Below are 57,671 nucleotides of genomic sequence, written 5' to 3'. Positions count from 1 at the left end.
GGGCAGAGCGGCGCGATCACCGTGCATCCGTACCGTGGGCAGGCCGCCCGGCAGCTCCCCATCGGTGACCACCGCGACCACCCGGGCGTCCGTCGCGATCCCGGACAGCCGCGGCGCCGGTTGCGCCGGGTCGAGCGGCACGTAGCCGGCACCCGTCCACAGCACCGCGAGCATGGCCACCACCGCGTCCTCGCCCCGCGGCAGATGCACCGCGACCAGCCGCCCGGGCCCCGCGCCCACGGCGACGAGCTCCGCGGCCAGCGCCCCGGCCCGCTCCCGCCAGGGTTCCGGGGCCGTCAACGGCTCGTCGGCCCCGGGTGCGGCCGGCCCACCGTCCTGCCACTGCGCGAGGCGGGCGGCGTCGGCCGGGGTCAGCCGGGACAGCGTGGTCAGCGCCGCACCGGGCCGGGCGAGCCCGTCGCGCAGCACGAGCCGGAACTGCTCCAGCACCCGGCGGGCGGTGGCCTCGTCGAACAGGTCGGTGGCGTAGTCGAGCCGGCAGTCGATGCCGTCGCCGTCGCCGGTGAGCACGAGCGTGAGGTCGAACGGCGCGCGCCGGGCGGTGACCGGGAGCGGCTCGGTCCGTACCCCCGGAAGGTCGAACGCGAAGACCGGCGCCCGGTCGTATTCGACGACCACGTCGAACAGCGGGCCCGCCCCGCCCACGGCCCGCACGATGCCCGGCAGGCCCAGCCCCCGATGGTCGTGCGCGGCCAGCACCACCGACCGGACGGTCCGCGCGAGGTCCGCGAAACCGTCCCGGTCGGTGACCGGGATCCGCAGCGGCAGGGTGCTCAGGTACGGCGCGACGACGTCCTCGGTGCCGGCCGGGCGGTCGGCGACGGGCGAACCGACGATGACGTCCGGTTCCCCGGTCAGCCGCCGCAGCGCGACCGCGAGCGCGGACACCAGCACGGTGTAGACGGTCACCCGGTGTTCGCGGCCGAACGCGGCGATCCGCTCGTTCTGGGCCGCGTCGATGCGGGCCCGGACGCTGTCGCCGGCACCGGTCCGACGCACCGGGCGCGGCCGGTCCAGCGGCAGCGGGGCCCGGGCCGGCCGGTCCGCGAGCGTCGCCGTCCAGTACGCGACGTCCGCCGGGTCCGCGACCGGCTCGTACGGCGCGGGCGCCGGCCGGACGGGCAGGTCCACGCCCCGGTAGGCGGCGGACACCTCGCGGGTGAGGGTCTCCGCCGACAGGGTGTCGATCACCAGGTGGTGCATCCGCAGCACCAGCAGGTGCTCCCGGTCCGCCGTGCGGATCAGCCGCGGCTCGAACAGCGGCCCCTCGGCGAGATCGAACCGGTGCGCGGTCTCCTCGTCGGCCACGCTCCGCTCGTCACCGCCGTCGACGACCGGCAGCACCCGCGGCCGATGCTCGTGGACCACCATCCGCGGCTCACCGTCGACCTCCGGGAACGTGGCCCGCAGCACCGGATGCCGCCGCACCACCTGATCGAGCGCGCCGCTCATCGCGGCCACGTCAAGATCCCCGGACAGCCGGACGACCACCGATTCCGTGTACGCGGGACCGGGCCCCGCCTGCTCCGCGTGCCAGATCTGGTGCTGCACCGGCGACAGCAGTTTGCCGTCAGCACTCGCCTCCTCATCTTTCCCGGACCCCAGGATCGCGCCCAGCTGCTCGATGCCCGGCAGCGCGGCCAGCATCCGCTCCGGCGGCACCCCGAAGTCCACGAAGCAGCCGATCTCGTCGACCCCGAGCGCGGTGAACGCGGCCACCCGCGCCGCCCCCTCGGCCGGGCTGCCGATCAGCGCCCGGTCCGTGGTGTACCGCTCGTAGGCCCGGCGGAACACGAAGTCCAGGTCCTCGGCGGGGGTGCCGGCCAGGTCGACCTGCATGCCCAGGCTGTTGCTCAGCTGCCCGAACAGCGCCAGCGACGAGCGCAGGTAGTCACAGAACGGCTCGAACGCCTCCTCCCGGGCCCGGTCCCCGTCCGCGCCGAGGTAGGTGTGCAGCAGCAGCACGACCCGCCCGGCGGCCGGATCGAGACCGGCCGCGGCCCGCGCGCCCCGGTAGATCGCGATGTTCGCCGCCAGCTGCTCGACGCTCTGTGCCATGAGGTTGGTGATGACCCCGAGCCCGGTGGCCCCGGCCCGGCGGTAGCTGTCCGGGTTGCCGACCACGGCCGTGTAGAAGTCCGGCATCGCCTGCACCGGCCGCGGGAACAGGTGCACCTGTGTCTCGGTGCCGTCCCCGGCCGTCCCGGTCACCGCGTCACCGCGCCACAGGGCCCGGATCCGCTCGATACCGTCGTACATCCGCTCCCGGTGGTCGCCGTAGGCCTCCGGCGCGAGCACGAAGTCCCGGGCGTGCCATCCGCTCGCACACCCGATGGCGACCCGCCCGCCGGACAGGTTGTCGACCATGGACCACTGCTCGGCGACCAGGATCGGATCGTGCAACGGCAGCACCACACAACCGGCCCGCAGCCCGATCCGGCTCGTCCGGGTCGCCAGCGCCGCCGCCAGCACCGCGGGATCGGGGAAAATTCCCCCGAACGAGTCGAAGTGCCGCTCCGGCAGCCACACGGCGTGCAGACCGTGCGTGTCACCGAACGTGGCCGCGTCGATGATCGCCGCGTATTTCGCCTGAGCGCTCTCCCGCGGATAGTCCCCGAAGAAGTACAGGCTGAGGTCGGCTCCCCGTCCCGATGTCTCCGGCCGCACCGTTTCCGGCCGCACCGTCTCCGGCGTGGGGAAGAAGCCCGCGTCCCGCAGCTCCCGCAGACTGCTTTTCACCGCGTCGGCGATGAAAGCGATATCGGCGTCGGTGTGCGCGGTCGACAGGAAGAAATTCCGCCATTCCCAGACGTGCACCCCGGCCAGCAGCAGGTGATGGAAGAACAGATCCAGGCTCACCGTGGAGGTGAACCGGAACAGCGACCCGAAATGCTGGACCCGCACCGGGAAATCCTCGGCCGCGAAAAAATCGTTCAGCGTGCCCGCGAGGCCCGCCGTGCGCGCGTTCAGCCGTTCCTGCAGCCCGGGACCCTCGTCCCGCAGATGCTCCAGCACCGCCTTCGCCGCGACCATCGACACCGGATGCTGCAGATAGGTGCCCCCGAAGAACGTCGTCTCCTGCGGCGGAGCACTGTCGTCGCCATAGCGCCAGAACCCGCCGTCGACCCAGTCCATGATGTCCGCCCGGCCCGCGATCGCCCCGATCGGATAACCCCCACCCAGCACTTTCCCGTACGTGGCCAGGTCCGCCCGTACCCCGAAAAGGCCCTGTGCCCCCTGCTGGTGCGGGCGGAACCCGGTCAGCATCTCGTCGAAGATCAGCACGATCCCGTGCCGGTCGCACAACGCGCGCAGCTCCCGGATGAAATCGGCCGGCTGCCGGTCCGGATGCCGGCTCGGCACCGGCTCGATGACCACGGCGGCGATATGGTCGGCCTGTCCCGCGATGATGTCCAGGCTGCCCGGATCCCCATAGGTCAGCACCCGGATCTCCGCCACCGCCGAATCCGGGATTCCGGCCGACACCGGCACCGTACGCATCCCGTCGCCGTCCGGCACCGACCGGCTCAGCACCGGATCGATGTGCCCGTGATAATTCCCCTCGAACGTCACCACCACCGACCGCCCGGTGTAGGCCCGGGCGATCCGCAGAGCAGCGGAATTGGCCTCGGTCCCGGTGGTGGCGAACGCGGCCCGGTCCATCCCGGTGAGCTCGCACAGCAGTTCGGCGACCTCGCCGGTCTCCGCACTGCGCGGCCCGAACCGCATCCCCGACGCCAGGAAACCCCGCACGGCATCGGCCACGAAGTCCGGCTCATGACCGAACAACAGGGTGCCGAACCCCATGGTGATGTCAACGTAGGAATTCCCGTCGACATCCTCCAGCCGCGCGCCCCGGGAAGACCGGGCGGCGATCGGATACAACATCTCCTTCGTGGCCTTCCGGAACCCGACAACCGCCCGGCTGTCCGCAAGCCGCCGCCGGTGCCGCTGAGTGATCTCCTTCGAGGTGGCGGTCTTGGCGGTGTACCGCCGGATCAGCTCCTCGACATGCCGCCGCTGCCCCGCGTCGAGCCGCCCACCGGCAGCACCACCCACCCGCCCGACCGGCCGGGGCCCGAACTGACCAGCCCCGCCCCCCGCCGCGGCCAAGGGTGCGGCCACCGGGACGGCCTTGGCTGCGGCTTCCCCGGTGACCGGTGCGGGCGCGACCGGCTGAGCCGCGGGTGCCGGCTGAGCCGCGGGTGCCGGCTGAGCCGCGGGTACCGGCTGGGGGCTGAGGTCACGCACCTGAAGTTGCTGGACCATCAGATCGGTGAACCGGCCCATCAGTTCGAGCTGGGACCGCACGACATCGTCTGCCCCCAGAGGCACCCCGGCCGCGCCCGGCGCGGGTGGGCCGGCAACCACGGCCGGGACGCCAGGCGCGGCCAGGACACCGGGGGCCGGCTGGGCGTTGCCGGCCGGCGACGTGACGGGAGCAAGCGGCGCGAACACGACCGGCTGGGCGACCTGCGCCGACGGGGCGATCGCCGTCGGGGCGACCGACGCGGGCTGGGCGAGCGACGCGGGCTGGGCGAGCGACGCAGGCTGGGCGAGCGACGCGGGCTCGGTGACGGGGGCGGGCTCGGTGGTCGTCACCGGCTGGGCAGCGGGAGCGGACCGGGGTGGGTGGGTTGCTCCGGTCAGGGCGGCGGCGCGGTCCGGGGGGATACGGCCGGTGAGGACCTCGGCCAGCAAAGCCGCGGTGTCGTACTCCTCGAAGAGTTCGCGCATCGCCACCCTGACGCCGAAAGCGGCCTCCACCTCGCGCAGCAAGTTGATCATGAGCAGGGAGTCGGCGCCCAGGTCGAAGAAGGGGCGGTCCACCGGTACGTCGGCCGGGGTGGCGCCGAGGTGCCGGGCCATCATCTCCTGGACGCGGCCGAGCACGACGTCGGCGACGTTCCCGGGCGCCGGTGACGGGACTGCGGGCGTGGTCGGCATGGTGGCGGATCCTCCAGCGGCGGGAGTCGCGGGTGCGGTCTCAGCGGGCAGCGATGACGGCGGAACGGCCACGGGCGGCGGCGATGGCGGAACCAGCGTGGGCAGCGGTGACGGCGGAACGGGCGCGGGCGGCGGCGATGGCCGAGCCAGCGTGGGCAGCGGTGACGGCGGAACGGGCGCGGGCAGGGCTGTGGTCGTCCAGTGCCGGGTCGCGCGCAGGGGCATGGTCGGCAGCGGCACCCGGCGGCCGGGTCCGGACAGGGCGGTCCAGTCGATCCGCAGGCCGTGCCGGAAGAGTTCGCCGGCCGCCTGCGCCGCTCCCCCACCGCGCCGGTGCACGGGGGTCCAGGTGCTGTCCGGCCACTGGGTGCCCAGGCCGGTGAGGGTGGCCCCGGGTCCGAGCTCGACGAACGTGTGGTGGCCGGTGGCCAGCAGCGCTTCGACACCGGCCCGGTAGTCGGCCGGCTCGCGGGTGTGCCGCCGGACGTGCTCACCGCCCAGTTCCGTACCGGCCGGCAGCAGTGTGCCGTTCGCGCCGGCGACCAGCGGGGTGTGCAGCGGCCGCCAGCCGAGGTGGGCCGCCTCGCCGGCGAGGTCGTCCAGGACCGGGTCCATCGCCGCGGAGTGGAACGCGTGCCGCAGCGGCAGGCGGCGATAGCGGATCCCGGCCTCGTCGAGCGCTTCACCGGCCCGACGGACCACCGCCGGGGTACCGGCCAGGACCTGGTTGTCCGGGCCGTTACGGACGGTACGGGTCAGGCCGGGCAGCACCTCGCACAGTTCCGCGGTGACGGTCTCGTCGGCGAACACCGCGATCGCCGCGCCCGGCGGCGTCCGGTGCCGCATCAGGTGCCCGCGCAGACCGGTGAGGTACAGGCCGTCCTCGACATCGAGGGCGCCCGCGAGGCAGAGGGCCGCGTATTCCCCGGCGCTGTGACCGATCAGGACGTCCGGGCGTACGCCGAGGGTGTCCAGCAGCCGGGCCTGAGCGACCTGCACCGCGAACAGTGCCGGTTGCTCGGTGGCGGTGCCGCCCGCGCCGGCGAAGAGGTCCTCGCCCCACCACCGTTCGTGGTGGGCGGCACACTCGCGCAGGATGTCGCGGGCGACCGGGTGCCGCATCAGCTCGCCCACCGCCCCGGTGACGTCCGAGCCCTGCCCGGACAGCGCGAACACCACCGGCCCGGGCGCGGCGGCCCGCCCGGACGTGCCGCTGACCGAGGTGCCGCCGGTGCGCAACGCGGTGGCGTGCGCGCGCAGCACATCCGCTGTCTCCGCTGCCGTGCCGGCCCAGACGACCAGGCGCTCGGGATAGGAACGACGGCCGGCGCCGAGCGTGGTCAGGACATCCGCCGGCAGCGGCGGCTCGTCACCGTCGAGCCGGTCGGCAAGGCGGTCGGCCAGGTCGGCCAGGGGCTCCCGGGCAATCGCGGACAGCGGCACAAGATAGCCACCCGGGTCGCCGGTGGGAACGGCCGGTGGGGGTGCTTGTTCCACGATGACGTGGGCGTTGGTGCCGCCTACCCCCAGGGCTGACACCCCGGCGCGGCGGGGCTGGTCGGCGGGCCAGGCCATGGTGGCGGTGGGCAGCGTGAACGGGCTGTCCTCCAGGCGCAGCAGCGGGCTCGGTTCGCTCAGGCCGGCCACCGGGGGGATCCGCCCGTGCCGGACCGCGAGGATCGCCTTGACCAGGCCGGCCATGCCCGCGCAGGTGTCCAGGTGACCGATGTTGGCCTTGACCGCGCCGAGGGCCAGGGAGCGGCGGCGGCCGGCGAACACCGAGCGCAGGGCCGCGATCTCGATCGGGTCACCGACCGGGGTGCCGGTGCCGTGGGTCTCGAGGTAGCCGACGTCGTCGGGGCCCAGGCCGGCCGCGCCGAGGGCACGCCTGATCACCGCCGCGTGGCCGGTGACGGACGGGGCCGCGTACCCGGATTTGTCGGCTCCGTCGTTGTTGATCGCTGTCCCGGCGATGACGGCGTGCACGGTGTCGCCGTCGGCAATTGCTTTGTGCAGGGGTTTGAGCAGGACCGCGGCGACGCCGTTGCCGCCGACCGTGCCGTCCGCCGCGGCGTCGAAGGCCCGGCAGACGCCGGTGGGTGACAGGATCGAGCCCTGCTCGTAACGGTAACCGGCCACCCCGGGTACGTGCAGGGCCGCGGCGCCGGCCAGGGCGAGCTCGGCGTCGCCGGCGAGCAGCGCGCGGACGGCCTGGTGGACGGCGACCAGCGCGGTCGAGCAGGCGGTCTGGACGCTGACCGCCGGGCCGGTCAGACCCAGTTTGTACGCGACCCGGCTGGCCAGGAAGTCGGTCTCGTTGCCGATCGTGGCCTGCAGCGCCGCGACCTGGTCGGCGGGGTCCAGCCCGGCCAGCTGTTCACGCAGGTAGGTCCGCAGCGAATAGAGGTGCATGCCCGCTCCGGCGTAGAGCGCGACCGGCCGGTCGGTGCCGGCGTACCCACCGTCCTCCAGGGCCTCGTGGCAGACCTCGAGGAACTTGCGGTGCTGCGGGTCCATCACCGCGGCCTCGCGGGGGCTGATCCCGAACAGCTCGGCGTCGAACCCGGCGATGTCGTCGAGCGCGCCGCTGACCGGCACGAACCGCGGATCGTCGACCAGGCTTTCGGGCAGACCGGCGGCAAGGAGTTCGGTACGCCCGAAGCGCCGGATGCTGACCCGCCCGTCGAGCAGGTTGTCCCAGTAGTGGCCGGTGTCGTTCGCTTCCGGGAACCGCAAGGCGATGCCGATGACGGCGATCCTGGTGTCGCCGGCGGGCACGCCCGGGGCCGATTCCGGGGCCGGGCCGCGCGTTTCGCCGGCGAGGTGGGCCCGCAGCGCGGCCGGGGTGCCGTGCTCGAACAGCAGGGTCTGCGGCAGGGTCCGGCCCAGGGCGCGTTCGAGCAGGGCATGCGCCCGCAGTACGGCCACGGAGTCCAGTCCGGCGTCGTGGAACGCAGTGGTGTCAGGCACCCCACCGGGAACGGCCTCGGCCAGCGCCGCCGCGACCAGCCGGTGGATCTCCCCACGATCAGCCACGGGAGCGGCCGCCGGGGACGACGCGGGCGAGGGGGCGGCGGACCCCGGCGAGGTGGCGGGCGGCGCGGGCATAACAGCGGGCGGCGCGGGCAGAACAGCGGGCGGCGCGGACAGAACAGCGGGCGGCGCGGACAGGACGGCGGGTGGCGTGGACAGGACGGCGGGGGCGGGCAGGGCGGCGCCGAACACGTCCTGGGCGGCGGCCGCGGTCTCCAGTGCCACGGGTGGCTGGACGAGGCCGCGGAAACGGGTGGTCGACGGGTCGACGCCGAGCAGGAGATGGCCGGCCGGCATCCGCAGAGCGGTGCGGGTGAGCGCCACCGCCTGGGCCGGTTCCAGGACCAGGGCGTAGCGGCGCAGGGTGTCCTCGATACCGGCCTGGCCGCCGGTGATGCCGGTGCCGCGCCACGCTCCCCAGGACAGGCACCACACGGGCGTCGCCGGGGCGAGGTGTTCGCACAGCGATTCCAGGAAGCGGTTGCCGGCCGCGTAGGCGCCGGCTCCGGCGACCGGGACGCGGGCCACCAGGGAGGAGAACGCGATCAGCCGGGCGCCGGGGCGGCGGGCGAGCAGGGCCGCCACCGCCAATGATCCGTCGACCTTGGCGGCCGTGCTCGCCCGCCACCGGGCCGGGCCGGTGTGCGCGATCGGTTCGAGGGAGTACTCACCGGCCAGGTGCAGCACGCCGTCGAGCGGCCCGCCCCACTGCGAGACCGCGTCCTCCAGCGCGGCCGCGTCGGTGATGTCCACGGTGGCGTACCGGATCCGGTGTCGTGGGGTGTCCGGTCCGTCGCCGGCCGGGCTGCGGCCGACGAGCAGCAGGTCGAGGCCGGGTGGGAGGCTGTCCAGCAGGGCGGTGGCCACTCCCCCGCGGCCGCCGGTGACCAGCCAGCGCGATCCCGGTGTCAGCATCGTCTCCGCGGTGGCGGCCTCGCTCAGGGGTGCGCGTTCCAGGCGCCAGACCAGGGGCCGGCCGCGCCAGGCGACGATCGGCTCGTGGTGGCGCCAGCCGCCGTGCAGGGCCTGGAGCAGGCCGTCCGCGTCGTCGTCGAGGTCGGTGCCGGCCAGGTCGAGGTGCCAGGCCCGGATGCCGGGGTGTTCGGTGGCGAGGTTCTCGCCGATCGCGGCGGTCAGCGCCGCCGGGTAGCAGCCGGGTTCGGTGCCGTCGACGCGGTGCAGGCCCCGGCTGACGGTGATCAGCTCGCCGGACCAGCCCGCGTCGATCAGGTTCCGGGCGAGGGTCAGCATCCAGTCACCGCAGGCGGTCAGCGCGGGGGCGGCGGATTCCGGCACCGCCGGGTCGGGGGCCGGCACGTAGCTCGCGGCGAAGACGATCCGGTCGGCGGCGAGCAGCCCCGTCCAGTCCTGCGGCACGAGCACGGCCGGGTCGAGCGCTTCCACGGCCTCGGCGAGGCCGAGTTCGTCGGCGATGAGCACGGTACGGGCCGGGGGCGGCCCCGGCGGCAGCGGCCGGGGCTGCCAGCGACCGCGGTAGGCGCTGTCCGGTCCGGTCGCGGACCCGCCGGGGGTGGCGGCGCCGGAGAGCCGGCGGGCCTCGTCGTAGCCGCCGGCGATCCAGCGAGCGCGCATCCCGGCGCGCTGGATCTTGCCGCTGGTGGTCTTGTCGAACTGGGCCGGCGGGACCGCCACGATGGTCGCCCCGGTGATCTGCAGCCGGGTCGCGAGGTGTCCGCGGATGCGGCTGAGCAGCTCGGGGCCGGGTTCGCCGGCGGGCACGACCAGCACGGCCATCCGTTCGATGCCCTCGGCGTCGGGCACGCCCAGCGCGGCCACGTTGCTGAGCGACACGCCGTCGACCTCGCCGACGGCGTCCTCGACCTCGTGGCAGAAGTAGTGCACGCCGTTGACGATGATGACTTCCTTGGCCCGGCCGGTGATCGTCATCCGCTCGTCGTGCAGGAACGCCAGGTCACCGGTGTCGAACCAGTCGCCGTCCGGGAACGCCTCGCGGTTGGCCTCCGGGTGGTTGAGGTAGGCGGGCAGCACCCGGTCCGAACGGACCTGCAGCCGGCCGATGTGCCGTTCCGGCAGCGCGGTGCGGCCGTCCGGCCCGGTGACCCGCATCCAGCTGCCGGGTGCGACCGGGCCCATGCTCAGCAACGTGCTGTCACCCTCTTCCACCCGTACGCCGTCAGCGCCGACCCGTACGTGCTGGGCGGCCGTGGCGTCGTACGGCTGGTAGGTGATGACCGTGCAGGTCTCGGCCATGCCCCAGGCGAGCAGCAGCGGGCGGGCGCCCAGCCCGAGACGAGCGGTCCGCTCGGCGAACGCGCGCATGACCGGGTCGGTGCACTGTTCCCCGGCATTGATCAGGCTGCGGACGTGGCTGAGGTCCCAGTGCCGGGTACGGTCGTGGCGCAGTGCCTCGGCCACGAGTTTGAAGCCGAAGTTCGGTGACCAGCTGTGCTCGGCCCGGTGTTCCCGCAGCAGGTCCAGCCAGCGCAGCGGGTCGGCGAGCACCAGCGGCGTGGCGACGTGCACGGTCGCCGAGCCGAGCAGCAGCGGGCCGAGGTGGGTCATGACCAGCGCGGCCACGTGGTCGAGCGGGAGCCAGTTGAGCGCGGTGTCCCCGGGCCGGAAGCGGCCGACGGCGCGCGAGCCCTGGGCGTACCGGACCAGGCCCTGATGGGTGAGCGGGATGACCTTGGACTGGCTCGTGCTGCCGGAGGAGAGTTGCAGGACGGCGACATCGGTGGGTGCGGGCCGGTGCGGGGAGCCGGCCGGGGGCGCGTCGCGCCAGTCGGCGACGTCGAGCACGCGCATGCCCTCGGCACCGGCGTAACCGCGCAGGGCGGCGACGGTGGCCCCGCCGGACAGCACGGGTGGCCCGCCGAGGGTGCGCCAGGCGTGCATCAGCTTGTCGAGGGTGGCGTTGCGCCGCTGGTATCCGGGCGCCTGGGCGACGGCGACCGGTGGCATGCCGCCGAGCACGCACGCCCACAGTGCGGTGAAGTGCTCGGTGAGGGTGGGGGCGTGCAGGATCACCGGGTCGCCCGGGCGCAGGCCCTGCTCGCGCAGGCCGGTGAGGATCCGGGCGGCGTCCTCGATCAGCCGCGCGTAGGTCAGGTGCCGGGTCCCGTCCGCCTCGACCAGGGTCAGTCCGCGGTCGGGGAACCGTTCCGCGGTACGCAGCATCGCGTGCACCAGGTCGGTGGGGTCGTCGGGATCGGCCGGCAGGACGCCGCCACCGATCACGGCACCCGGGCCGGTGACAGCCGGCGTCACGGCCGGCGTCACGGCCGGCGTCACGGCCGGCGTCACGGCCGGCGTCACGGCCGGCGTCACGGCCGGCGTCACGGCCGGCGTCACGGCCGGTCGTTCCGTCGGGAGAGGGGTCACGGCGGCCGGGACGAGGGGGGCGGCGGCCGAGGCCGCGACGGGCAGGGCGTGCATGACCGGCCAGTCCACCTCCCCGGACGCCGTCCGGGCGATCCCGGTCACGACCGCGACCAGTGGCAACTCCCCCGCGGCCACGGTCGCGGCGGTGACGGTGCGGCGCAGGTCCGCCGGGTCGGTGCCGGGCAGCGGGGCCACGTAGACGACGGTGCGACGGCGGCCGGCGGTGTCGGTGCGGTGGCCGGCGGCGGTGTCCGCGACGCCGGGGCAGCCGGACAGCAGGTCGGCCAGGTCGGTGGCGTTCATCGGGTGCGCCCGTCTCTCGTGGGGATGGCCGGTCACCGGGGCCGGTTCACCGGGGCCCGGCGGCGGCGCCGGGCGGGGATGGTCGCGGTCAGCAGGATGACCAGGCCGTGCATGAGCAGTGCCGTCCACAGTGGTCCCCAGAGCTCGATCAGGCCACCGGCGACGAGCATGCCGGCGCCGAGGCCACCGTTCTCCGCCATCGCGGTGAAGCCGAACGCGTACCCGCGGGCCGGTTCGGGTTCGGCCTGGATGCGGGTGGAGTAGGTGATCTCCGTGAAGCCGTCGGCGATGCCGGCCACCATGGCGACGAGCAGCATCCACGGCACCGGGAGCCCGGCGAACGCGGCCACGAACGCCGCGGACATGACGCAGGTGCCGATGATGAAACCGCGCTCGGTACGGCCGGGTTCGTCGTACGCGTCACCGATCCGGCGCCGCATGATCCGTACGGCCTGGTGCGCGACGATCAGGCCGACCGCCCACACCGCCCAGAACAGGCCGAGCAGCCCGGCCGGGTCACCGGGGTGCACCTCGGTGGCGTAGACGGGCAGCCCGACGTTGTGCGAGGCGGAACCGAACGCGTCGGAGGCCCGGACGGCGACGATCATCGCGATCGCCGGGGTGGCGGCCAGCGCGACCAGGGCGGACCGCTGCCACGCCAGGTAGCCCGGCCTCCGCCCACCCCCGGGGGCCGGGTCGGAGACCGGGGCGGGCCGGGTGAACGGCATCGGGACCAGGAGGATGACCAGCGCGGGGGCCAGGAACGTGGCGGCGTCGACGGCGAACGCGGCCCGGTAGCCGAGCCAGCCGACCAGCACGCCACCGGCCGCGAACCCGGCGGCGGTGGCCACCGCGCGGCCGGTGACCAGCAGCCCGTTGGCGGCGACCCGCCGCTCGGGGCCGACCAGGTCCGGGACGCTGCTGCGGAGCAGGACCCCGGAGACGGTGCCGAGCAGGCCGGCGGTCACCGCGACGACGGGCAGCAGGATGAGCTGGACCGGCTGGGGAACGACCGCGAGCACGGTGAACATGACCGCCTGGGCGAGGTGGCAGCCGGCGAGAACCGCGCGGCGGGGCAGGTGCTGGGCGATCCAGCCGGCGCCGAGGCCGGCCACGAAGCCGCTGCCCAGGCGCAGGGCGAGGAACGCGCCGACCCCGACGGCACTGCCGGTGGCCTGGTACGCGAACAGGTTCAGGGCCAGCATGTTGAGGTAGCTGCCGAACGTGGAGACCATGCTCCCGGCGGCCAGCAGCCGGAACCGTGACAACGATGGCACCGGCGGCCGCGAACGGATGGGACTGCTCAGGTCCGCCACGCGAGCCAGCATGCCAGGATCAAGGTCATCAATCAATGACATCGATCCCCGTCTGTCATCTGCACCGTCCGGTCCGGACGTCCGATGCGGACGGTGCCGAGCAGAGCGCCGCAGGTCAGCACGATCAGCAGCCCCCACGGTGCGGCGAAACCACCGGACCCGTCGCGCAGCAGGCCGAGCACCGGGGGCGCCAGGACGACGGCGATCTGACCGGCGGCCATCACCAGGCCCAGTGCGAAACCGGTGCGGCCGGCCGGGGCCGCCTCGGTCACCAGCGTGACCCAGGGGCCGTACCAGCCGATGCCGAAGAAACCGAGCCAGACGAACGCCGCCCCGGCCACCATCGGCACCGCGCCCCACGGGGTCACCAGCACGGCCAGGGCGGCGACGACCGCGAGCATGCTGGCGGTGACGACGCCCTGCCGGCCGGACCGGGCCCAGCCACCGCGAACCCGGCCGGCGCGAACCCGGCCGGCGCGAACCCGGCCGGCGCGAACCCGGTCGCTGTACGCGGCGAGCAGGATCCGGCCCGCCGCGCCGGCCAGCTGGGCCACCACCACGATCGTCGCGGCCCGTCCGGGGGTCAGCGCGGCGACCTCGTGCAGGTGCAGGACGGCGAGCAGGCCGAGTCCGCTGTGCACCGAGATCAGGCTCACCCCGCACAGCAGCGCGGTCCGTAGCACCGGGTCCTTCAGCAGCGCCCTCCGGCTGGCCCTGTCCGGGCCGGCCCTGTCCGGGCCGGCCCTGTGCGGGGTGGCGCCGTCCGGGGTGGCGCCGTCCGGGGTGGCGGGGGTCGCGGCCGGTTGCGGGGGCCGGCGGTAGAGGCCCATGAAGACGGCGGCGCCGAGCAGCGCGACCACCCCGCCGACGGTGAGGGTGGCCCGCCAGCCGAACGCCGCGGCGGTCGCGGGCAGCACCGCGGCGGCGAGGGCGGCGCCGAGCGGCAGGCCGGCCTGCCGGACGCCCATCGCGGTCCCGCGCTGGGCGGTGCCGAACCAGGAGGCCACCGACTTGCTGCCGCCGGGCTGCACGGTGCTGTACCCGGCGCCGACGACCAGGAGCACGGCGAGCAGGGCCGCGTACCCCGGCGCGAACGTGCCCGCGAGCAGGGCACCGCCGACCAGGCCGGCACCCGCGCCGACGACCCAGCGTTCGTCGAAGCGGTCGAGGAGTTCCCCGGCGACCAGGAGCCCGGCCAGCGGCACGAGCTGGGCGGCGGACACCAGCAGGCCCAGCTGGGCGGCGCTCAGGTGCAGCTCGCGTTGCAGGTGAACGCCGAGCGCGCCGAGGCCCTGGACGAAGAACGCGGCGGCGGCCTGGGTGAACGTGGCGGCGGCCAGGATCACCCAGCGGTAGGAGGTGGTCATGGGACCAGGCTGCTGTAATGGTCCTGTGCAGATCAACCCTTACGGTGCCGATGTCGTGAACCTGGCCGCGGACCTGGCGAACCGGCGGCCCACCGGCGTCGCCGAGCTCGCCGGCCGGTGCCGGGCGGCCGGGCTGGTGCTCGAGGCCCCGGTCACCGCCGCCGACCTCACGAGCGTGCTGGCCACACTGGACGCCTGGGAGGCGGTCGTCGACGCCGGGGACGAGCGGGAGCGCGCCGGGCTGCTCAACCGGATGCTCGAACAGGCCGCCGCCCATCCCCGGCTGACCGATCACGCGGGCGGCTGGCATCTGCACTACCGCGACGCGGACACCTCACCCGGCGCGGTGCTGTTCGCCCTGATCGCCGTGGGCAGGGCGGTCCACCTCGCCGGGCGCGGCATGCACCGGCTGGGACGCTGCGCGGCCGGCGGGTGCGGGCTGGTCTTCGCCGACACGTCGCGTACCGGACGGCAGCGGTACTGCTCACCGCGCTGCGCCAACCGGGACGCGGTCCGCCGCCACCGGAGCCGGTGACGGCGGAGCGGGCCGGCCGGCCTACCTGAGGTGGCGGGCGAAGAACCGGTTCGCCTCGTCCGCCTCGAACGCGGGGACGCCGGTGTGCCCGCCCATGTTGGCGTGCAGCGTCTTCTCCCCGGAGCCGAGCGCGTCGAAGAGGTCCAGGGCCATCTGCCGGTCGTTCCACTCGTCGTCCCACTGCAGCAGGACCTGCACCGGGATCGTGAACCGCCGGGCCTGGTCGACGATGGCGCGGGGCACAAAGCTCCCGGCGTACAGAAGAGCGGCCGTGATGCGCGGCTCGACCACGCCCAGCCGGACCCCGATGGAGATCACCCCGCCGGAGTAACCGACCGGGCCGCCGATCCCGGGCAGCGCCGGCAGCGCGTCCAGCAGGGCCTGCCATTCCGGGACGGCGGCGTCGACCAGCGGGAGGACCAGCCGGTCGACGATCCCGTCATCGACCGGTTCGCCGGCCGCCAGCACCCGGCGCAGGTCGGCGCGGGCCTGGTCGGCCGCGGGGGAACGGGGCCGGTCACCGGCGCCGGGGAGCTCGATGGTGGCCGCGGCGTAGCCCTGCGCCACGGCGGACCGGGCCCGGGCCAGCAGCCGGGGGTACATCCGGTCCAGCCCGCCGGGGTGGCCGAGCAGGATCAGCGGGACCGGCGCGGTCGCGGACCCGGGGGTCCACAGCGTGCCGGGGATGTCGCCGAGGGTGAAGCCACGCTCGGCGACGTCGTCGTCGAGGCGTTGCTCGGTGCGGAATCGCATGGTCGTGCCCTTCGGGAGTGCGGAGGAACGGCGCTCCCGGACGACCTATCGCCCGGCCGTGACCCTGGAGGGGAGCACCCATGTGCGAACTGCGTTCACGGGTACCACCTCCTCGATCTCCAGCACGGCTGACCGGAAGGTAACAGCGGCCGCCCGTACCCCGCCAACGAATTTCCCGGAACTTTTCCGCCGGCACCGGCGACCAACCGTGCGAGTCATCGCCGACCGCCGACCGCGAGGTGCCCATGTCCGTCTCCGCCCCGTCCACCGAAGCGCCGCCGTTACCCCGGCAGCGCACCGCTCCCGCCCGAGGTTTCGGGCCGCTGCTGCTGCGCCTGCATTTCTACGCCGGGATCATCGTCGCGCCGTTCCTGCTGGTCGCGGCGCTGACCGGGCTCGCGTACGCGTTCGCGCCGCAGTTCGAGCGGGCGATCTACGCCGACGAGCTCACCGTCGGCGACCCGGGCACCGCGCCCCGTCCGCTGGCCGAACAGGTCGCCGCCGCGCGCGCCACGCACCCGGCGGGCGACCTGATCCTGGTCCGGCCCGGTGCCGGCGACACCACCACCCAGGTCGACTTCACGTCCCCGGAGCTCGACGAGGAGCACTCACACACGGTCTACGTGAACCCGTACACCGGCGCGGTCACCGGGCAGCTCACCACCTGGTACGCCACCACGCCGTTCAAGACGTGGCTCGACGACCTGCACCGCAACCTGCATCTCGGGGACACCGGCCGCTACTACTCCGAGTTCGCGGCCAGCTGGCTGAGCATCATCGCGGTCGGCGGGCTGGTCCTGTGGTGGCGCCGGCAGCGCGGCAACCGCACCGCCCGCCGGTTGCTCACCCCGGAATTGAGTGCCAAGAAGGGGGTACGCCGTACGCGTAGCTGGCACGCCGCTACCGGTGTCTGGCTGACCGTGGGCCTGCTCGTGCTGTCCGCCACCGGGCTGACCTGGTCCCGCTACGCCGGCGGCAACTTCAGCACCGCGCTCGACTCCTTGCGATCGGGTACGCCGTCGGTGTCCACGGACCTGACCGGCAGCACGCCCGCGGCGGCCGGGGGCGGGCACCACAGCGAGGGCACCGCCACCGCGCCGGCCGACGCGGCCCCCGCCGACCCGGCCGCCATCGACGCGGTCGTGACCACCGCCGGGCTGGACGGCCCGGTCGAGGTCGCGGTGCCGGCGGACGCCACCACCGCGTGGACCGTCACCCAGACCCGCAACCTGTGGCCGGTCGGCCGGGACAGCGTCGCGGTCGACGCCGCCGGGGCCACCGTCGTGGACCGGGTCGACTTCGCCGACTGGCCGCTGCTGGCCAAGCTCACCCGGTGGGGCATCAACGCCCACATGGGCACCCTGTTCGGCGTCGTCAACCAGCTCCTGCTCGCGGCTCTCGCGATCGGGCTGATCACCGTCATCGTCTGGGGCTACCGGATGTGGTGGCAGCGCCGCCCCACCCGCACCGGCCGGCGTACCGTCGCCGGCGCCCCACCCGCCCGCGGCGCCTGGCAGCAACTGCCGACGTGGGGCATCGTCGTGGGCGTCCCGCTGGTGTTCGCCCTGGGCTGGGTGCTACCACTGTTCGGCGTACCCCTGCTGGCGTTCCTGATCGTGGATCTCGCCGTCGGCGCGGTGCGCGGGCGGACGGCTCAGTCCAGGGTGTAGACGACGTCGTCGCCGACCTGCGCGCGGGTGATGCCGAGGCCGTCGACCGTGCCCTCCAGGGCGTACTGGTACGGGGTTCCGGGGACCCGTTGCCGGACCACCACGACACTGCGGATCCCCAGTTCCCTCAGCCGGGCGACGGCGGGGGCACTGGGGAACGACTGGAGCAGGTCGCGCAGTTCCTGCCGGGCCGGGGTGATGACACTGCTGGCGCCGTTCGCGATCGTGGGGAAGCCGCCGGTCGACCACAGCATGATGTTGAGGTCGTTGCTGTCGTCGAACGGCAGGACCACCAGCGGGCCGGGGGCGGTGGCCAGTGCGGCGGGTGCGGGCGGCACGGTGACGTGGTCCATCTTGGGCAGCCCCTCGGCCAGGACGCCGAGCAGCAGCGGCACGGTGACCAGTTTGACGGCGGTCGAGCGGGCGCCCGGCAGCGTCACCGCGCGGATCCGCCGGGCGAGGTCGGTCACGAAACCGGCGGCGAGCAGGCCGAGCAGCAGGGTGGGCCACAGGATCAGCCGTCCGGGGGTTCGGCCGCCGTCGAAGCCCGGCAGGTGCTCGAACAGGTACGGGTACAGCGGGCCGTTGGTGCCCAGCAGCAGGAGCACGCTCAGCACCAGCCCGGCGCCGAGGTGGACGCGCTGCCGTACGGTCCAGATCGAGTTGAAGAGTCCGCAGGCGGCCAGCGCGTACAGCACGTACCCGCAGAGCAGGGCCTTCTCCGGGGGGACCTCGCCGAGTGCGGCGCGGGCGGTCTCGTGCCAGTCGCCCCAGGGCAGCGACGAGTGCGGTGCGATCACCAGGCCGCGCGGGGGCGGCGAGAACACGGCGAGGTAGTCCAGCGAACGCACCGTCTCCGGGTGATCGGCGCGGACCCGCAGGTAGGCGTAGGCCATCGCGCCGGAGACGGCCGCGAACGCCGCCCCGCCGGCCAGGTCCGCCAGCACGAGGCGCCGGGGCAGGCGGGGCCGGCCGGTGACCAGCCAGCCGCCGGCGGCGACCAGCACGGCGGCGGCGAGGACGTAGAAGAACGGGAGGCCGACCCCGAAGCCGAGGGAGATCTGCCAGGCCGCGACGAGCCAGCCGGCGACCGCCCAGCCGGGCCGGACCCGGTCCGGGCGGTAGCCGCGGCGCAGCGACCAGCCGTGGCCGCGGGCCAGCATCGCGAACGCGAGGACGATCCCGCCGGTGGAGAGGATGTTCAGGTGGCCCTCGTGGCCGTAGCGCCAGGGGGCGTACGCGAACGCGGCCCCGGCGACGGCGGCACCGGCCAGGTTCGCGCCGAGCTGCCGGGCCAGCGCGTAGGCGCCGAGCGAGGCGAGCGCGAACGCCAGGACGAAGACGATGTTGTACCGCAGGACCGCCGCTTCGGGGCCGGTGCCGATCAGCCCGGCCGGGGCGTACCCGAGGAGGCTGTCGTTGAACGCGAGCCCGCCGCGGTCCGGGTAGAACGCATTGGTGTCCCACAGGTGGGCCCAGTTGTGCAGCAACGCGTGCCCGTCCCAGGCCAGCAGCCAGGCCTGCCCGGTCGGGTCGGCGCTGTCACCGATGATGGTGTGCACCGGGTCGGCGAACCCGGCGTGGATCGTGCCGGCCGAGGTGACCCCCAGGACCATCGGGGGCAGGATCCAGATCATGAGTACGGCCAGAGCGAGCGCCCCGCCGCAGGCCAGCGTCCATTCGTGGCGGGCGATCCGGCGCAGGCGCCCCGGCCCGGCGGCACCGGTCTGCTGGGTGCCGGTCTCCTCGGCAGTCGTTACGGACACGTTTCCCCCTCGCGGCAGACATCAAAGTATCTGAATGTCACGAGGAGTTCCAGGGTTATCGCCCTCAGTCAGCGCTGCCCGGGTGGTGCGGGCCGAGGAACACGATGATGTCGTTGCGTGTCTCCGACAGCGGGACGGCCTCCCGCCACCCGGCCCGGCGGTAGAACGCCACGGTGTCGACGGCCGGGCGCCAGGTGAGCAGCCACGCCCGCCCCCGCGGCGCGTCCCCGGTCAGCGCGTCCAGCAGCCGGCGGCCGAGCTTGCGGCCCCGGGCGGCGGGCAGCACGGCCAGCTCGTCGACCTCGAACGCCCCGTCGAGCAGCGCGCGTACGCGTTCCGCGCCGAGCTGACCGGTCACCTGCGGGTAGGCGCGCGCCTCCGGCAGGGGCGCCCGGGTGATCCAGCCACTGGCGAAACCCTCGATCCGGCCATCGGTACGGGCCACCACGAGCCGGAACCCCTCACGCCCGGCCTCGGCCGCCATCCGGGACCGGAACCGCGCGACGGTGGCGGCGTCCACACTCCACGGCGGGGTGCCGAACGCCTCCCGGTAGGCGGCGGTGAGCTCGCCGGCGAGCCCGGGAACCGCGGCGCCGCCGAGAACCTCGATCATCGCCGGCTCCGTACCCGCCGCTGGGACCGGAACAGCAGATAGGTCAGCGCGGCGGCGGCGACCAGGAACACGGGCACGAGCCAGCGCCACAGGTTCGCGTCGTTCTCTGCCGGGGCCGGCTGGGCCTGCACCGGAGGTCCGCCGGTGGGCTCCTGCCAGCCGGGCGGGGGCGTCGTCGCGGCACCGGTGTACGTGAACCGGAAGTCGCCCTTGACCTCGTCCCCGTCGGACGCCACATGCCGGTAGGTCACGACGTACGTCCCGGGTGCCGGCCAGTGGGCGACCGCGACGCGTACGGGGAAACCGGTCCGGTAGAGCTGGGGCTGCCAGACCCCGTCGACGGACTGATACTCGGTGACCGGGGTGGCCAGCGGCACCGGCTCGGCGCCCGACCAGCCGGCGTCGACCCGGACCCCGGTGGGTGCGGTGATGGTGAAGAACGCCGACGGCCCCGGCTTCTCGGTGAACGTCAGCGACACCGCGTCCACCGGGTCGGCCACCGAGCCGTCCGGCGCGGGGGTCGTGACGACGAGACCGCCGTGGGCCAGCACCGGCGACGGGGCGACGACGACCCCGGCCAGCAGCCCGCCGAGAACGGCGGCGATCACGTGACGCACGGCTATCCGGGCCATCGCCGAAGGTTAACTTCTTTCCCCCGTTCGGTCGAGGACGGATGACTAAGGGTGACCTAACTTGAGCCCGTCGTCACCGTCGGCGACATTGCGATACATGTCACGCCGCCAGGGGCCCGGCCGCATTGAAGTGAACCTGGGTTGAGGTTCTAAAGTCGTACGACCTGCTGAAGATCTTGTCCTGGCACTGCGAGCACGAACAAGGGGAAAGCAACCATGGATCGCCCTCTGCGGATTGCCGTGATCGGCGCCGGCCCGGCCGGAATCTACGCCGCCGACCACCTCATCAAGGCCGCCGAGACGGCCACCGTCGACATCTTCGACCGGCTGCCCACCCCCTACGGCCTGATCCGCTACGGCGTGGCCCCCGACCACCCGCGGATCAAGGAGATCATCAACGCGCTGCACCGGGTGCTCGACCACCCGCGGATCCGGTTCATCGGCAACGTCGACTACGGCGTGGACGTCAAGCAGGAGGAGCTCAGCCGCTTCTACGACGCGACCGTGGTGGCCACCGGCGCCGACAAGGACCGCGTGCTCGACATCCCCGGCGTCGACCTGCCCGGCAGCTACGGCGCCGCGGACTTCGCGTCCTGGTACAACGGGCACCCCGACGTGCCGCGCGAGTGGCCGCTGACCGCTACCACGATCGCCGTCCTCGGTGCCGGCAACGTGGCCGTCGACGTCGCCCGGATCCTGGCGAAGACCGCCGACGAGCTGCTCGTGACCGAGATCCCGGACAACGTCTACCAGGAGCTCGCCAAGAGCCCGGCCACCGACGTGCACGTCTTCTCCCGGCGGGGCCCGGCCCAGGTCAAGTTCACCCCGCAGGAGCTGCGTGAGCTCGACGTGTCGCCGAACGTCGAGGTCATCGTGCACCCCGAGGGCATCGAGTTCGACGAGGGCAGCCTCGCCACCATGCGGGCCACCCGGCACGTCAAGATGTGCGTCGACATCCTGCAGAACTGGGCCGTCCGCGACCCCCGCGACCGCCCGCGCCGCCTGCACCTGCACTTCCTGCAGGCCCCGGTCTCGATCGCCGGTGACGGCAAGGTCGAGTCACTGCGCACCGAGACCCAGGAGCTCACCGGCGACGGCTCGGTCCGCGGCACCGGCGAGTTCACCGACTGGGACGTGCAGGCCGTCTACCGCGCCATCGGCTACCTCAGCCGCCCCCTCGCGGACCTGCCGTTCGACACCACGACCGGCACCATCCCGCACGCCGCCGGCCGGGTCCTCGACCTCGACGGCGAGCACATCCCCGGCATGTACGTGACCGGCTGGATCAAGCGCGGCCCGGTCGGCCTCATCGGCCACACCAAGGGCGACGCCAACGAGACCGTCACCAGCCTCATCGCGGACGCCGACACGCTGCCGGTCGCCCCGCAGCGCGACCCGGAAGCCGTCATCACCTACCTCGAGGAGCGCCTGGTGCGCTTCACCACCTGGGCCGGCTGGCAGCAGCTCGACGTCCACGAGGTCAGCCTCGGCGAACCGCACAGCCGCAAGCGCGTCAAGGTCGTCCCCCGCGACGAGATGATCGACATCTGCAACCGGATCGCGAGCTGACCCACCCCGGCCCCTCTCAGCCGGGCCACAGCTCGCACTGACTACACCGGACGGCATGAACTCTGCCGTCCCGTCCCGGACCCCGCTCGCCACTGCCGTGGTGGCGGCGGGGTCCGGCATCGGTGTCGCCGCTGGCGCTCTTGCCGGCGAACACCGTCTCGCCGGGCTTCCCGGTGCCGCCCTGCCCGGAGCGGTCGTGCTGCTGACCGGCGGGCTCATGACCCTCGCCACCGTCCGCCCGTGGGGCCGGCGACTGCCCCGGCGCCTGGTCTCCGCCACCCTGTGGACGGCGGCCGGGCTGTGCCTGGCCGGCAGTTGCTGGCTGCTGCTCGACCTCTGCCAGCTCGCCCTGCAGGGCACCGTCGGCGGCCGCGACGGCTGGCTCCGCCTCGGCGAACGGCTCGGCCTCACCCTCACCGGCGCCCTGTTCGCCGCGACCGCGCCCAGCCCGTGCGCCCGGCCCGCGCGCCCCGTCCGGGCGGACCCCCGGGCGCCCGGCCTCGCGGCGGATCCGGCGGATCGCCTACGCGGGCTGCCTGGCCTGGCTGCCCTACGGCGGCCTGCACACCCTGGGCGCCCTCGGCGTCGCGGGCATCGAGCCCAACGGCTACGAACCCCGTACGGACGCCGCGGTCGCGTTCTGGATCGCGATCGGCCTCGCCTGCTTCCTGCTGCTCGGCCTGGTCAGCCCGTGGGGCCTCACGTTCCCCCGCTGGGCGCCGCCGTTCGCCGGCCGGCGCGTGCCACGATGGCTGCCGCTCACGCCGGTGTGGCTGATCGCGCCGACGTTCGTGCTGTACGGCATCGGCAGTCTCGGCTACGTCCTGCTCCTGCTGACCGGCGTGGTGACCTGGCGCGGCGGCGACGGCGACGTGGGCCTGATCGGGTTCGCCCAGCCGATCTCCTTCACCGGGTACGGCCTGGCACTGACCATCGCCGCGGTCTCCTACCGGCTCCGCACCCGGCCGGCCGGCTCCGCGGCAGACCCTTGCTGATCATGCTCCCCGCGGCTCGGCCCTGACCCCCGCGATCCTGACCCCGCGACCCTGACCCCCGCGACCCTGGCCCCGCGACCCTGACCCCCGCGACCCTGGCCCCGCGACCCTGACCCTCGCGACCCTGGCCCCGCGACCCTGACCCTCGCGACCCTGGCCCCGCAACCCTGACGTCCGCGACCCTGACGTCCGCGACCCCGGCCTTCGCGACCCCGGCCCCCTCACCCTCGCCGCATTGATGTTTAAGGCGCTTTGGTGTTTCTGTTGCCATAGTGTGTGAGACACAGTATCGTTTCCGGCATGACAATGGATGCGACGCTCGCGGGGCACCTGCAGGAGTTGCGCCGCGGCACCGTCGTCGTCGCCAGCCTGACCGTGCTCCGGTCCCCGGGGTATGGATATTCGCTGCTGGAGACGCTGAGCGCGGCCGGTTTCGAGGTCGAGGCCAACACGCTCTACCCCTTGCTGCGGCGGCTCGAGTCACAGGGCCTGCTGACCAGCGAGTGGAACACCGACGAGGCCCGGCCGCGCAAGTTCTACCGGACCACCGAGCAGGGCACCGCGGTCGCCACCGCGATGCGCACCGAGTGGACCCGGCTCGACCGTGCCGTCGGTGATCTCGGCACCAGCACCACGTCCGCCACCACCACGACCGCCAGCACCGCGACCATCAGCGCCACGACCACTGGGGAGCAGAAATGACCAGCCTCGTCGACCGCTACGTCCGCACCGCGCTGCGCCGGGTCCCGGAGTCCCAGCGCAGCGACATCGACCGCGAGCTGCGCGGCTCCATCGCCGACGAGGTCGATGCCCGGGTCGAGGCCGGCGCGGCCCACGACGCCGCGGTGGAGCAGACCCTGCTGGAGCTCGGCGACCCGGACCGGCTGGCCGACCGCTACGCCGGCCGGCGGGCGTACCTGATCGGCCCGGAGCTGTTCGGGGTCTGGCGACGGCTGCTGACCATGCTGTACACGGTGGTGCTGCCGATCGTCGTCATCCTGGCCGTCATCGCCAAGGTGATCGACAGCGCCTCGATCGGCGAGATCATCGGCGGGGCGGTCACCGCCGCCATCACCGTCGGCGCCCACCTGGGATTCTGGACGACGCTGGTCTTCGCCATCATCGAACGCACCGGGCTCGGCCGCGAGGAACTGGGCCTGACCTGGCGCCCGGAGAACCTCCCGGAATACCGCGACGGCAAGGCCGCCAACAGCCAGCTGATCGTCGACCTGGTCTGGGTCGCGTTGCTGCTCGGCGCCCTGGTGCTGCAGCAGTTCACGTTCACCGCCGAGCCGGTGCTCGACCCCGCCAACTGGTCGTTCTGGTGGCCCTACCTCATCGTGGTCCTGGTGCTGGAGGCCGGTTACGTACTCTGGGTGCACCGGGCACCGGTCCGGACCCACGCGATGACCGTGGTCAACGCCGTGCTCGGCCTGCTCGCCGCCGTCCCGCTGGTCTGGCTGCTGGCCACGGACCGCTTCTTCAACCCGGACCTCTCCCTCGGTGACGCCGAGCGGTGGGCCGCCAACGCCCTGATCGTGGTGATCGTGGCGGTCACCCTCTGGGACATGGTCGACCAGGGTCTGCGCACGGCACGGTCCCGCAAGGGCCTCGGCACCCAGGTCCCGGGCACCGGCATCACCTGCTGATCGATCCGCGCGAGGGCCTCCACTGCGGTGGGGGCCCTTCCGCACGTCCCCCGCCGTCCCGTTCGCGCGGTGCCGCGATGTCCTGTAGCCGACAACGGGGATCGGGGCACGGACGGTGCTTTCCCGGTCCGCCCTACCTACAGTGAGCGGTTCACCGGCAGGAAGTAGTCGTTGGATGGATGACACGGATGTCCCGGCCCGGATCGTCGTCGCACGCGACGCGCTCGCCCGGGCGGTGGTGGCCCGGCTGGCTCCCGACGAGATCACCGCGTTCGACATGCTGGCCGCGGACTGGTCGCCGGCGCCGCGCCGGGCCCGGGACACGCCGCTGGGGTCCGGGCTGGAAGGCTTCGCCGAGACGCTGACGCCGTACGCGCTGGCGGCCGCGGGCTGGGCCGTGGCGGCGCTGGGTGACGGCGTGCGCGCCGAGCTGGAACGCCGGGGTGAGTCGACGACTCGGGGTCTGTTCGATCGCTGGCGCCGCCGTCGGAAGAGCCCCGAGCTCGTGGTCACCGAGCCGTTCACCCCGGCCCAGCTGAACGCCGTGCGCGCGGTGATCGCCGCCCGGACCGCCGCGCTGGCGGACGCCCCGGCCGCGGTGGAGCTGCTGGCCGACGCGGTCGTCGGTGAGCTGGCCCTGCTGAACACCCGGCCCGCCCCGGGGAGCGACGAGGGGGACGCGTGACCGAGGCCGACGCCGACGCCGATGTGGATGTCGGAGCGCCGGCCCTGCCGTCGGACCTGTGGTTGCTGCTCGCGCTGCTGGCCTGCACGGTCGTCGCCGGGGACCTGGCGTTCGCGCTGTGGATGACCGAGGTCCGCAACACCTGCCCGGCGTTCGCCGAATACTGCTCCCAGCCCGGTCTGTTCACCAAGGCGAACCAGTTCTACCAGCTGCTGATGCCGGGCATCCTCGCCTACGTCACCGTCGACTTCGCGCGCCGGCGCCGGTGCCGGCCGCTGACCGATCAGGTGTACCCGCAGGCCGTGGCAGTGATCGAGCGGCTGATGACCGAGCTGTCCGTGCGGCGCCGGCCGGCCCTGCTGGTGGGACGGCGGCTGGGGGTGGGCGCGTACGTGACCGGGGTGCCCCGCCGGCCGTACCTGGTCATGGGCGCCGATCTGCTGGTCCTGGCCGGCAAGGGCGACCGGCAGCGGCAGATCTTCGAGGTCGTCGTGCGGCACGAGATCGCCCACCTGCAGGGCCGGGACCTGGCCACGACGATGGCGGTGTCGCTGCTGCGCTGGTCCAACCTGTACGCCGGCGCGTTCATGATCTTCGCCGCGTACCTCGAGTCCCTGTCCGGCGACACCACGCCGGCCGGCCTGGGTGTGACGCTGCTGCGGGTGGTGCTGTTCACGCTGCTCGTCGAGATGATCGCGCGGGCGTGGCTGCGGGTCCGGGAACACCAGGCGGACCTGCGGGCGGGATCGGCCGACCGGGCCGGTCTGCTCGCCCTCGTCGAGGCCTCCGGTGGCCGCGGGGGCACGCCCCGCCTGATGTCCTGGTTGCGCCGGCATCCCCTGCGCGCCGACCGGATCGGCGTGGCCTTCAGCCCGCGCTTGCTGCTCGCGTCGTCCCCGGGGCGGCTGCTGCTCGGCGCGATCAGTGCCGGGGCGCTGCTGCCGACGCTGCAGGACCGGTTCCTGAGCGGGGAGGGTACGAACACCGACGGGCTCATCCTGCTCAACGGCGGCCTGGTCGGCGCGGCGCTCACCGGGTACGTCGGGTTGTCGCTCTGGCGCCACATCTGGTTCGCCGGCGGTGTCTCCTGGTGGGAGGTGCCGGTGACCGCGCTGATCCTGGCCGGTGGCATCGCCGCGGGCAGCGAGCTGGCGATCTACTCGACGATCGCCACCGACCGGACCGGGCTGTTCCGCTCGCCGCCGACGTTCGCGGCGCTGCTGCTGGCGACGCTGCTGATCTGCGGGTGGCTGTCGCTGACCGGCGGGCTCGGGTTGCGCGGTGGCACCGGCCGGATCCCGATGTTCCTGGCGGTGGCGCTGCCCGCCGGCTGCCTCGCCGGCGGCGGTGTCGTCGCCGGGCTGTGGATCTGGGCGGTCAAGCTGCGGGTCGTGCCGCTGGTCTGCGCCGAGGCGGATTTCGGGGATCCGGGCGGCCTCTGCCATGCCGGTGATGTCCAGCGGCGGGTCACCGAGGCCGTCCTCGCGACCACGTTCACCGGTCCGGGGCCGGTCCTGATCGCCCTCGTCGCGGTCGCCGCCCCCGCGATCCTGCTCATCGTGACGCGCGCGGGCGCGTCACGATGAGCAAAGGGGTCAGCGCTGGCCGGAGACCTCGGCGAACTCGCCGGCGAACGCCTCGGCGTTCTCCTCGGCCTCGTGCGGGTTGGGGCCGGGGGTCCGGTTGCCGGTGGTGATGCCGATGGCGCCGATCACGCCGATGGCCACGAACGCGGCGGCGCCCAGGACCATGATGGTGCCGTAGACGGCTTCCTTGGGGAATCCGGTGGTGGCGTTGATGTTGCTCTCGAGCAGGGCGACGATCAGCGCGCTGCTGACCGCGCTGCCGACCGAGCGGGCGATCGAGTTGACGCTGTTGGCCACGCCGGTGTCGGCCGGTTCGACAGCGGCGACCAGCAATGCGGGCAGGGTGGCGAACCCGAACGAGACCGCGAGCTGGGCCAGGGTGCCGAAGACGACGATCTGCCAGGGCTCGTCGTGCAGGAAGAACATGCCGAGGAAGCCGACGAGGCCGAGGCCGGCGCCGACGATCAGGGCCTGGTTGCCGCCGGTGCGGTGCACGAAGCGGCCGATGACCGGGGCCAGGACGACGCCGAGCACGCCGCCGGGCAGCATGTAGATGGCGCTGGCGGACAGCACCGAGGCGCCGAAACCGTAACCGGCGAGGGCCTCGGGGGTCTCGACGAAGCTGGTGATGACCAGGAACGAGCAGAACAGGCCGAAGCCGACGAACAGGCCGGCGAGGTTGGGCAGCATCACCGCGCGGCGGGCCAGCAGCGACGGCTTGGCCAGCGGCTGCTTGATCCGGCCCTCGGCGACCACCCAGGCGACCAGCACCACGGCGGAGGCGACGAAGCAGCCGATGGTCTGCGCGGAGCCCCAGCCCCAGTTGGCGCCCTGGGAGATCGGCAGCAGGAGCAGCACGAGGCCGACACCGAGGATGCCCGCGCCGAGCCAGTCGACCGACGAGGAGGCGGTGCGGTCACGGGCCTGGCGGGGCAGCGCGACGTAGCAGAGCACGAGCGCGACCACGGTGATCGCGAGGCCGAGCCAGAACGGGCGGTGGTAGTCGCCGCCGTCGCGGGTGAGCAGGCCGGTGCCGAGCAGGCCGATCACGCCGCCGCCGCCGAGCGTGGCGCTGACGACGGCCATCGACATGGTCAGCCGGGCCGGGGGCATCTGCTCGCGCAGCACGCTCATGGAGAGCGGGAACAGCCCGTACGAGGCGCCCTGCAGCACCCGGGCGACGATCAGCAGTGGCAGCGACGTGGTGACCAGCGCGATCACGGTGCCGATGAGCACCACGACCAGGATCGCCATCATCACCGGTCGTTTGCCGTAGACGTCGCCGAGGCGGCCGAGCAGCGGGGTGAGCACGGCGGCGGCGAGCAGGTTCGCGGTCAGCGCCCAGCCGACCGCGGAGAGGCTGGTGTCGAGCTGCCGGGCGATCGTGGAGAGGATCGGCACCACGAGGGTCTGCAGGATGGAGACGTTGGCGACCGCGACCGCCAGGGCGAGCGTGATCAGGCCGGTCCGCCGGTCCGCGGCGTGTTCCGGCCGGTGGGCGGCGGACGTGGATCTGGTCAAGGGGTACTCCTGAAGGGGGTCACGGTCGTAATCAACAGCGTGTTGATTATTACGATCACCACGTTGACCGCGCGGTGATCAAGGCGACTAACCTGGGGTGATGTCCGACACGAGCGCAGGTCGCCGCCGCGGTCCCCGCAAGGGCGACGCCCGCGAGGCCGACATCCTGCGCACCTTCGAGAAATTGATCACCGACCGCACGTACGCGTCGATCGGGATCGACGAGCTGGCCCACGGGGCCGGGTTGTCCCGCCCGACGTTCTACTTCTATTTCCGGAGCAAGGACGCCGTACTCTCCGCCCTGGTCCACGAGATCGAGACCGAGGTGATCGCGGCGCAGGCGGATTGGTACCAGGGCACCGGCATCGGCGACACCGAGGCGTCACTGCGGCGCAACATGGGGTACGTCGTCGCGCTCTGGCAGGCGCGCGGGCCGTTGCTGCGCCTGATCCACATCGCCACCGACGTCCCGGAGACGGTCCTGGAATTCCGCAAACGCCACCAGGAACGCCTGACCCGGCTCAACACCGAGCGCATCGACCGGGAACGCGCCGCCGGGCTGGCCCCGGCCGGCCCGCCGTCCGCCGCCGCGCTGGCCACCGCGATGATCCAGCTGCGCACGGTGCTGCTCTGCGACGCGTTCGCCTCCCAGGACGACCAGCAGCCGGCCACCGATCCGGAGCGGCTGATCGAGGACCTGGTCGCCGCGCAGCTGCGGCTGTTGTATGGACAACTCCCCGCCCGAACCGTGTGAGAATTCGCTGACCGTACGGGGACTGCGTATCCTACGAACCGCTGGCCGGCGGACACGGAGTGCGGGGAGCAATGAACAGCGCTGAGGGTGTATTCGCCGGCGACGGTGACGTCGGGTCGGACCTGGCCGCGGTGGGGTGGGACGAGACCCCGCTCGGGGCGCCGTCGGGCTGGCCGCAGAGCCTGCGGACCGCGGTCGACATCCTGCTGTCCTCCCGCTTCCCGATGTGGATGGCGTGGGGCCCGGAGCTGACGTTCTTCTGCAACGCGGCCTACCGCCGCGACACCCTGGGCGACAAGTACCCGTGGGCGCTGGGCCGGCCGGCGAGCGAGGTCTGGGCGGAGATCTGGGGCGACATCGGCCCCCGCATCGCGACCGTGCTGTCCACCGGCCGGGCCACGTGGGACGAGGGTCTGCTGCTCTTCCTGCAGCGCTCGGGATACACCGAGGAGAGCTACCACACGTTCTCCTACAGCCCGCTGCGGGCCGAGAGCGGCGCCCCGGTCGGCATGCTGTGCGTGGTCAGCGAGGACACCGAGCGCGTCATCGGCGCGCGCCGGATGGCCACGCTGCGCGACCTCGGCTCCGACCCCAGCGCGATCCGCTCCGAGCAGGAGGCGCTGGCGTTCGCCGCCGGGCAGCTCGAGGGCAACCTGTCGGACCTGCCGTTCACCCTGACGTATCTGTTCGACGGCGAGGACGCCCGGCTGGCGGCGACGACCGGGATGACCGCCGGGCACCCGGCCGCGCCCGCGCTGCTGTCCGCCACCGGTTCCACGCTGTGGCCGGCCGAGATCCCGGCGCGGGGTGAGTCCGTCCTGATCGAGCTCGATGGCACCCGCTTCCCGGCGCTGCCGGCCGGGGACTGGCAGGATCCGCCCGTACAAGCGCTGCTGGTGCCGTTGCTGCGGCAGGGCACCGCGCCGTACGGATTCATGGTGGTGGCGTTGAACCGTTTCCGCGCGCTGGACGACGGCTATCGCGGGTTCGTGGAGCTGGTCGCCGGTCACGTCGCGGCGGGTCTCGCCGGCGCCCGCAGTTTCGAGGCCCAGCAGCGGCGCGCCGAGGACCTGGCGGAGCTGGACCGGGCCAAGACCACGTTCTTCTCCAACATCAGTCATGAGTTCCGCACCCCGCTCACGCTGATCATGGGCCCGGTGGAGGACCTGCTCGCCCGCGCGGACGACCCACGGCAGCGTGCGGAGCTCGACGTCATCCGCCGCAACGGGATGCGGCTCGGCAAACTCGTCAACACCCTGCTCGACTTCTCCCGCATCGAGGCCGGCCGCATGCAGGCCCGGTACGAACCGGTGGACCTCGCGGCGGCCACCTCCGAGCTCGCGAGCGTGTTCCGCTCCGCCGTCGAACGGGCCGGGCTGGGCTTCGAGGTCGACTGCCCGCCGCTGCCCCAACCGGTGTACCTCGACCGCGGCATGTGGGAGAAGGTGATCCTCAACCTGCTCAGCAACGCGCTGAAGTTCACCTTCACCGGCCGCGTCCGGGTCGCCGCCCGGGTCGAGGGCGACCGGGCCGTCGTCACCGTCGCCGACACCGGTATCGGCGTGCCGCCGGGCGAGATACCGCAGCTGTTCGAGCGCTTCCACCGCATCGAGAACGCCCGGTCGCGGTCCAACGAGGGCAGCGGGATCGGCCTGGCCCTGGTCAAGGAGCTCGTCGAGATGCACGGCGGGGTCATCACCGCCGACAGCACCGTGGACGAGGGCACCACCTTCGTCATCCGCCTGCCGTTCGGCACCGGGCACCTGCCGGCCGACGCACTGGCCCCGGCCGGCGGCACCGCCACGGTCTCCCCCGGCGCCGATCCGTACGTCCAGGAGGCGATGCGCTGGCTGCCCGGCGAACCCGGGGACGGTCCCGGCGCGGAGGACCGGCGGACCGAGGGCGGCGCGCGGGCCGGGCATCCGTCGGCCGGGGTGCTGGTCGCCGACGACAACGCGGACATGCGCGACTACCTCGCCCGGTTGCTGCGCTCCGCCGGTTACCGTGTGGAGGCCGTCGCCGACGGGAAGGCGGCGCTGGACGCCGCCCGGGTCCTGGCCCCCGACCTGATCGTCAGCGACGTCATGATGCCCCGCCTCGACGGCCTGCAACTGGTGGCCGCGCTGCGCGACGACCCCCGCACGGCGAGTACCCCGGTGCTGCTGCTGTCGGCGCGGGCCGGGCAGGAGGCGTCCATCGAGGGCCTCGAGGCCGGCGCCGACGACTACCTGGTCAAGCCGTTCTCCTCGGCCGAGCTGCTGGCCCGGGTCCGGGCGAACGTGGAACTCGCCCGGCTGCGCAACCACCACGCCCGGTGGCGCACCGCCCTGGTCGACTCGCTGCAGGAGGCGTTCTTCGTCTGCGACGAGGACGGCGCGGTCATCGAGATCAACTCCACGTTCACCGACATCCTCGGGTACGGCCCGGAAGGTCTGCCGTACGCCGCGGTGCACCCGTGGTGGCCCGGCCTCGACACCGACCCCGACGGGCACCAGCAGGTCGCCGACGCGCTCAGTCTGCTGCTCGACCAGCCGCACGGCGCCTACACCATCCCGGTGGACCACCGCGACGGCCACCGTCTGTGGGTGGCGGCCGCGTTCAGCCGGGTCGAGGACCCGGACACCGGGCGCCGCGTCGTGGTCGGCACGTTCCGCGACGTCACCGCCGAGCACTACGCCGTGCAGCGCGAGGGTGCCCTCGCCGCGGTCAGCATGGGGCTGTCCCGGGCGGAGTCCCCGGCCGGGGCGCTGGCGGGCGTGCTGTCCGTCCTGAAGGACCTGTGGCAGGCGACGCGGGCGTCCGCGGCGGTCTTCGACGGTTCGGCCGCCCCCACGGTGACCACCACCGAGCCGCACCTGAGCTGGGAAACCCTGCCCGAGGAACGCCGCGAGGCGCTCACCGCGGTCCGGGACAGCCCACTGCTCACCCCGGTCGCCGACGAGATGGCCGGCGCCGGCATCGCCCTGGAGCATCCGGACGGCACGATGGCGCTGTGGGTGGAGCTGGCCGAGCAGCGGCCGTTCACCGAACAGGACCGGACCCTGCTGGCGCTGCTGGCCGGGCACGTCGGGCAGGGCCTGCACCGCATCCACCAGATCGACCAGCAGCGCGAGACCGCGCTGGCCCTGCAGCGGGCCATCCTCGGCCCGGCGCAGCTGCCGGCCGGATTCGCCGTACGCTACGAGCCCGCGACCCGCCCGTTGAAGGTCGGCGGGGACTGGTACGACACCGTCCCGCTGTCCGACGGGCGGATCGGCATCGTCGTCGGTGACTGCGTCGGGCACGGCCTCGAGGCGGCCACCGTCATGGGGCAGCTCCGCAGCGCCTGCCGGGCCCTGCTGCTGCAGAACACCGATCCCGCGCAGACGCTGACCGCGCTCGACCGGTTCGCCGCCCAGCTCCCCGGCGCCATGTGCGCCACCGTCTTCTGCGGTGTCCTCGACCCGGGCACCGGTGTGCTGAGCTATGCCAGCGCCGGGCACCCGCCCGCGGTCGTGACCCATCCGGACGGCAGCACCGACCTGCTCGACCAGGGTCGCTCCCGCCCGCTCGGGGTCCGCGCCCGCGCCCCGCGCCCCGAGGCGCAGTACACCGTGCCCGCCCGGGCCACCCTGCTGCTGTACACCGACGGGCTGGTCGAACGCCGCCGCCAGTCGCTGACCGCCGGCATCGACCGGGCCACCGCCGCCGTGCAGCACGGGCGCACCGCCCCGCTGGAGATCCTGGCCAGCAACGTCATGCGGGCCATGGCCCCGGACGGCGGCTACGACGACGACGTGGCGCTGCTGCTGTACCGGCACCCCGGCCCGCTGGAGCTCGACTTCGCCGCCGAGTCGACCCGGCTGGCACCGGTGCGCTCCGAGCTGCGGGGCTGGCTCGCCCGCTGCGGGATCGACACCACCACCGCGCAGAACGTCCTCGTCGCGGCCGGCGAGGCCTGCGCCAACGCCATCGAGCACGGCCACCGGCACGCCCCCGCCGGGCGGATCCGGCTGCATGCCGCCGCCACCGCCGACGACCTGCACCTGACCATCACGGACAGCGGGCGGTGGCAGACCCCGCAGCCGGCCGCCAACCCGTACCGTGGCCGGGGGCTGACCCTGATGAGAGCACTGATGAACGAAGTGACCGTCACGACCGGCGCCGCCGGCACCATCGTCGGCCTGCAGGTAAGGATCGCCCGATGAGCACCGACCTGACCCTGACCACCGGGCGCGGCGAGGACGGCGCCGTCGTGCTCGCCGCCACCGGCGAGATCGACATGAGCAACGCCCGCGCGTTCTCCGCCGCCCTGGACGACGCCCACCAGGAGGCAGCGGACACCCCGTTCGTCGTCGACCTCACCCGGGTGGAATACCTGGACAGTGCCGGGCTGGCCGCCCTGTTCCCGCACGTCGAGCGGATCCGCCTGATCGTCTCCGCCCTGCTCGCGCCGCTGCTGACGGTCGCCGGGCTCGACGAGCTCACCACCGTCCGGGACGCCTGACCACCTCGCCGGCAGCACCGATGGCGCCGTCCCGGTCGCGGTGGATCCGGAGGAACGGCCCGATCGCGACCGCGGCGAGCACCACCACGGTGAGGATCTGCAAGCTGTCCATGTCGAACCCGGTCAGCACCGCCGTGGTCAGCGGCACCAGCACCATGTTGTTGCCCGCGTGCGCCAGGCAGGCCGGCCAGATACTGCCGGAGCGTTCCCGCAGCCAGGCCAGGATCACCTCCTGGCACACGATCCACGCCGCCCAACCGGTCAGCCCCCACACCAGATGCCGGTACTCGACGTACCCGAACAGGGCGAGCGGGAAGTGCCAGACCGCTGCGATCAGGCCGGTTGTCACCGCGGCCAGGCGCGGACGGCCCGGCCAGATCCGGACCAGCAGGTACCCGGTCCAGCCGAACTCCTCACCCCAGAACACCAGGGTCGCCACCGCCGCCAGCGCGCAGAGCACGAGCGGCACCGCCCAGACCGGCAGCCCCGGCACCAGGTCGGCGACCGGGCTCAGCCGGGCCTCCCGGCCGATGGCCACGCCGAGCCCCACCACCGCGACGGCCACCCCGAGCGGGCCGAGCAAGGCCAGCAGGTAGAAGCGCCAGGAGGCACGGAACAGCGGCCGCGATCCGGAGTCCGCGAAGCCCTCCCGGCTCACCCACCGCCGGACCACGAGGGCCGCGATCGCCGGCGCGAACGCGGGTGGTATCTGGACCAGCGGGTTCACCAGCGACCAGTCCAGCACCAGGTAGGCCAGCGCCTCCCAGCCCCAGGCGATACCGAAGGAGATGAGCAGGAATGTCTTCATGCCATCGACCACACCAGATGTCGCCCGCCTGGTCACGGCGGCCAACCCCCGTGATCGGGGTAGTGCCAGCCATACCCCAGGGTCTCGCAAGGCGAACGACGCCCGGCCGGACAGTCGGCCGGGCGTCGTTCGGTGCTACCTGATCAGACCTGGCCGGTCAGGACTGCTGCGTCAGGGCGCTCAGGTCGATCTTCGCCGCGTTGTCGGGCACGGCGATCTCGCTGCCGGTGGTGACCTCGACACGGACCGCGGCCCGGCCGGTGGCGCCGTCGATGAACTGCAGGATGTTGACCTCGGCGGCGGTGAACGTGCCGTCCTCGACCCACAGGTCCACGACGATCGGCCGGTCCTTCGGCGCGTCCTCGACCTCCTCGGACAGATCCGAGCCGAGCTCCTTGCTCATCGCGGCGGCGAGTCGCTTCGCCTCGGTGTACGCCTTGGTCGTCGACGACGTGACGACGAGGTGGTGCTCGTCGGCGCTGTCCCGGGTGACCTCCGCGCCCTCGACCAGGTTGGTGGCACTGGTCTGCAGCTCGGCGAGCATCTTCTGGGCGTCCGCGGTGTCAGCGGCACCCGAGGTGCCGAGCGCGCTGGAGGCACCCAGCTCGGTGGCCTGCTTCGCGTCGACGGCGACCCAGCCGCCGTCGAAGAACGAACCGAGCTCCGGCATGCCCGACGTGGCCTCCTTGCGGAGATCGTCGATGTCACCGCCGGCGCCGAACTTCTGCGCCAGGTCGGCGACCGGCGCCTTCGCGTAGATCATGCCGTCGACGAAACGGATCTCCGTGCCCGCGACGCCGTCGATGGTCGCGCCCACCATGCTCCGGTCGTCCTCGGTGCCGTCGCCGGCCTTGTCGTACCCGATGGTGAGCGTCGAGTTCGCCACCTTGCGCAGCACATCGGCGTCTTCGTCCGTGAAGTCCGACTTCTCACTGGTGGCCTGCAGCTTCAGGCCCGCGATCAGCTCGTCGGCACTGCCGCTGAGCTTGACGGTGAACCCGGCCTGCTTGGCCGCACCCAGGTGCTGAGCCGCGGTGCGCAGCTCCAGCTTCGGCTCGATCTGCGCGGCCACCTGCTCGCCACAGGCAGCGACGGCCAGGACGGCCGCGCCCGCCACCATGCCCGCGATAAAACGCTTCTTGATCATCTATCCCCGTTTCGTGAAGTCGCCCCTCATTGTGACGAGTGCCCGCAACCGAGAATCGAACGATCCGGCCCTCATCCGTACGGCCACCCGGGCCGCCGAAAAGGCGTTCCCCACGGAGGTGACGGCTCGCGATCACGACATCAGCTGTACAAGCGGGCCAAATCGATGAGCTGGACGGTCGGGTCGGAGACCGCGACCGCCGTGAGGTCCGGGGTGAATCCGGCGCCGCTGAACAGCATCAGCCGGCATGACTCGGCATGAACACCGGACCTGGCCCGCAACAGCTCCCGGATGTGTTCGAGACGGTGCAAATGCTTGACGCCGACGGTCTCGTTCCATTTCGCCTCGCCGATGGCGAGCAACTCCTCGCGGCCGTCCGGGCCCCGCCCGAAAGCCGCGACGTCCACCTCGTGCTGGCTGCGTGCCACCGGATCGGCGACCGTGCCGGCCGCCACCCGGTGGGGGTAGCCGCCAAGGACGTCGGGGTCGGCCTCCCAGCGCGTCCACTGACGGCAGACCGACTCGAAGTGCGGGCCGACGACCTTGCTGAGGAACGTCGCCTGCAGACGGGGCCAGACCCGGGCCGCCCGGCCGGGCCGCTCGAGATCACCCCAGGCCGGCCGCATGACCGCGTGGTAGAACGTCACCAGCGGCTCCGCGATGCGGTAGTCGCCGGTGGCATTACGGAAGGCATCCGGTTCCCGGACGACCATCCCGACGTCCTCCAGGATGCGAAGCGCGTGGTTGAGGTCGGACGGAGCCCGGCCGAGATAGTTCGCGATCGCACCGCGGCGGGTGTTTCCCTCGGAGATCGCCGCGAGCACCGAATGATAGAGAGCGGGATCCCGGAGGTCCGGTTCCTCCGCGAGCAGATACCGGGCCTCGCGGAACAACGGCCGGGCCGGGTTCAGCACCGCCCGGACCACCCAGGCGTCGAAGTCCTCCGGCCCACCCGGGGAATCGTCCCGGGTGAACTCGTGCCGGTACGCCGGGGTGCCCCCGACGATCGCGTTGACCAGCAGCGCAGTACGCGGATCCGGGATCTCCCAGAACCGGCCGGCGGCGCGGTAGTCAAGGGTCGGGACCACCAGCTCCAGCCCGGCGCGTCCGCGGAGCGGGGCGGTCCCGGACAACAGGCCACCCATGAACGACAGCGCCGATCCGCACAGGAGCAGCCGCACCTGGCTGTTCGCCCGCTGCCCGGCCGGGTCGAGCTGCCGCTGGATGATCGATGGCAGAGCGGGACTCACCCGGGCGAGGAACGGGAACTCGTCGATCACCACCGGCAGCGGCCCGTGCGGTGCGAGCGCGAACGTACGGGTCACCGCTTCATCCCAGGTGGCGAACCGTATGGGGGTCGGCTCCCGCAGATAGGAACCCAGCGCGTCGCCGAACTGACGCAACGCGTCGGCCTCCGACGACTCGGTGGCGGTGAACATAAAGCCGCCGGCCGCCCGGACCAGGGCGTCGAGCAGGAACGTCTTACCTTGGCGGCGACGTCCTGACACCACGCCCAGCGTCGCCCCACCCATCGGGGCACTCGCGTATTCGGCCAGCTCAGCCCATTCGGCGTCCCGCTCGAAGACCGTGGTCGGCTTCTCCACCAGGCCCTCCTGTAAGTATAGTTACGTTAACTATACTTACATCGAGGTGTCGGCGGATACGAAGCGGGCCTCGCCGATCGTCAAGGCGTTCGCGCTGTTCACGTGATGCGCGCTGAGGTTGCCGACAGCTCGGTGGCCGACGCCGGGCGCGGTGGGCAGCTCGACCCGGGCGGTGACGGTGACCGGGATCGCGGCGCCGACTGCTCATTTCACCGACGACACGAGGCCAGGGCTTCATGCCTTCCGGCGCGAATACCTACGTCAACGGCCAGCTCGCACTCACCATGGCTCCACGAAACATATGCGAGTAGCTCAGCCACCATCCACCGGGTAACCACGGACTCGTCGTGGTGTCTGCCAGCCGCTCACGCCGGGCAGTGAAACGCAGGCATCGCGTCTTGCCGGTCGATGCCCGCGTTTCACCGCCTGTTGTTCGAGATCCGACAGCGCCCTCAGGGGTGCTGGTCGAAGCTCTTCTCCATCTCCGCGATCAAAGCGTGCAGCGCCGCCCTCACGTCGTCGGCCTCGATCTCGACGGCGGTGAACTGGCCGTACAGGCCGGCGAGTCTGACCCGCCGGCTGTCGACCGGGTGCAGGGTGGCGCTCGTCGTGGTCACCGGCCCCAGGAGTCCCCCGGGGACGGACCGGGCCGACCAGTGGTCGAGGTAGGCGCGGACCGGGGCCGCCTGGGTGCCGAACGAGTCGGTGAGGGTCTCGATCGCCAGGGCCAGGTTCTCGTCGAGCGGTGGGACCGCCGAGCATTCCCAGATGCCGTCCGCTCGCGAGAACCGCCATTCGTGCACCATCGCGGACGACCTCATCGACTCGCCGGGAAGAAGGTGGTGAGCACACCCTTGTCGAGGTAGCCCATCATGCTGACACCGCGGTGGGAACCCGTGACGAGTGTGCCATTCCTCTTGAACGTGCCGTTGGCCAGCAGTGCGTAGCCGGCCTCCCGGATGTCGGCCTCTCCCCAGGCAAGGGGGAAGAATGTGTGACCGATCGAGTCCTTGGGCGTCGGGCTGTAGTCGTCGTCGAGGTGACCGACAGTGCCCTTGACCTCCCACGCTCCGTCGGCGCGCTCGGACATGACGCCGCTGATGAAACGGTTGTCCGGGAGGTTGGTCGGGTCGGTGCCCGGGTTCATGTGCCAGCCCGCGAAACCGTTCTCGGTGACCTCGCCGTGCAGCACGTGGTTCATCGTCGATTCCGGGATGACCGGGCAGCTGTCGTTGTGGACCAGGACCGACTCGGTGCCCGCCACCACGAAGTACGTGTGGATGTCGGTGACCGTGAGGTTGTGGACGGTGGCCTCGGGGACCGTCCAGCGCTCGACCGCCGCCACCTGGACCCAGCTGCCGGTACCGGTGCGCAACCACTGGCCGGGCCGCAGGTCCGTGGCGTCGACCCACTCGCGCAGTTCGGGGACCCAGAAGGGGTGACCGTCGGTGGCGGTGACCTCGGCGGTGTCCGTGCCCCGGGCGCCGTCGGTGTCGATGACGATCCCGACCAGGTGCTTGACCCCGGTGCCGACGATCGTGGCGGACACCGTACGGGTCGTGGTCGTGCCGGTCTCCGGGTCGGTTACCAGGACCTCGTCGCCGTTGCTGACGTCCTCGATCGCCCTGGTCGAGCCGTCCGCCATGAGCACCCGGGTGCCCGGCACGAAGCTGTTGCAGGAGCCGCCGGCCCGGCCGCTGCCGCCACCGCCGCTGCTGCCGCCGTCGGAGCGTGAACCGCCGCCGGAGCTGCCGCTCGGCTTCGACGCCTGCGGCTTCCCGCCGCCGCCTCCACCGCCACCGCCGCCCTTGCCGCCGCCGCCACGGGTGGCCGACGCGGAGGAGGACTTGGGGGCGGCCGCGGCCTGGGCGTTCTTGTGGACCGGGTTGCCGGTCTTCTTGGTCTCGGCCACCGCCCTGTTGCTGGCGGTGTTGGCCTTGTCCATGGCCTTCTTGCGGGCGACCTCGGCCGCCTTCTTCGCCCGTTCGATCGCGAGCTTCTTCGCCGCCAGGGCCGAGCGTTCCGCGGCCTTCGCGGCGGCCAGCACCTTCGTGGCCATGCCGATGGCGTTGCGCCAGGCCTGGATCGCGGCGATGGTCCGGTTGACCGCCTTGATCACACCGGGGATCTTGGCGACCTTGCCCCACGGGATGGCCCCGATGATCAGGCTGCCGCAGGCCCACATGTCACCACCGAAACAACCGATGGCGTCGTTGATGCCGATGAAGTCGGCCAGCAGGCCCCAGGCCGCACCCAGGATGACCGACATCAGCGACTGGTTCATCGTCGACTGGGCCTGGGCGACCTGGGCCGCCGACAGACCGGCGCCCGCCAGCGCCGCGGACATCTCCGACGGGGTGAGCGAGATCGACAGGCCGGTGGGGTCGGCGTGGGTGACCGGGTTGTTGTGCGCGTACGAGTACCCGTTGGATTGCTGCGGATCCTGGAGGTCCACGATCGGGTCGGCGGACAGGAACCGGCCCACGGCCGGGTCGTACAGCCGGGCACCGAGACGGGTGTATCCGCTGGCATCGTCGCGGTTCGCGCCGAGGAAGCCGGCATCGGTCTGCATGTTGACGGTCAGTGGCGCGGCGCCGCGGACGTTGCCGAACGGATCCTGTTTGCGGATCCGGGTCTCCATGCCGTCCTTGAGCGCGACCTCCGCGGACGGGGTGCCCTGCGGGTCGGCGGCGATCGCCACCAGGGCGGAGGCCGCCGCGCCGTACGAGAACCTCAGAACCGAACCACCGGGCGTGCTGTACGACCGGTGGGTCTTGACCAGCGTCCCGCCCTTGTTGGTGGTGACCTCGGCCTCGCCGAGACTGAGCGTGGCCTGCTTGCCCTGGATGCTCAGGAGCTGGTTGCCACCCGGGCCGTAGATGTAGCGGGTGTTGTTCTGCGGCTCCCACTTCTGACCGGCCGCCGCGGTGTCACAGGTCGCCAGCACGATCAACGCGCCGTTCGGGCCGGCGACGTCCTTGACCGCCATGCACAGACCCGAGGCGGCGTGGATCAGCTGCCCGGTGGTGTTGCGCTTCAGGTTCTGCGCGGCGGTGCCGTCACACTTCTGCAGCGCGAACGCGGAACCGGCGGTGCCGGCCGCGGGCTGGAGGCACCACTTGTCGTACGCGGCCAGCGTCCCCAGGTTGGGATCGGCCTGGCCGGGGGCGACGGTGAACCGCCACTTCTGCGAGATGGTGGCGTTACAGGCGTACAACTGGATCGCCTGCGCCGCCTGGGCCAGACCCGCCTTCAGGTCGAGGCACTTGCCGGCCAGACCGTAGTACGAGGTCTTGCCGCTCTCGCCCTGACCGGTGATCCGCTCGATCTCCCCGTCGTGGGTCCAGGTGAGCTCCTGCTTGTCACCGTTGGTGATCGAGGTGACCGACTTCGTCTCACCCGTCAGCTCGTAGAGCCGCTCGGCCTCGGCGGTGACCGCGGCACCCTGCGGCGTCACGTACTTCTTGGTGACCTTCGTGAGGGTGCCGGGCTGGGCGCCGTTCCTGCCGTACGTGTAATCGGTGACGGCGTCCTTGGCGGTGTCCCCGGCGAGGTTCTTGTCGGTCAGCTTCTCGCGGTTGCCGAGGCTGTCGTACTTGTACTCCTGCCAGTAGCCGGAGTTGTCGGCCCCGGCGGCGACGGTCGCGGCGGCCGGGGCGGCGGCGCACGACTCCTGGTCCTTGGCGGTCCAGGCCTTGGTGAGCTGGCCGATGGTGTCGTAGTCGAAGCACTGGCGCTCGGCGATACCCACGGACTGCTCGCGGATGTCGGTGATGTTGCCCGCCGCGTCGTACGCGTAGTTGCGGTTGCTGACCAGGTTGCCGCTGACGAGCGCCTTGTTGCCGGTGTTCTCGCGGTAGACCTGCTGACCGGTGAGCGCGCCGCTGGCCTCGTCGTAGGTCGACTGCGCCCAGACCCGGTAGGGGTGTGCGCCCAGGGTCGACCGAAGCACCTGCCCGTACGGGGAGTACGCCGTCTCGGTGCCGTACCAGTCCTGTCCCGACACCGTCAGCGGCAGCCCGTCCTTGCTGTAGCGCACCAGCAGCTTCTCGGCCGGGAAGTTGCCGACGGCGGGGAGCTGCTGGGTCTCCGGAAGGCCGGTGTCGGTGTAGCCGTAGGTGTAGGTGTACGAGGGCTTGAAGCCCCACTCGGTGGCGATGCTCGGCGGCAGCGTCAGCGTGGCCGAGGTCGGCTGGTAGTCGTTGGTGTAGCCGCCGATCGACTGCGTGTACGCCAGTCCGTCGGTGTAGCGGGTCGCCGCCGCGGGCAGGCCCACCCCGCCGGCCGAGGTGTCGTACGTGTACGAGCTGAGCAGGGTGCCGGTCGCGCTGCCGAGCCGCTGCTCGATCGGGCGGGAGATCTCGTCGTAGCCGTTCCAGACGGTGACGCCGCGGGCGTTCGTGGTGGTCAGCGGACGGTCGCGGTGGTCGTACGCGGTGGTCGTGGTGCCGCTGTCCGGGTCGGTGGCGCGGGTCATCCGGCCACGCTGGTCGTACGCCCAGGTCCACTGCTTGGCGGCGCTGCTGCCGTTGACGGCCTTGACCATCTGGCCACGGCTGTCGTACTCGTAGCGGATGCTGGTGTAGGCGGTCCTATTCACGTCGGTGAACGTGTCGACCCGGGTGGTGCGGCCGAGCCCGTCGCTGTAGACGCGGTAGGACGCGGCCCCCTCCGGGTTGACGACCGTGGAGTAGTCGAATCCGTACTGGTAGGACGTCGCCCGGTCCGGTGCCGGCGCGCCGTTCAGGACGGGCAGCTCGGTGAGCACCCGGCCGAGGCCGTCGTAGGTGTAGCGGGTGGCGTTCGGGACGAGCGTGTCGGATTCCGGGGTGAAGATCTTCTCGGCGGGGCCGTTCGCGGCGAAGTAGGCGTTGTTGGACTGCCAGACCTCCCCGGAGCCGTTGTAGAGCGTGTCGGTGATCAGCCGGCCGCCGCCGACCGCCTCCTCCTGGCTCTGCCGTTCCCGGCCCAGCCCGTCGAAGAACGAGACCGAGGTCTGGATCTTGTTCTCATGGCCCCGGGTACGGGTGACGACGTGCGGCACCTCGAGCGGCTCGGTGTGGTAGCTCGCCTCGAAGTCGGGCACCGCGGTGGTGGCCCGGCCCGCGCCCCAGGCCTTGACCAACCGGCCGAGGGCGTCGTACTGCGCGACGCTGACCCGCTTGTTGGCGTCGCTGGTCCGCAGTCCGGTCGACCGGCCCGGCTCGATGTCCTGGACCTGCTCGTGGCCGAGGGAGTTCTTCTCGGTCACCTTGTACGCCTGGCCGGTCGCGGGCTCGTACGTGGTGGTGGAGGTCTTGCCGTCGATGTCGGTGCGGGAGGTGACCCGGCCGATGGTGTCGAAGGCGACGGTGCCGTCGGACTGGAAACCGGAGCTGTCGGCCTTCAGGGAGAACGTCTGGGAGGCCCGGCCCTGGGTGGTGGCGGCGAGCGCGCCGTAGGCCTGGCCGTCGTACGCGGTGCGGACCGCGGACACCAGCGACTTGAGGTCGGTGAACGTCGCCTTGGCACAGGTGGTCGCGCTGCCCAGGACCTGCTTGGACAGGCCGATCAGGTGCTTGGCCGGGTCGTGCAGGTACTCCAGTCTCGTGCAGGACTCGTCGCCGTCCACGCCGGTGTCCCCGAGGGACTCGACCTGGGTCGGCAGGCCGTACCCGGTGTCGTACGTGGTGGTGCTCTTGAGCGTGCGGATCTCGCGCTTGTCGTCGCCGCTGCCGGAGGAACGGGTGTAGGAGATCGACTCGGGTTCGGTGACCCGCCAGGCGATCAGCGGGCTCAGGCCGTCGCCCCGGTCGCGGCGGGCGAGTTCCTGGGCCTGCGGGACGGTGACCGACCGGGTCAGCCAGCCCGTCTCGTCGTTGTCGGTGGACTTCGAGTAGGTGAGTTCCTCGGCGATCCGCCCGGCGAACGGCTCGCGGTCCTTGGCGATCTCCTTGCCGGCGGCGTCGGCGACCACGACGCTGTCGCCCATGCCCCGGAAGAAGCGGGTGACCGCCTTGGTGACCGTGGCGCCGACGCTCTCCTGCGTCTCGCCGGTCAGGACGGTGACCTTGCCGAAGCCGGCGAACTGGGAGTACGTCCGGGTGGACTTCTTGGTGAACTCCTGCTCGGCGAGCTTCCAGCCGGCGTTGTCGTACGCGTACCGGGTGATGGTGTTGCTGGTGCCGTCGACGTTCGGCAGTTCCTCGACCGAGTCCACGACGTACTTGTGGAACCAGTCGATCTGCTCGACCTCGGGGTCCGGATGCCAGAACGACGGGTAGCAGAGCCGGTCGTTGGACTTCAGCAGCGCGGTCTGGCTCTTGGTCGGCAGGCCGGTGCCGGTCGCGCAGTCACCCACCGGCGCCTTGTAGCTGATGACGGTCTCGCCGCCGTACTCGTTGATGACCCGGGAGACGCGCAGCCGGGAGAAGCCGGGACTGTTGTCCCGCTTGACCCGGTTGGGCATGTCCTCGACGTTCGGCTCGAACTTCACCGCGTTGAGCGTGATCCGCTCGGTGTTGTCGACGCCGAATCCGGTACGCGCGATCGACTTCAGCCACAGCGCGGTGTTGGTGCCGGTCCGGTACTTCGGGAACGACTGGACGAGCTGGTACTCGTCGACCTTCTGCCGGGCGGTGCTGCCCGCGACCCGTTGCGCCGACGTGGTGATCTTGGCCAGGCGTTTCGTGGAGTAGAACGACGGTGCCGCGTTCCAGCACATCTTCTTGGCTTCACAGCGCAGGTCGGCCGGGGTGTCGTACCAGATGCGGTATTTCCCGGGGTCCTTGGACTTGTAGTTGTCCGCGGTGCACGTGACCGAACCCTCGTCGTAGCACCGTTCCTCGACCGCGAAATCGACACTGGCCGGGGCCACCGCGGAGAAGATCGACTCCTTGCGCTGGCCGTAGTCGATGCGCTTGAGGTAACCGGCACGGTCGTAGGTGACCGGCGCCTTCCAGTTGAAGTTACGGGCGTAGTAGCCCTTGTCCTCCTTCTGCCACCAGAAACTCATCGCGTTGCCCTGCAGGTCCTCGACATAGTCGAGCGACCAGCGCCACGCCTGCTGGCACCAGGACTTGGTCCATTCCTTGGTGTAACAGGGCTCGCCCGCGTGGTTGCCGTGCACCGGCATCGTCAGCACCGAGTTGGTGACGTCCTTGCCGGAGGTCCAGCCCGGGAGCTTGTTCAACCCGAAGTGGTACCGGGTGCCGTCGCGGGTGGTGACGACCCAGTACTCGCCGTCCTTGTCCCCGTTGTCCCTGCCCGTGTCGTACTTCTGCTCGATCTTCGAGCCGTCACCGTTGGCCGTGGTCCACGTGTCGTTGTCGTAGACCAGCTCGGTGGTCGTGCCGCCCAGCGACAGCGTGGCGTTCTGCGATCCCCAGCACATGTCGCCGGTCTTGTGCTCGGCGTTGTTGGAACCGGCCTTCTTGGAATCCTGCCGGCAACTCGCGTAGCTACGGGTGATCGATCCGGCACTGTAATCCCAGCCGTCACCGATCCAGGACGCCTGGTTGTTCGACGCCGAGGTGCGCCCGTCGACCGACTGCGAGGAATACCCGAGGCCGATCTGCGGCGCCATGCCACCGGAGGCCTGCGGGACCTGCACCTGGTACGAGTACGTGAACGCACCCGACGACGAACCCGCGGCCCAGGAGCCGGAGGACAGCAGCGGGGTCGCGGAGTAGTCACCGGAGGCCGAGGCACCGGTGTCCAGGGCGCCGACGACGCCACCGGCGTCGGCGGCCGAGGCGGCCCGGGCCCCGGCGGCGGGCGGTGTGCCGAGCAGGCCGGCGACCGGGACGCTGCCGGACACCACGCGGCGCTCCGTGGCGGTGTCACCGGCGGCGCGCGCGAATGTCTTGGCCGCCGGGACGAGCTCGACCTCGCTGGAGAGCAGCCGCGCGGTCCCGGCTGGCTCTTCCTCCTCGCTGGGCGCGCAGTCGCCGGTGCCGGGGGCGTCGTAGACACAGTCCGGTAGCAGCACGAGACCGAAACGGTCGGCGGCCTCGGGTCCGTACAGGTCCACGAAGGTCGTGTAGTCGACGCTCAGCGCGACCTGCGCGGCGGGATCCGCGGTGGCCGGCGGGGAGAGCTTCATGATCAGACCGGGCACACCAGCGTCCTGCGACGCCTCGTGCGTGGCCAGGCCGACGGTCCACTCACCGGCGAGGTCGGCCGGGTCGGCACCCTCGGGGACGCCGAGCGTCACCGGCAGGTCGGCGACCTGAACCGCCTCCCCCGCCGCCACATCGGTCAGGTCGACCGTGCCGGTGCCGTCGTTCCACGGCTGCACGGACCGCGGCACGTACGGATCGACCGGCACCTCGGGAGCGGGTTCGAGCGTCTGGTCGGCGGATTCGTCCTGATCGACCACCTTGGACGTCGGCAGCTTGGGCAGTTCGACGCGGCTGCTGCCCGCGGACGGCGGCACCGCGAGGCCCGCCGTCGAGCTCGCGGTGACCACCAGCGTGGTCGACAGCAGCACGGCGAACGCCGCGCGGGCCGGGCGCTGCCATCGGCCTCGGCCATTCCAGGACCACGACCTGAACCAGCAAGCATCGGTGCGACTCCCACCCCGTAAAGCACCACAGAAGACACGCCACTCTCGGCGCGCGCCTGGGCACTGTGCGGCAGGAAAGCCGGGGACTCAAGATCACGGAAAGTTACCGGAGAGGTACGGATGAGAGGTGCACCACACGGTGATCACGCACAGAAAACAGCAAACTTAAATATTTAGACGTATCGCATAGTTACGGGGGAATGCGTCAAGTCGACCCTCGATATCTCGCATAAGAATCCCATTCGGACGTCACACCACCACCCCGAGCAGTTGTGTAACAGCTGGATAACCCCCCGCGGGGGCGGGCACTATGCCACAGTGTGCCCGCACCCTGTCCACCCGGCGGCGTGGTCCGCCGCGGCAGGCGCCTCAGCGCGCGGAGTCCGCGAGGATGTCGCGGACCATGGGGATCACCTTCGCACCGTAAAGCTCCACCGCGCGCAGGCGTGCGCTGACCGGCTGGGCGCCGGCGGTGTACACCAGGTCGAAGCGGCCCGCGCCGACCTTCCGCACGGCCGCGGCGATCTTGCGGGCCACGGTCTCCGGCGACCCGACGTACAGCGAGCCCTCGGCCACCTCGGCGTCGTAGTCGGAGCGGCGCAGCGGCGGCCACCCGCGCAACGCGCCGATCCGGTCCAGCATCACCTTGTACGTCGGGTAGTACAGCTCCTTCGCCTCCTCGTCGGAGTCGGCGACGAAACCGGGCGAGTGCATGCCGACCGGGAGGGCGACGGTGCCGAGCTGGTCGGCCGCGCGCCGGTACAGGTCGGTGTACGGGGCGAACCGGGCCGGGTCGCCGCCGATGATGGCGAGCATGAGCGGCAGGCCGTAGCGGGCGGTGCGCACCACCGACTGCGGGGACCCGCCGACGCCCACCCAGGTGTCGAGGCGGCCGGACTCCGTCTTCGGGAACACGTCGGCGTCGGTGAGCGCGGCGCGGGTGGTGCCTTCCCACGTGACCGGGTTCTCGTCGAGCAGCTTCACGAAGAGCTCGAGTTTCTCCTCGAACAGCACGTCGTAGTCGCTCATCTCGTAGCCGAACAGCGGGAACGACTCGGTGAAGGAGCCGCGGCCGAGGATCGCCTGGGCGCGGCCGTTCGACAGCGCGTCGACGGTCGCGAAGCGCTGGAAGACCCGGACCGGGTCGTCGGAGCTGAGCACGGTCACGCCGGAGGCGAGCTTGATGCGGCTGGTACGGGCGGCGATGCCGGCGAGCACGGTCTCCGGGGTGGAGATCGAGTACTCGGGGCGGTGGTGCTCGCCGAGGGCGATCACGTCGACGCCGAGCTCGTCGGCGAGCACCGCCTCGTCGACGACCTGACGGATCGCGGCGGCGTGGGTCAGCGGCCGGCCGGCGTCGTCCACCGGCACGTCGCCGAAGGTGTCGAGGCCCATCTGCAGATCGGTCATCACGGTCTCCCGGTAATTGACATGTCAACTCTATGATCGAACCGTCCAACACCAGGGAGGTCGGTTTTTATGCCCCCGTCACGACGGCTGCCCACCCGCGATCAGCTCCGGGTGTGGCGTGAGTTCATCGAGAGCACCGAGGCGCTGCGCGCGGTGGTGGCCGCCCGGCTGCTCAGCGACACCGGGCTCTCGATGGGTGACTACGCGGTGCTGCTGGCGCTGGACGAGGCGCCCGGCGGCCGGATCCGCTCCTCCGAGCTGGCCGCGGCGATCAGCTGGGAACGCAGCCGGCTGTCGCATCACCTCGCTCGGATGGAGCGGCGCGGGCTCATCCGCCGGGAGCCGGCGGCCACCGACAGCCGGGGCGCGGAGATCCTGCTCGAACCGGCCGGGGAAAGCGCGTTCCGGGCGGCCACCGTGCCGCATCTGCGGGCCGTCCGGGAGCTGTTCGTCGACGCCCTCACCCCGGAGCAGCTCACCCGGACGGGTGACATCGCCGCCGCGCTGCGCCGGGCCGCCGCGGTCAGTCCCGGCGAGCGGCCAGGAACCGGGTCAGGGTGACGCATGCGGCGGCGAGCACGACCGAGACGGCGAGGTACCCGGTCAGCGGGCCGAGCATGTCGCCGGCCGGGCGGGCGGTGGACAGCAGCTTGAGCACCGGATTGACCGGCGGCACCGGCGTGAGCGGGACCGCGATCACCACGACCAGAGCGAGCAGCAGCGAGTAGCCGGGCCGGGGCACCACCAGCCGCGAGCACAGGACACCGACCGCGATGCCGGTGCACACGCAGGTCAGCTCCGCGAGCGCGCCGGCACCGAGGTCGGCCGGGCCGTAGCGGTGCCGGCCCGCCACGATCGGGAAGATCAGACCGGTGACCGTGAGGACGGCACCGAACAGCAGCGCGAGCAGGAGCTCGGCCAGCAGGACCCGGCCCGCGCCACCGGCCGCCACGGCCTGGATCGCCCGGCGTACCGGATCCTCGTGGTTGACGATCGTCACGGTGAGCCAGCACATGGCGACCAGCAGACAGCCCGCGGACACCGTGTAGGAGCCGGTGAGGGCGCCGGAATCGTTGATCGTGAAGACCGACAGCACCACGGCGAACAGCAGCAGCGGGGCGACGTAGCGTTGCCCGTGCAGCACCGCGGCGAGGTTGTACCGGATCAGCGCGACCACGTGCCCGCCTCCCGCCCGGCCGGTCCGCGGCGCACCTCGGCGACGGACCACCCGTCGCGCAGCGCGCTCAGGAGCAGGTCGTCGGCGGCGTCGGCGCGTACCCGGATCCGGATCTGCCCGTCCTCGCCGGCGCAGGCCGCGACGCCGTCGACGGCCGGCCAGTCCACCCGGCGGGCCCGGCCGGGGTCGGTCAGGACGACGGACACGAGGGGTACGCGGTCCCGGGCCCCCGCCACCCGCACCGACTGGACGCGGCCGGCCTCGATCCGGTAGCTCATGCTCGCGTAGGCGCTGCTGACGGCCTCGCGGTGGTCGGTGAACACCACCGTGCCGCCGTCGCCGGCCACCTCGCCGATGACGGCGGCCAGGACCTCGTGGGCGGTGGCGTCCAGACCCGACCACGGTTCGTCGAGCACCAGCAGCCCGGGCGCGACCATCAGCGCCTGGCCGAGCGCCACCTTCTGGGCGTTACCCTTGGACAGCGCGCGGATCGGGGTGCGGATCCCGCCCACGAGGTCGAGGCGTTCCAGCAGGTCCTGGCCGCGCCGGCGGGCGGCGGCGGTGCCCAGCCCGCGGATCCGGCCGACATGGACCAGGTAGGCCAGCGAGCCCATGGCGTCGGACGCGGGGAAACGGTCGGGGACGTACCCGATGATCGGGGGATAGCCGGTGATCCGGCCCCGGGTGGGCCGCGACACCCCGGCGAGCAGGCGCAGCAGGGTGGATTTTCCCGACCCGTTCGAGCCGAGCACCGAGACGGATCCGCCTTCCGGGAGCTCCATCTCGACCTGGTGCAGGACCCACGGACCGCCCGGGTACCGCTTGCCGACGTCGTCCAATCGCAGCGAGGCCACTCCTCAACCTAACGCACCGGCCCCCACCGGGCCCCGGCCGCCGGAACTGACGGGTGGGTGGGGGCGCTCCCCCGTGCCGCCTGAAGCAGCGAACGCCCCCAACCCACCCGCGGCCCGCCGCATCAGCTCAGCGATAAACGTTTGTTGCCTGACGTTGCTGTATCAGGCAACAGACGTGGTGCGATAGGGTGTGAGCATACGCCCACAATGGAGTGTGCTGTCAACGCACGTTCTCCCGGCGACGCCATCGCGACACGGCTGTTTACCGAGAGTTCACCGGAGGTGCCCTCGATGACCGAGGAGAGGCTCGACCCAGCCGCTCTGCCACACCTCGACACCCTGGCGGAGAAGCTGGAGTTCCTCTTCGACCGGATCCGGCCGACCGCCGCCGAGCTGGGCGAGGAGGGCGAGACCGGCCGCCGGTACACCACCAAGGAGATCGCCGGGAAGATCAACCAGGCGGCCACCATGGACCCGCACCCGGTGACGATCAGCGCCGCCTACGTCGGTGAGATGCGGCGCGGGGTGACCACCGACCCGCGCGCCTCGCACATCACGGCCCTGGCCAAGGCGTTCGGCGTGGACCCCGGCTTCTTCATCGACAGCAAGACGACCCGCGCCGTGCAGGAGCAGATCGACCTGCTCAACGACCTGCGCGAGATCCGGGTCGAGCAGCTGGCCCTGCGCCGGGTGCTGCAGCAGCAGGGCCTGTCCGTGGACAGCACCCGGCTCATCGAGCAGCTGGTGCACCGGTGCCGTCAGCTCGAGGGCCTGCCGGGTGTCAGCACCGGCCCCGACCGGGCAGACTGACCCCCTTGAAGCACCGCGAGGCCGTACGAGGAAAGGTGACATGGGCGAACGGGCACTGCGACGTAAGTGCGAAGGCATTCTCGACGACCTCGACGCCGGCGGGCATCTCGACATCCGCGAGCTCTGCGACCTGGTGAGCCGCCGCCAGGGCCGGCCGATCCACCTGGTCGCGGAGAGCCTGCCCGAGTCCGGGCCGTGCGGCCTGACCGTGCGGACCGCGGCGTTCGACGCGATCTTCTACGAGAAGGACACCAGCCCGCTGCACCAGAACCACATCATCGGCCACGAGCTCGGGCACCTGGTCTGCGGCCACCTCTGCGGACCGGTGGTCGACGCCGAGGCGTCGCGCGTGCTGCTGCCCAATCTGGATCCCGGGCTGGTCCGCGCGGTCCTCGGGCGCACCAACTACACCGCGGTCGAGGAACGCGAGGCCGAGATGATCGCCTCGCTGATCCTGCGGCGCACCACGATGCACGTCGCGCCGCCCACCCCCGCCGACCCGGCCTTCTCCGACGTCCTCGACCGCCTGGCCCACACGCTGGAGAACCCGGAGCGCCGTGACCGTGGCTAGCATTCTGTACCCCACGGTCGCGCTGCTCGCCGCGATCGCCCTGGCCTACAAGCTCCCGGCGCTGCGGCGCGACCCGGGCAGCCCGACCCGCCGCGCGCTGGCGTCGATGCTGCTGTTCCTGATCTGGGCGCCGGCGGTCAACACGCCCGCGGTCTACCTCGCGTTCGACCGGCTGACCGGGGTGCCGAACCTGGCCCGGCTGATCGCCCACTGCGGCATCCTGGGCTTCGCCGCGTCGGTGCAGATCCTGCTGCTGCACTGGACGGTCTCCGGCCCGCGGCCCCGCCGGACCCGGCTCCGGCTGCTCACCGTGGCGGTCGCGGCCGCGGCGATGACCGTCTTCTTCGTCCTCGCCCCGGTCGACGTGTCCACCACCGATTTCACCACCCGGTACGGCGACGCCCCCTGGATCACCGAGTACATGCTCGTCTACCTGGGCTACTTCACCGTGGCCCTGGTCGACATCATGCGGCTGTCCTGGCGGTTCGCGAACCTGACGTCGCGCACGTTCCTGCGGGCCGGGCTGCGCCTGGTCACCGTCGGCGGCGGTTTCGGGGTCGTCTACACCGTCGAGAAGGCGCTGTACATCGTCGCCCGCGGCGCCGGCGTGACGCTGGTGCCGGCCGGGGTCCAGGAGTCGCTGTCCCCGGTGCTCACCGCGACCGGGTCGCTGCTGATGCTGATCGGGCTGACCATCCCCTCGTGGGGGCCACGGGTCGCCGGGGTCGTCACGCGCGTCCGCCGGTACGTGACGTTCCGGCAGCTGGAACCGCTGTGGTCGCTCATGCGCGACGCGACACCGGAGATCACCCTGGAGGCCACCGCGCGGCGTGGCCTCGGCGACCTGGAATACCGCCTCGTGCGCCGGGTCGTCGAGATCCGCGACGGCGGGCTGGCCCTGCGCCCGTACCTGGACACCCGGGTCGCCGCGGCGGTGCGACAGCGCGGTGCCGCCGCCGGCCTCGCCCCGGAGCAGGTCCACGCCGGCGTGCAGGCGGCCCTGTTCAGCGACGCCGCCCGCGCCAAGACCCAGGGCCGGACCCCACCCGAGGTGTACGAGATGACGGCGGCCGGCGGCACGGATCTCGACGGCGAGATCGTCGAACTGGTGCGGGTCGCCCGCGCGCTGAAGTCACCCGTCGTGCGCGAAACCGTCCGCTGACCGAGCCTCCTGGAGGACCGACCGTGCCCACGCCCATCCTGCCCAACGCCGAGAGCACCATGGACAGCATCACCGCCCTCGCCGCGGTGCTGCCGGCCGCCCAGCGCAGCGCCGCCGCGTACGCCCGGGGTATCGGGTTGTTCTCCGGGACCGCCGAGATCGCGGCCGCGCACCCGTCCGGCCGGGCCTACGTGATCGCGACGAAACTGGCGCTCATCCATTCCGAGGCCGCCGAGGCGGTGGAGGAGATCCGCAGCCGGGACACCGATCTGGACCTCGACCCGCGGCCGGCCGGTGACCCGCTGAGCGCGGAGCTGGCCGACATCGTGCTGCGCACGCTGGAGCTCGCCGAGGACCTGCACGTCGACCTCGGCGCCGCCCTGGTGGCCAAGGCGGCCGGCACGGTCGGTGACTACCGGCACGGCGGGGTGCGATTCTGAATCGAATCCCGCCCCCCGGGTAGCCGGGACCGGCGGGCGCGTGATTACATTAGACAGAGAGGCCGGACGTCTTCCCCCGTGGATGCCCGGCCTCTTTCTATGCCCGGATGCCGGGTCGAGTTAGCCAGGCTAACCTTTGATCATGGCGAAAAGGCCTCGGACGGCTCCGAAGAACCCCCAGCTGTATCGCGTCGAAGTCCTCCGGACCGAACGCCTCACCCCGCACATGCACCGCGTCACCGTCGGCGGCGAGGCGCTCACGGCGTTCCCCTGGATGCGCTACGACCACTGGTTCCGCCTGTTCCTGCGCCTGCCCCACCAGACCGAGTTCGCGATGCCGGAGATCTCGGGCAAGAAGTGGTGGGTGGAGTTCCTCGAGGTCCCCGAGCAGACCCGCCCGCACTGCTCGAACTACACGGTCGCCGACCTGCGCGCGGCCGACGCCGAGATGGACATCGACTTCGTCGTGCACCGGGGCCCCGGCGGCGAACCCGAGGGCCCGGCCGCGATCTGGGCCTGCGCGGCCACCCCGGGCGAACCCCTCGCCGTGCTCGACCAGGGCATCCTGTTCGCCCCACCGGCCGGCGCCACCGACCTCACGATCGTCGCCGACGAGAGCGGCCTGCCCGCCGTCACCGGCATCCTGCGGTCCCTCCCGGCGGACACCGTGGGACGGGTCTTCCAGGAGGTCCCCACCGCCGCCGACCGCCGCGAGCTCACCGGACCGTCCGGCGTCACGATCACCTGGGCCGACCGCGACGACCACGGTGCCGTCCCGGGCGTCGCGGCCCTGCGCGCGCTGGAGTCGCTGGACGCCCTCGACCCCGGCGGCTACGGCTTCGTGGTCGGCGAGTCGACGCTCGCCACCCGGGGCCGCCGGCACCTGCACCAGATCGGCCTGCCGAAGGACCGGATCACGTTCTCCGGCTTCTGGAAATCCGATCACTGAGAGCTCACCGCCGGTGTGTAGCGGCGTGCGTAGGTGCCGGCGGGAGACTCCGCGCGACAACTGTCCTTCGTGAAGGGGGAACGATCGTGCGGATCTCACGATGGCGGGCCGGCATGGCGCTCGCCGCGGCGGTGACCATGGGGACGACCTGCGGGGCGCTCGCCGCCACCGCGGCGCGGCAGAACGCCGCCGGGGCGACCGGCACCGTCGTCAACACGTGCACGAACCCGGTGCTGGACCGGGACCTGTCCGGCTGGGGCCGGCACGGCACGGGCGCGACACCGGGCCGGGTGGCGGTCGGCGCCCACGTGGTCGCCGACTACGCGTACGTGCAGCCCAGTGCCAACGGCGCCGACCCGGAGATGTACCTGCCGCAGAAGGACGTCACCCCGGGCGAGGTGTGGACGTTCGCGATGGACACCTGGGTGAGCGGGCCGGGCACCGCACCGGCGGTGGCCATGCAGGTCGACTGGTACTCCACCACGAACACCTATCTCGGGCACGCCGAGGGGCCTCGGGTAGCGGTGGCCGGCAGCAGCACCGAGCAGTGGACCCGGGTCGCGGGTGACTTCACCGCACCGGCCACGGCGGCGCGGGCCAACATCACCGCCCAGCTGACCGCCCCGGCGGGTATGACGTGGCGCTCGACCGCATGCGACTACCGCCCCGCCGGCACCGTGACCACTCCCCCGGCCACCCCGCCGACGACACCGGCCGGGGACACCGCCGCGGGCCGGCTCGGCTGGGGCACGTCGCTACCGGAGTCGGACGAGTTCTCGTACGGCAGTGCGGCCGCTCCCGCCGTACCGGATCAGTCGAAGTGGAAGTTGCAGGGTGGCGCGGTGAACTCGTGCGGGCCGGGCCACAACGGCAACGGCCGCCGGTGCGAGGAGAACACCCGGGTGCTCGGCGGCTTCGCCCGGATGACCGGCGAGGCCAACGGTGACACCGGCTGGCTCGGCAGCAGGCGCTCGCAGAAGTACGGGCGGTGGGAGGTCCGGGCCCGCTCCCAGGCGACCGCGGCGGACAACGGTGAGCAGTACCACCCGCTGCTGATCACGTGGCCGGCCAGCAACCAGTGGCCGCAGGGCGCCGAGTACGACTACCTGGAGAACGGTGCGCCGGGTGAGGCCTGCGCCGGGGCTTACCTGCACTATCCGAACCACCAGCCGAGAACGCAGGAGCACGCGGAGAAGTGCGGGGTGGACCTCACCCAGTGGCACAACTTCGGCTTCGAGTGGTCGCCGCAGGGCCTGACCGGATACCTCGACGGGGTGGTCTGGTTCACGTTCGACGACGACTGCATCCAGTGCGCGCCGGGCCCGATGTATCAGACCATCCAGCTCGACAACCTCAGCGGCACCTCGGTGCAGGCGGCGATCTACGAGATCGACTGGGCCCGGGTGTACGCGATCCCGGGCGTGAGCCAGTAGCACCACGCCGTCCCCGGCGGCGCCTACAGTGGAGGGTGTGGCGCCGATCCGGGGACGACGATGACCACGGGACGGCCGGTGTCCCCGGCCGTCCGGCGACGCTGCGCGGGGCTGGTGCGCCGGCTGGCCCGTACCGTCGGCATCCCGGCCCCGTTCGAGCTCGCCGGGTTCCTCGAGCGGTGGCGGGCGCAGCGCGCCGGGCGGCCGGTGGAGCTGCTGGCGCTGGACGTCGACGAGCTGCCCCGGGGCACGTGCGGGTTGTGGCTGGAGATGCCCGACCGCGACGTGGTCGGCTTTCCCGCCGGGGCCTCCCGGACCCACCGTGACCACATCGTGCTGCACGAGGTCGGGCACATGCTGGCCGGGCACCACGGGGTGCTGGGCGGCGGGGGGACGGCGGCGCTGCTGCCGGACCTGGATCCCGAGATGGTCCGCTCGGTGCTGGGCCGGTCGGTCTACAGCGACGTGCAGGAGCAGGAGGCCGAGCTGATCGCCTCGCTGATCCTGCACCGCTCGCTGCGCACCGGGGCACACGGGGACGACCCGGTGGTGGAACGCCTCCGGCGGACCCTGGACGACTAGGGCACCAGATGCGCCCCGGGCCGGGTCAGCCCTCGGCGAAGCGGTGGACCAGGCCGGAGCCGGTGAACGCGGCGCTGACCCGTTCGAGGCGGCGCACCACCTCGGCGAGATCCTCCTCGTCGTTGCCCGGCCGCGCCGAGACGGGATCGGCCTGTTCCGGGGTGCCGGCGCGCAGGGCGGCCAGGCCGGCGGCGAGGACGGCGGCGGCGCGGGTGACCTCGGCCTCGTCGCCGGAGAGGCCCTCGTCGGCCACGGCCGCGTCGATGCGGGCCAGGACCGGCGCGGTGAGGCTCTGGGCGGCGGCGAGCTGCGCGTCCTGGATCTCCACGACGCAGCGGTACAGCCGCAGCCCGGCGCCGCGGCGCGAGACCGGCAGCACGCTCTCCGGGCGGGCCGCGCGGACCGCCTCCCACAGCGGGCGCAGCCGGCGTTCGGCGCGCCGGTGGTCGGCGGCCCGGCCGGTGACCCGCAGCAGCACGGCGACCAGGACCAGGACCATCGCCAGCCCCGGGATGACGGCGGCGACCAGGAACTCGAGCCCGCCGTACCGGTCGCCGGTGAGGACCGCGTCCGGGTCGGCGCGGCTCACCACGAGTGCGCCGATGCGCCCGACGAGGTAGAGCATGCCGGCCGCGCAGGACCAGGAATACAGGTGCAGGCTCCGGCGCAGCCAGCGGTCGGTGACGCGGACGGCGTACCGGCGCAGGAGCAGGACCATCGCGGTGAGGGTGACCGCCAGGTATCCGGTGTAGACGAGGTAGTAGGTGACCACACCGGCGGGCGCGTCCGGGGAGGTGAACTCGTCGGCGGTGGTCGGTGTCGCGAGGAAGAAGCCGGTCAGCGCGATCAGGGCGGCCAGGAGCAGCAGGAGCCAGCGCCGGGCCAGCGTGGTGGCCCGCGGCCGGCCGTGCAGGATGTGCAGCATCATGACCTGCATCGCGTACGCGGCGATCAGCGTGGTGCCGTTGCCGGTGAGCTGGCCCAGGTTGACGAGCAGGGTGTTCTGCACGTCGCGGGCGGCGGGCGACTGGACCAGGAACGACACGCCGAGGGTGCCCAGCGACGCGGTCAGCGCGGTGCGTGACGGGGAGTCCGGGGCCGCCCGGCGGTGCGCCGTGCAGGCGGTCGACAGCAGGAGCACCCCCATCGTGGCGAATGCCCCGTTGACCGCGCCCGCATGTGACATCGATCGAAGGTTACCACTGCGTCCATCTACTGACAGTAGACACATCGAGCAATGCGCATCTACTGTGAGGAGACGGGACGGGGGCGGGTCATGCGGATGGGATCAGGCGGGGGAACCATCCGCATGCCCGGCGTCCTCGCCGCTGAGCCGCTGGATGATGCGCAGCACCGCGAGCCGGTCCGGCCCCGACAGCGTGCTGCTGCGCTGCATGATCTCCCGCACGTCGGCGTCCCGGGCGGCGGCCAGCAGCGCGAGCTGTTCGTCGATGTCCGCGGCCCGCTCGTCGGACAGGAAATAGGCCGGCGGCACCCCGAAGAAGGCGGCCAGCGCCTCGAGCTGCTTGACGGTGGGATTGTCCCGGCTGCCGTTGCGCAGCGCCCAGAGGTACTGCGGGGAGATCTGCACGTCGCCCCGGTCGCTGACCACCCGGGCGACCTCGGGATTGCTGAACGGCCGGGTCCGCCCCGCCGGGCGCACCACCGCGAACAGGTGGTTGAGCCGATCGGCGATGGACTGGCGGCCGGGCATGGGTTCGGCGACCTCCTCAGGACCAGCTCAGCTTAGCGCGGCGCAGGCCGCACCGACCCGCTGGAGTTGCAGTGACATTGATCCGGATGCTCGGCCCGCTGGAGGTCGAGGACAGCTCGGGACGGCCCGTCACCCCCGTGCGCCGCAAGCAACGCGAACTGCTCAGCCTGCTGCTGGTCCGGGCCGGCACGGTGGTCAGCACCGCCGAGATCGTGGACTGCCTCTGGCCCGGCCGGCCCCCGGCGTCCGCCCGCGCCAACGTGCACTCGTACGTGTGGGGGCTGCGCGGACTGCTCACCACCGACCGGCCGGCCCGGGTCCGCACCGGATACCTGCTCGACGTGGCCGCCGACGAGTGCGACGCGACGATGTTCGAGCGGCTGGCCGCCGGCGGTGCCACCGCCCTGGCCGGGGACCGGGCCGGCGAGGCGGCCGACCGGCTGGCGGCCGCGCTGGCGCTGTGGCGCGGCCCGGTGCTCGACGGACTGGACCGCGCCGACTGGCTGGCCCCGGCCGCGGCCCGGCTGGAGGAGACCCGGCTCACCGCGCTCGAGGACCACGTCCAGGCCCGGCTGCGGCTCGGGCGGCTGCGCGGCATGGCGGCCGAACTGAGCGAGGCCACCACCCGGTATCCGCTGCGCGAACGGCTGTGGGGGCACCTGATGGTGACGCTGCACCGCTCCGGGCGCAGCGCCGAGGCGCTGGCGGTCTACGGGCGGCTCGCCGACGTGCTGGACCGCGAGCTCGGCGCCCGGCCCGGACCGGGGGGGGGGGGGGGGGGGGGGGGGGGGGGGGGGGGGGGGGGGGGGGGGGGGGGGGGGGGGGGGGGGGGGGGGGGGGGGGGGGGGGGGCGCGGGGGCGGGGGGGGGGCGGGGGGGCGCGCGGCCCCCGGGCAAGGCGG

General features: G+C 72.5%; 37 protein-coding genes and 1 pseudogene (1 of these 38 running past the window's edge). 20 read left to right on the top strand and 18 right to left on the bottom strand.

Features of this window, described 5'->3' with window-relative positions:
• From ACIA6A_RS07915 to ACIA6A_RS07905, 3 genes are all read right to left on the bottom strand, one after another.
• Positions 1 to 11,667: the 5' portion of an amino acid adenylation domain-containing protein gene (locus ACIA6A_RS07915; protein ID WP_396096714.1), read on the bottom strand. 2,568 nt of this gene lie to the left of the window's left edge; the window shows 11,667 of its 14,235 coding nt (coding positions 1-11,667); it begins with the start codon at positions 11,665 to 11,667; its stop codon lies beyond the left edge, outside the window.
• Between the two features lie 32 nt (positions 11,668 to 11,699).
• The gene (locus ACIA6A_RS07910; RefSeq protein WP_396096713.1) at positions 11,700 to 12,935 is read right to left on the bottom strand and encodes an MFS transporter; all 1,236 of its coding nucleotides are present in this window, start codon (positions 12,933 to 12,935) and stop codon (positions 11,700 to 11,702) included.
• Positions 12,936 to 13,015: 80 nt separating this feature from the next.
• Positions 13,016 to 14,350 carry an MFS transporter gene (locus ACIA6A_RS07905; RefSeq protein ID WP_396096712.1) on the bottom strand — a complete coding sequence of 445 codons (1,335 nt, stop codon included), beginning with the start codon at positions 14,348 to 14,350 and terminating at the stop codon, positions 13,016 to 13,018.
• A gap of 25 nt (positions 14,351 to 14,375) precedes the next feature.
• Here ACIA6A_RS07905 and ACIA6A_RS07900 point away from each other — a divergent pair, with 25 nt between their 5' ends.
• Positions 14,376 to 14,885 (top strand): CGNR zinc finger domain-containing protein, encoded by a 510-nt coding sequence (locus ACIA6A_RS07900; RefSeq protein WP_396096711.1) that lies wholly within the window; start codon positions 14,376 to 14,378, stop codon positions 14,883 to 14,885.
• Between the two features lie 21 nt (positions 14,886 to 14,906).
• Here ACIA6A_RS07900 and ACIA6A_RS07895 read toward each other — a convergent pair whose 3' ends face one another.
• On the bottom strand, positions 14,907 to 15,638 hold the full coding sequence (locus tag ACIA6A_RS07895; RefSeq protein ID WP_396096710.1) for an alpha/beta hydrolase: 732 nt from the start codon (positions 15,636 to 15,638) through the stop codon (positions 14,907 to 14,909).
• A 245-nt stretch (positions 15,639 to 15,883) separates the two neighbouring features.
• Between ACIA6A_RS07895 and ACIA6A_RS07890 the strand changes: the two genes are divergently transcribed.
• The gene (locus ACIA6A_RS07890) at positions 15,884 to 17,308 is read left to right on the top strand and encodes a PepSY-associated TM helix domain-containing protein (RefSeq protein WP_396096709.1); all 1,425 of its coding nucleotides are present in this window, start codon (positions 15,884 to 15,886) and stop codon (positions 17,306 to 17,308) included.
• On the opposite strand, the gene ACIA6A_RS07885 is transcribed toward ACIA6A_RS07890, so the two are convergent.
• From ACIA6A_RS07885 to ACIA6A_RS07875, 3 genes are all read right to left on the bottom strand, one after another.
• Positions 17,293 to 19,074, bottom strand: a complete 1,782-nt coding sequence (locus tag ACIA6A_RS07885; RefSeq protein ID WP_396096708.1) for a hypothetical protein — start codon at positions 19,072 to 19,074, stop codon at positions 17,293 to 17,295. The genes ACIA6A_RS07890 and ACIA6A_RS07885 overlap by 16 nt on opposite strands.
• A gap of 64 nt (positions 19,075 to 19,138) precedes the next feature.
• Positions 19,139 to 19,687: a GNAT family N-acetyltransferase gene (locus ACIA6A_RS07880; RefSeq protein WP_396096707.1), complete on the bottom strand. Its 549-nt coding sequence runs from the start codon at positions 19,685 to 19,687 to the stop codon at positions 19,139 to 19,141.
• Complete coding sequence (locus ACIA6A_RS07875; RefSeq protein ID WP_396096706.1) at positions 19,684 to 20,319, bottom strand: copper resistance protein CopC; 636 nt, start codon at positions 20,317 to 20,319, stop codon at positions 19,684 to 19,686. Before ACIA6A_RS07875 ends, ACIA6A_RS07880 begins: the two co-directional genes overlap by 4 nt.
• A gap of 216 nt (positions 20,320 to 20,535) precedes the next feature.
• On the opposite strand from ACIA6A_RS07875, the gene ACIA6A_RS07870 reads away from it, so the two are divergent.
• From ACIA6A_RS07870 to ACIA6A_RS07845, 6 genes are all read left to right on the top strand, one after another.
• On the top strand, positions 20,536 to 21,888 hold the full coding sequence (locus ACIA6A_RS07870; protein ID WP_396096705.1) for an FAD-dependent oxidoreductase: 1,353 nt from the start codon (positions 20,536 to 20,538) through the stop codon (positions 21,886 to 21,888).
• A gap of 740 nt (positions 21,889 to 22,628) precedes the next feature.
• Positions 22,629 to 22,883 (top strand): hypothetical protein, encoded by a 255-nt coding sequence (locus ACIA6A_RS07865; RefSeq protein ID WP_396096704.1) that lies wholly within the window; start codon positions 22,629 to 22,631, stop codon positions 22,881 to 22,883.
• Positions 22,884 to 23,183: 300 nt separating this feature from the next.
• Complete coding sequence (locus tag ACIA6A_RS07860; protein WP_396096702.1) at positions 23,184 to 23,585, top strand: PadR family transcriptional regulator; 402 nt, start codon at positions 23,184 to 23,186, stop codon at positions 23,583 to 23,585.
• Complete coding sequence (locus tag ACIA6A_RS07855; RefSeq protein ID WP_396096700.1) at positions 23,582 to 24,532, top strand: permease prefix domain 1-containing protein; 951 nt, start codon at positions 23,582 to 23,584, stop codon at positions 24,530 to 24,532. The genes ACIA6A_RS07860 and ACIA6A_RS07855 overlap by 4 nt, the downstream gene beginning before the upstream one ends.
• A 175-nt stretch (positions 24,533 to 24,707) precedes the next feature.
• On the top strand, positions 24,708 to 25,217 hold the full coding sequence (locus tag ACIA6A_RS07850; protein WP_396096699.1) for a hypothetical protein: 510 nt from the start codon (positions 24,708 to 24,710) through the stop codon (positions 25,215 to 25,217).
• Positions 25,214 to 26,803 carry a M48 family metallopeptidase gene (locus ACIA6A_RS07845; protein ID WP_396096698.1) on the top strand — a complete coding sequence of 530 codons (1,590 nt, stop codon included), beginning with the start codon at positions 25,214 to 25,216 and terminating at the stop codon, positions 26,801 to 26,803. Before ACIA6A_RS07850 ends, ACIA6A_RS07845 begins: the two co-directional genes overlap by 4 nt.
• A 9-nt stretch (positions 26,804 to 26,812) precedes the next feature.
• On the opposite strand, the gene ACIA6A_RS07840 is transcribed toward ACIA6A_RS07845, so the two are convergent.
• On the bottom strand, positions 26,813 to 28,324 hold the full coding sequence (locus ACIA6A_RS07840) for an MFS transporter (protein WP_396096696.1): 1,512 nt from the start codon (positions 28,322 to 28,324) through the stop codon (positions 26,813 to 26,815).
• A 100-nt stretch (positions 28,325 to 28,424) separates the two neighbouring features.
• On the opposite strand from ACIA6A_RS07840, the gene ACIA6A_RS07835 reads away from it, so the two are divergent.
• The 3 genes from ACIA6A_RS07835 (at position 28,425) to ACIA6A_RS07825 (ending at position 33,564) form a co-directional block, all read left to right on the top strand.
• Positions 28,425 to 29,078, top strand: coding sequence for a TetR/AcrR family transcriptional regulator (locus tag ACIA6A_RS07835; RefSeq protein WP_396096695.1), 654 nt, complete (start codon positions 28,425 to 28,427; stop codon positions 29,076 to 29,078).
• A 71-nt stretch (positions 29,079 to 29,149) separates the two neighbouring features.
• The gene (locus ACIA6A_RS07830) at positions 29,150 to 33,265 is read left to right on the top strand and encodes a SpoIIE family protein phosphatase (RefSeq protein WP_396096693.1); all 4,116 of its coding nucleotides are present in this window, start codon (positions 29,150 to 29,152) and stop codon (positions 33,263 to 33,265) included.
• Positions 33,262 to 33,564: an STAS domain-containing protein gene (locus ACIA6A_RS07825; protein WP_396096692.1), complete on the top strand. Its 303-nt coding sequence runs from the start codon at positions 33,262 to 33,264 to the stop codon at positions 33,562 to 33,564. The genes ACIA6A_RS07830 and ACIA6A_RS07825 overlap by 4 nt, the downstream gene beginning before the upstream one ends.
• Here the strand turns inward: ACIA6A_RS07825 and ACIA6A_RS07820 are convergent.
• The 6 genes from ACIA6A_RS07820 to ACIA6A_RS07795 form a co-directional block, all read right to left on the bottom strand.
• Positions 33,542 to 34,372, bottom strand: a complete 831-nt coding sequence (locus tag ACIA6A_RS07820; RefSeq protein WP_396096691.1) for a CPBP family intramembrane glutamic endopeptidase — start codon at positions 34,370 to 34,372, stop codon at positions 33,542 to 33,544. The two genes, ACIA6A_RS07825 and ACIA6A_RS07820, sit on opposite strands and share 23 nt — an antisense overlap.
• 157 nt (positions 34,373 to 34,529) lie before the next feature.
• Positions 34,530 to 35,519 carry a hypothetical protein gene (locus ACIA6A_RS07815; RefSeq protein ID WP_396096689.1) on the bottom strand — a complete coding sequence of 330 codons (990 nt, stop codon included), beginning with the start codon at positions 35,517 to 35,519 and terminating at the stop codon, positions 34,530 to 34,532.
• Between the two features lie 140 nt (positions 35,520 to 35,659).
• Positions 35,660 to 37,123, bottom strand: a complete 1,464-nt coding sequence (locus ACIA6A_RS07810) for an ATP-binding protein (RefSeq protein ID WP_396096688.1) — start codon at positions 37,121 to 37,123, stop codon at positions 35,660 to 35,662.
• A 452-nt stretch (positions 37,124 to 37,575) separates the two neighbouring features.
• A complete protein-coding gene (locus ACIA6A_RS07805; RefSeq protein ID WP_396096687.1) occupies positions 37,576 to 37,929 on the bottom strand; it encodes a hypothetical protein in 354 nt (117 codons plus the stop codon).
• Between the two features lie 11 nt (positions 37,930 to 37,940).
• Positions 37,941 to 45,593 carry a ricin-type beta-trefoil lectin domain protein gene (locus ACIA6A_RS07800; RefSeq protein ID WP_396096685.1) on the bottom strand — a complete coding sequence of 2,551 codons (7,653 nt, stop codon included), beginning with the start codon at positions 45,591 to 45,593 and terminating at the stop codon, positions 37,941 to 37,943.
• 444 nt (positions 45,594 to 46,037) lie between these two features.
• Positions 46,038 to 47,078 (bottom strand): LLM class flavin-dependent oxidoreductase, encoded by a 1,041-nt coding sequence (locus tag ACIA6A_RS07795; RefSeq protein ID WP_396096684.1) that lies wholly within the window; start codon positions 47,076 to 47,078, stop codon positions 46,038 to 46,040.
• A gap of 69 nt (positions 47,079 to 47,147) precedes the next feature.
• Here ACIA6A_RS07795 and ACIA6A_RS07790 point away from each other — a divergent pair, with 69 nt between their 5' ends.
• Positions 47,148 to 47,639, top strand: a complete 492-nt coding sequence (locus ACIA6A_RS07790) for a MarR family winged helix-turn-helix transcriptional regulator (protein WP_396096682.1) — start codon at positions 47,148 to 47,150, stop codon at positions 47,637 to 47,639.
• On the opposite strand, the gene ACIA6A_RS07785 is transcribed toward ACIA6A_RS07790, so the two are convergent.
• Positions 47,602 to 48,255: a hypothetical protein gene (locus ACIA6A_RS07785; RefSeq protein WP_396096680.1), complete on the bottom strand. Its 654-nt coding sequence runs from the start codon at positions 48,253 to 48,255 to the stop codon at positions 47,602 to 47,604. The two genes, ACIA6A_RS07790 and ACIA6A_RS07785, sit on opposite strands and share 38 nt — an antisense overlap.
• Positions 48,243 to 49,109, bottom strand: a complete 867-nt coding sequence (locus ACIA6A_RS07780; protein WP_396096678.1) for an ATP-binding cassette domain-containing protein — start codon at positions 49,107 to 49,109, stop codon at positions 48,243 to 48,245. Before ACIA6A_RS07780 ends, ACIA6A_RS07785 begins: the two co-directional genes overlap by 13 nt.
• 291 nt (positions 49,110 to 49,400) lie before the next feature.
• On the opposite strand from ACIA6A_RS07780, the gene ACIA6A_RS07775 reads away from it, so the two are divergent.
• From ACIA6A_RS07775 to ACIA6A_RS07745, 7 genes are all read left to right on the top strand, one after another.
• Positions 49,401 to 49,919 (top strand): hypothetical protein, encoded by a 519-nt coding sequence (locus ACIA6A_RS07775; protein WP_396096677.1) that lies wholly within the window; start codon positions 49,401 to 49,403, stop codon positions 49,917 to 49,919.
• Between the two features lie 40 nt (positions 49,920 to 49,959).
• Entirely contained in the window at positions 49,960 to 50,490 is a 531-nt protein-coding gene (locus ACIA6A_RS07770; RefSeq protein WP_396096675.1) for a hypothetical protein, read from the top strand.
• Positions 50,483 to 51,652, top strand: coding sequence for an MAB_1171c family putative transporter (locus ACIA6A_RS07765; protein ID WP_396096674.1), 1,170 nt, complete (start codon positions 50,483 to 50,485; stop codon positions 51,650 to 51,652). Before ACIA6A_RS07770 ends, ACIA6A_RS07765 begins: the two co-directional genes overlap by 8 nt.
• Before the next feature lie 23 nt (positions 51,653 to 51,675).
• Positions 51,676 to 52,092, top strand: a complete 417-nt coding sequence (locus ACIA6A_RS07760) for a hypothetical protein (protein ID WP_396096673.1) — start codon at positions 51,676 to 51,678, stop codon at positions 52,090 to 52,092.
• Positions 52,093 to 52,234: 142 nt separating this feature from the next.
• The gene (locus tag ACIA6A_RS07755) at positions 52,235 to 53,041 is read left to right on the top strand and encodes a siderophore-interacting protein (RefSeq protein ID WP_396096672.1); all 807 of its coding nucleotides are present in this window, start codon (positions 52,235 to 52,237) and stop codon (positions 53,039 to 53,041) included.
• Positions 53,042 to 53,127: 86 nt separating this feature from the next.
• On the top strand, positions 53,128 to 54,474 hold the full coding sequence (locus ACIA6A_RS07750) for a hypothetical protein (RefSeq protein ID WP_396096671.1): 1,347 nt from the start codon (positions 53,128 to 53,130) through the stop codon (positions 54,472 to 54,474).
• A gap of 60 nt (positions 54,475 to 54,534) precedes the next feature.
• Positions 54,535 to 55,056 (top strand): hypothetical protein, encoded by a 522-nt coding sequence (locus ACIA6A_RS07745; RefSeq protein WP_396096669.1) that lies wholly within the window; start codon positions 54,535 to 54,537, stop codon positions 55,054 to 55,056.
• A 25-nt stretch (positions 55,057 to 55,081) separates the two neighbouring features.
• On the opposite strand, the gene ACIA6A_RS07740 is transcribed toward ACIA6A_RS07745, so the two are convergent.
• Positions 55,082 to 56,242, bottom strand: coding sequence for an MAB_1171c family putative transporter (locus ACIA6A_RS07740; RefSeq protein ID WP_396096668.1), 1,161 nt, complete (start codon positions 56,240 to 56,242; stop codon positions 55,082 to 55,084).
• A 102-nt stretch (positions 56,243 to 56,344) separates the two neighbouring features.
• Positions 56,345 to 56,770 (bottom strand): helix-turn-helix domain-containing protein, encoded by a 426-nt coding sequence (locus tag ACIA6A_RS07735; protein WP_396096667.1) that lies wholly within the window; start codon positions 56,768 to 56,770, stop codon positions 56,345 to 56,347.
• An 86-nt stretch (positions 56,771 to 56,856) separates the two neighbouring features.
• Between ACIA6A_RS07735 and ACIA6A_RS07730 the strand changes: the two are divergent.
• Positions 56,857 to 57,522: pseudogene (locus ACIA6A_RS07730) on the top strand (BTAD domain-containing putative transcriptional regulator); the annotation flags it as partial.
• Between the last annotated feature and the right edge of the window lie 149 nt (positions 57,523 to 57,671).

It is taken from the genome of Actinoplanes sp. NPDC051494 (genome assembly GCF_044454705.1).
Classification (GTDB): domain Bacteria; phylum Actinomycetota; class Actinomycetes; order Mycobacteriales; family Micromonosporaceae; genus Actinoplanes.
Note: the sequence above shows the minus strand (reverse complement) of the source record. Positions and strands in the feature narration are given on the sequence as shown.

What these genes read in the sequence shown, in the direction of transcription:
- ACIA6A_RS07905 (WP_396096712.1), bottom strand. Translation starts at nt 14,350, where the DNA reads ATGACCACCTCCTACCGCTGGGTGATCCTGGCCGCCGCCACGTTCACC.
- ACIA6A_RS07895 (WP_396096710.1), bottom strand. Translation starts at nt 15,638, where the DNA reads ATGCGATTCCGCACCGAGCAACGCCTCGACGACGACGTCGCCGAGCGT.
- ACIA6A_RS07890 (WP_396096709.1), top strand. Translation starts at nt 15,884, where the DNA reads ATGTCCGTCTCCGCCCCGTCCACCGAAGCGCCGCCGTTACCCCGGCAG.
- ACIA6A_RS07880 (WP_396096707.1), bottom strand. Translation starts at nt 19,687, where the DNA reads ATGATCGAGGTTCTCGGCGGCGCCGCGGTTCCCGGGCTCGCCGGCGAG.
- ACIA6A_RS07875 (WP_396096706.1), bottom strand. Translation starts at nt 20,319, where the DNA reads ATGGCCCGGATAGCCGTGCGTCACGTGATCGCCGCCGTTCTCGGCGGG.
- ACIA6A_RS07870 (WP_396096705.1), top strand. Translation starts at nt 20,536, where the DNA reads ATGGATCGCCCTCTGCGGATTGCCGTGATCGGCGCCGGCCCGGCCGGA.
- ACIA6A_RS07860 (WP_396096702.1), top strand. Translation starts at nt 23,184, where the DNA reads ATGACAATGGATGCGACGCTCGCGGGGCACCTGCAGGAGTTGCGCCGC.
- ACIA6A_RS07855 (WP_396096700.1), top strand. Translation starts at nt 23,582, where the DNA reads ATGACCAGCCTCGTCGACCGCTACGTCCGCACCGCGCTGCGCCGGGTC.
- ACIA6A_RS07850 (WP_396096699.1), top strand. Translation starts at nt 24,708, where the DNA reads ATGGATGACACGGATGTCCCGGCCCGGATCGTCGTCGCACGCGACGCG.
- ACIA6A_RS07835 (WP_396096695.1), top strand. Translation starts at nt 28,425, where the DNA reads ATGTCCGACACGAGCGCAGGTCGCCGCCGCGGTCCCCGCAAGGGCGAC.
- ACIA6A_RS07830 (WP_396096693.1), top strand. Translation starts at nt 29,150, where the DNA reads ATGAACAGCGCTGAGGGTGTATTCGCCGGCGACGGTGACGTCGGGTCG.
- ACIA6A_RS07825 (WP_396096692.1), top strand. Translation starts at nt 33,262, where the DNA reads ATGAGCACCGACCTGACCCTGACCACCGGGCGCGGCGAGGACGGCGCC.
- ACIA6A_RS07820 (WP_396096691.1), bottom strand. Translation starts at nt 34,372, where the DNA reads ATGAAGACATTCCTGCTCATCTCCTTCGGTATCGCCTGGGGCTGGGAG.
- ACIA6A_RS07815 (WP_396096689.1), bottom strand. Translation starts at nt 35,519, where the DNA reads ATGATCAAGAAGCGTTTTATCGCGGGCATGGTGGCGGGCGCGGCCGTC.
- ACIA6A_RS07805 (WP_396096687.1), bottom strand. Translation starts at nt 37,929, where the DNA reads ATGGTGCACGAATGGCGGTTCTCGCGAGCGGACGGCATCTGGGAATGC.
- ACIA6A_RS07795 (WP_396096684.1), bottom strand. Translation starts at nt 47,078, where the DNA reads ATGACCGATCTGCAGATGGGCCTCGACACCTTCGGCGACGTGCCGGTG.
- ACIA6A_RS07790 (WP_396096682.1), top strand. Translation starts at nt 47,148, where the DNA reads ATGCCCCCGTCACGACGGCTGCCCACCCGCGATCAGCTCCGGGTGTGG.
- ACIA6A_RS07775 (WP_396096677.1), top strand. Translation starts at nt 49,401, where the DNA reads ATGACCGAGGAGAGGCTCGACCCAGCCGCTCTGCCACACCTCGACACC.
- ACIA6A_RS07770 (WP_396096675.1), top strand. Translation starts at nt 49,960, where the DNA reads ATGGGCGAACGGGCACTGCGACGTAAGTGCGAAGGCATTCTCGACGAC.
- ACIA6A_RS07755 (WP_396096672.1), top strand. Translation starts at nt 52,235, where the DNA reads ATGGCGAAAAGGCCTCGGACGGCTCCGAAGAACCCCCAGCTGTATCGC.
- ACIA6A_RS07745 (WP_396096669.1), top strand. Translation starts at nt 54,535, where the DNA reads ATGACCACGGGACGGCCGGTGTCCCCGGCCGTCCGGCGACGCTGCGCG.
- ACIA6A_RS07740 (WP_396096668.1), bottom strand. Translation starts at nt 56,242, where the DNA reads ATGTCACATGCGGGCGCGGTCAACGGGGCATTCGCCACGATGGGGGTG.
- ACIA6A_RS07735 (WP_396096667.1), bottom strand. Translation starts at nt 56,770, where the DNA reads ATGCCCGGCCGCCAGTCCATCGCCGATCGGCTCAACCACCTGTTCGCG.